At 74.0% G+C, this 57,671-nt stretch carries 45 protein-coding genes (1 of these 45 cut by a window edge); 25 read left to right on the top strand and 20 right to left on the bottom strand.

What is annotated here, in order from left to right:
• The 3 genes in view from J2S44_RS07255 to J2S44_RS07245 are tightly spaced (at most 9 nt apart) and all read left to right on the top strand, a layout consistent with a single transcriptional unit that may run on beyond the window.
• Positions 1 to 24 carry the final stretch of a response regulator gene (locus J2S44_RS07255; protein ID WP_310410070.1) on the top strand. 360 nt of this gene lie to the left of the window's left edge, so only the last 24 of its 384 coding nucleotides appear in the window; its start codon lies off the left edge, out of view; it ends in the stop codon at positions 22 to 24.
• Entirely contained in the window at positions 21 to 395 is a 375-nt protein-coding gene (locus J2S44_RS07250; protein ID WP_310410069.1) for a response regulator transcription factor, read from the top strand. Before J2S44_RS07255 ends, J2S44_RS07250 begins: the two co-directional genes overlap by 4 nt.
• A gap of 9 nt (positions 396 to 404) precedes the next feature.
• Complete coding sequence (locus J2S44_RS07245) at positions 405 to 2,441, top strand: ATP-binding protein (RefSeq protein ID WP_310410068.1); 2,037 nt, start codon at positions 405 to 407, stop codon at positions 2,439 to 2,441.
• A 91-nt stretch (positions 2,442 to 2,532) separates the two neighbouring features.
• Here J2S44_RS07245 and J2S44_RS07240 read toward each other — a convergent pair whose 3' ends face one another.
• Positions 2,533 to 4,251 (bottom strand): sensor histidine kinase, encoded by a 1,719-nt coding sequence (locus tag J2S44_RS07240; protein ID WP_310429503.1) that lies wholly within the window; start codon positions 4,249 to 4,251, stop codon positions 2,533 to 2,535.
• Positions 4,252 to 4,406: 155 nt separating this feature from the next.
• Here J2S44_RS07240 and J2S44_RS07235 point away from each other — a divergent pair, with 155 nt between their 5' ends.
• From J2S44_RS07235 to J2S44_RS07225, 3 genes are read left to right on the top strand one after another with little or no spacing between them, the layout of a single operon-like run.
• Positions 4,407 to 4,781 (top strand): response regulator transcription factor, encoded by a 375-nt coding sequence (locus J2S44_RS07235; protein ID WP_310410065.1) that lies wholly within the window; start codon positions 4,407 to 4,409, stop codon positions 4,779 to 4,781.
• A 1-nt stretch (position 4,782) separates the two neighbouring features.
• Positions 4,783 to 5,829 (top strand): HEAT repeat domain-containing protein, encoded by a 1,047-nt coding sequence (locus tag J2S44_RS07230; RefSeq protein ID WP_310410063.1) that lies wholly within the window; start codon positions 4,783 to 4,785, stop codon positions 5,827 to 5,829.
• A complete protein-coding gene (locus tag J2S44_RS07225) occupies positions 5,826 to 7,265 on the top strand; it encodes a glycosyltransferase family 2 protein (RefSeq protein WP_310410061.1) in 1,440 nt (479 codons plus the stop codon). Before J2S44_RS07230 ends, J2S44_RS07225 begins: the two co-directional genes overlap by 4 nt.
• Here the strand turns inward: J2S44_RS07225 and J2S44_RS07220 are convergent.
• From J2S44_RS07220 to J2S44_RS07210, 3 genes are all read right to left on the bottom strand, one after another.
• Complete coding sequence (locus J2S44_RS07220) at positions 7,235 to 7,885, bottom strand: DUF3159 domain-containing protein (protein WP_310410058.1); 651 nt, start codon at positions 7,883 to 7,885, stop codon at positions 7,235 to 7,237. The two genes, J2S44_RS07225 and J2S44_RS07220, sit on opposite strands and share 31 nt — an antisense overlap.
• Before the next feature lie 90 nt (positions 7,886 to 7,975).
• Positions 7,976 to 9,208, bottom strand: a complete 1,233-nt coding sequence (locus J2S44_RS07215; RefSeq protein WP_310410056.1) for a fatty acid desaturase family protein — start codon at positions 9,206 to 9,208, stop codon at positions 7,976 to 7,978.
• Between the two features lie 18 nt (positions 9,209 to 9,226).
• On the bottom strand, positions 9,227 to 10,297 hold the full coding sequence (locus J2S44_RS07210) for a ferredoxin reductase (RefSeq protein ID WP_310410054.1): 1,071 nt from the start codon (positions 10,295 to 10,297) through the stop codon (positions 9,227 to 9,229).
• A gap of 75 nt (positions 10,298 to 10,372) precedes the next feature.
• Here J2S44_RS07210 and J2S44_RS07205 point away from each other — a divergent pair, with 75 nt between their 5' ends.
• Positions 10,373 to 11,527, top strand: a complete 1,155-nt coding sequence (locus tag J2S44_RS07205; protein ID WP_310410053.1) for a PucR family transcriptional regulator — start codon at positions 10,373 to 10,375, stop codon at positions 11,525 to 11,527.
• Positions 11,528 to 11,658: 131 nt separating this feature from the next.
• Here J2S44_RS07205 and J2S44_RS07200 read toward each other — a convergent pair whose 3' ends face one another.
• On the bottom strand, positions 11,659 to 12,330 hold the full coding sequence (locus J2S44_RS07200; protein WP_310410051.1) for a GntR family transcriptional regulator: 672 nt from the start codon (positions 12,328 to 12,330) through the stop codon (positions 11,659 to 11,661).
• 243 nt (positions 12,331 to 12,573) lie between these two features.
• On the opposite strand from J2S44_RS07200, the gene J2S44_RS07195 reads away from it, so the two are divergent.
• The 3 genes from J2S44_RS07195 to J2S44_RS07185 all read left to right on the top strand — a co-directional run bounded on the left by J2S44_RS07195 (position 12,574) and on the right by J2S44_RS07185 (position 15,963).
• Positions 12,574 to 14,148 (top strand): glucuronyl esterase domain-containing protein, encoded by a 1,575-nt coding sequence (locus J2S44_RS07195; RefSeq protein WP_310410049.1) that lies wholly within the window; start codon positions 12,574 to 12,576, stop codon positions 14,146 to 14,148.
• Positions 14,149 to 14,357: 209 nt separating this feature from the next.
• On the top strand, positions 14,358 to 15,089 hold the full coding sequence (locus J2S44_RS07190) for a histidine phosphatase family protein (protein WP_310410047.1): 732 nt from the start codon (positions 14,358 to 14,360) through the stop codon (positions 15,087 to 15,089).
• Positions 15,073 to 15,963 carry an NAD(P)H-hydrate dehydratase gene (locus J2S44_RS07185; protein ID WP_310410045.1) on the top strand — a complete coding sequence of 297 codons (891 nt, stop codon included), beginning with the start codon at positions 15,073 to 15,075 and terminating at the stop codon, positions 15,961 to 15,963. Before J2S44_RS07190 ends, J2S44_RS07185 begins: the two co-directional genes overlap by 17 nt.
• Before the next feature lie 38 nt (positions 15,964 to 16,001).
• On the opposite strand, the gene J2S44_RS07180 is transcribed toward J2S44_RS07185, so the two are convergent.
• The 5 genes from J2S44_RS07180 to J2S44_RS07160 form a co-directional block, all read right to left on the bottom strand.
• The gene (locus J2S44_RS07180; protein ID WP_310410043.1) at positions 16,002 to 18,323 is read right to left on the bottom strand and encodes a transglutaminase TgpA family protein; all 2,322 of its coding nucleotides are present in this window, start codon (positions 18,321 to 18,323) and stop codon (positions 16,002 to 16,004) included.
• Positions 18,317 to 19,465 (bottom strand): DUF58 domain-containing protein, encoded by a 1,149-nt coding sequence (locus J2S44_RS07175; RefSeq protein WP_310410041.1) that lies wholly within the window; start codon positions 19,463 to 19,465, stop codon positions 18,317 to 18,319. The genes J2S44_RS07180 and J2S44_RS07175 overlap by 7 nt, the downstream gene beginning before the upstream one ends.
• Positions 19,465 to 20,451: an AAA family ATPase gene (locus tag J2S44_RS07170; RefSeq protein ID WP_310429502.1), complete on the bottom strand. Its 987-nt coding sequence runs from the start codon at positions 20,449 to 20,451 to the stop codon at positions 19,465 to 19,467. The genes J2S44_RS07175 and J2S44_RS07170 overlap by 1 nt, the downstream gene beginning before the upstream one ends.
• A 569-nt stretch (positions 20,452 to 21,020) precedes the next feature.
• Positions 21,021 to 23,696: a fibronectin type III domain-containing protein gene (locus J2S44_RS07165; protein ID WP_374727808.1), complete on the bottom strand. Its 2,676-nt coding sequence runs from the start codon at positions 23,694 to 23,696 to the stop codon at positions 21,021 to 21,023.
• A 181-nt stretch (positions 23,697 to 23,877) separates the two neighbouring features.
• Entirely contained in the window at positions 23,878 to 25,380 is a 1,503-nt protein-coding gene (locus J2S44_RS07160) for a tetratricopeptide repeat protein (protein WP_310410039.1), read from the bottom strand.
• A gap of 161 nt (positions 25,381 to 25,541) precedes the next feature.
• Between J2S44_RS07160 and J2S44_RS07155 the strand changes: the two genes are divergently transcribed.
• The 3 genes from J2S44_RS07155 to J2S44_RS07145 all read left to right on the top strand — a co-directional run bounded on the left by J2S44_RS07155 (position 25,542) and on the right by J2S44_RS07145 (position 30,272).
• Entirely contained in the window at positions 25,542 to 27,098 is a 1,557-nt protein-coding gene (locus J2S44_RS07155; protein WP_310410037.1) for a methyl-accepting chemotaxis protein, read from the top strand.
• A gap of 14 nt (positions 27,099 to 27,112) precedes the next feature.
• Complete coding sequence (locus J2S44_RS07150; protein WP_310410034.1) at positions 27,113 to 28,723, top strand: amidohydrolase; 1,611 nt, start codon at positions 27,113 to 27,115, stop codon at positions 28,721 to 28,723.
• A gap of 385 nt (positions 28,724 to 29,108) precedes the next feature.
• A complete protein-coding gene (locus tag J2S44_RS07145) occupies positions 29,109 to 30,272 on the top strand; it encodes a hypothetical protein (protein WP_310410032.1) in 1,164 nt (387 codons plus the stop codon).
• 137 nt (positions 30,273 to 30,409) lie between these two features.
• On the opposite strand, the gene J2S44_RS07140 is transcribed toward J2S44_RS07145, so the two are convergent.
• The 4 genes from J2S44_RS07140 to J2S44_RS07125 all read right to left on the bottom strand — a co-directional run bounded on the left by J2S44_RS07140 (position 30,410) and on the right by J2S44_RS07125 (position 37,322).
• Positions 30,410 to 33,262 carry a tetratricopeptide repeat protein gene (locus J2S44_RS07140; protein WP_310410030.1) on the bottom strand — a complete coding sequence of 951 codons (2,853 nt, stop codon included), beginning with the start codon at positions 33,260 to 33,262 and terminating at the stop codon, positions 30,410 to 30,412.
• A 70-nt stretch (positions 33,263 to 33,332) separates the two neighbouring features.
• Positions 33,333 to 35,108 (bottom strand): HSP90 family protein, encoded by a 1,776-nt coding sequence (locus J2S44_RS07135; protein ID WP_310410028.1) that lies wholly within the window; start codon positions 35,106 to 35,108, stop codon positions 33,333 to 33,335.
• A 250-nt stretch (positions 35,109 to 35,358) separates the two neighbouring features.
• Entirely contained in the window at positions 35,359 to 35,670 is a 312-nt protein-coding gene (locus tag J2S44_RS07130) for a hypothetical protein (RefSeq protein WP_310410026.1), read from the bottom strand.
• An 8-nt stretch (positions 35,671 to 35,678) separates the two neighbouring features.
• Complete coding sequence (locus J2S44_RS07125) at positions 35,679 to 37,322, bottom strand: AbfB domain-containing protein (RefSeq protein WP_310410025.1); 1,644 nt, start codon at positions 37,320 to 37,322, stop codon at positions 35,679 to 35,681.
• Between the two features lie 221 nt (positions 37,323 to 37,543).
• Here J2S44_RS07125 and J2S44_RS07120 point away from each other — a divergent pair, with 221 nt between their 5' ends.
• On the top strand, positions 37,544 to 37,876 hold the full coding sequence (locus J2S44_RS07120; RefSeq protein ID WP_310410022.1) for an STAS domain-containing protein: 333 nt from the start codon (positions 37,544 to 37,546) through the stop codon (positions 37,874 to 37,876).
• A complete protein-coding gene (locus J2S44_RS07115) occupies positions 37,869 to 38,255 on the top strand; it encodes an ATP-binding protein (RefSeq protein ID WP_310410020.1) in 387 nt (128 codons plus the stop codon). Before J2S44_RS07120 ends, J2S44_RS07115 begins: the two co-directional genes overlap by 8 nt.
• A gap of 78 nt (positions 38,256 to 38,333) precedes the next feature.
• Here the strand turns inward: J2S44_RS07115 and J2S44_RS07110 are convergent, their stop codons facing one another.
• Positions 38,334 to 39,854: a PP2C family protein-serine/threonine phosphatase gene (locus J2S44_RS07110; RefSeq protein ID WP_310410018.1), complete on the bottom strand. Its 1,521-nt coding sequence runs from the start codon at positions 39,852 to 39,854 to the stop codon at positions 38,334 to 38,336.
• Positions 39,855 to 40,278: 424 nt separating this feature from the next.
• Between J2S44_RS07110 and J2S44_RS07105 the strand changes: the two genes are divergently transcribed.
• Together J2S44_RS07105 and J2S44_RS07100 are read left to right on the top strand one after the other, a co-directional pair.
• On the top strand, positions 40,279 to 41,016 hold the full coding sequence (locus J2S44_RS07105; protein ID WP_310410015.1) for a S1 family peptidase: 738 nt from the start codon (positions 40,279 to 40,281) through the stop codon (positions 41,014 to 41,016).
• A 55-nt stretch (positions 41,017 to 41,071) separates the two neighbouring features.
• Positions 41,072 to 41,968 carry an aldo/keto reductase gene (locus tag J2S44_RS07100; protein ID WP_310410014.1) on the top strand — a complete coding sequence of 299 codons (897 nt, stop codon included), beginning with the start codon at positions 41,072 to 41,074 and terminating at the stop codon, positions 41,966 to 41,968.
• Positions 41,969 to 41,979: 11 nt separating this feature from the next.
• Here the strand turns inward: J2S44_RS07100 and J2S44_RS07095 are convergent, their stop codons facing one another.
• The gene (locus J2S44_RS07095) at positions 41,980 to 43,167 is read right to left on the bottom strand and encodes an MFS transporter (RefSeq protein WP_310410012.1); all 1,188 of its coding nucleotides are present in this window, start codon (positions 43,165 to 43,167) and stop codon (positions 41,980 to 41,982) included.
• Between the two features lie 72 nt (positions 43,168 to 43,239).
• On the opposite strand from J2S44_RS07095, the gene J2S44_RS07090 reads away from it, so the two are divergent.
• The gene (locus J2S44_RS07090) at positions 43,240 to 43,863 is read left to right on the top strand and encodes a TetR/AcrR family transcriptional regulator (RefSeq protein WP_310410010.1); all 624 of its coding nucleotides are present in this window, start codon (positions 43,240 to 43,242) and stop codon (positions 43,861 to 43,863) included.
• Here J2S44_RS07090 and J2S44_RS07085 read toward each other — a convergent pair.
• Entirely contained in the window at positions 43,833 to 46,931 is a 3,099-nt protein-coding gene (locus J2S44_RS07085; protein WP_310410008.1) for a glycoside hydrolase, read from the bottom strand. The genes J2S44_RS07090 and J2S44_RS07085 overlap by 31 nt on opposite strands.
• 259 nt (positions 46,932 to 47,190) lie before the next feature.
• On the opposite strand from J2S44_RS07085, the gene J2S44_RS07080 reads away from it, so the two are divergent.
• A complete protein-coding gene (locus tag J2S44_RS07080; protein ID WP_374727960.1) occupies positions 47,191 to 47,697 on the top strand; it encodes a SigE family RNA polymerase sigma factor in 507 nt (168 codons plus the stop codon).
• A 14-nt stretch (positions 47,698 to 47,711) separates the two neighbouring features.
• Positions 47,712 to 49,037 (top strand): hypothetical protein, encoded by a 1,326-nt coding sequence (locus tag J2S44_RS07075; protein ID WP_310410005.1) that lies wholly within the window; start codon positions 47,712 to 47,714, stop codon positions 49,035 to 49,037.
• Between the two features lie 53 nt (positions 49,038 to 49,090).
• On the opposite strand, the gene J2S44_RS07070 is transcribed toward J2S44_RS07075, so the two are convergent.
• Both J2S44_RS07070 and J2S44_RS07065 read right to left on the bottom strand, forming a co-directional pair.
• Entirely contained in the window at positions 49,091 to 50,296 is a 1,206-nt protein-coding gene (locus J2S44_RS07070) for a hypothetical protein (protein ID WP_310410003.1), read from the bottom strand.
• A 61-nt stretch (positions 50,297 to 50,357) separates the two neighbouring features.
• Entirely contained in the window at positions 50,358 to 51,203 is an 846-nt protein-coding gene (locus tag J2S44_RS07065; protein ID WP_310410001.1) for a peptidoglycan-binding domain-containing protein, read from the bottom strand.
• 133 nt (positions 51,204 to 51,336) lie between these two features.
• On the opposite strand from J2S44_RS07065, the gene J2S44_RS07060 reads away from it, so the two are divergent.
• From J2S44_RS07060 to J2S44_RS07050, 3 genes are all read left to right on the top strand, one after another.
• A complete protein-coding gene (locus J2S44_RS07060; protein WP_310409999.1) occupies positions 51,337 to 51,867 on the top strand; it encodes a GNAT family N-acetyltransferase in 531 nt (176 codons plus the stop codon).
• A 114-nt stretch (positions 51,868 to 51,981) separates the two neighbouring features.
• The gene (locus tag J2S44_RS07055) at positions 51,982 to 53,496 is read left to right on the top strand and encodes a methyl-accepting chemotaxis protein (RefSeq protein WP_374727807.1); all 1,515 of its coding nucleotides are present in this window, start codon (positions 51,982 to 51,984) and stop codon (positions 53,494 to 53,496) included.
• A gap of 547 nt (positions 53,497 to 54,043) precedes the next feature.
• Positions 54,044 to 55,036, top strand: coding sequence for an SDR family NAD(P)-dependent oxidoreductase (locus J2S44_RS07050; protein ID WP_310409996.1), 993 nt, complete (start codon positions 54,044 to 54,046; stop codon positions 55,034 to 55,036).
• 6 nt (positions 55,037 to 55,042) lie between these two features.
• Here J2S44_RS07050 and J2S44_RS07045 read toward each other — a convergent pair whose 3' ends face one another.
• The gene (locus J2S44_RS07045; RefSeq protein ID WP_310409994.1) at positions 55,043 to 55,591 is read right to left on the bottom strand and encodes a TetR/AcrR family transcriptional regulator; all 549 of its coding nucleotides are present in this window, start codon (positions 55,589 to 55,591) and stop codon (positions 55,043 to 55,045) included.
• Between the two features lie 154 nt (positions 55,592 to 55,745).
• Here J2S44_RS07045 and J2S44_RS07040 point away from each other — a divergent pair, with 154 nt between their 5' ends.
• Entirely contained in the window at positions 55,746 to 57,008 is a 1,263-nt protein-coding gene (locus J2S44_RS07040) for a sensor histidine kinase (protein ID WP_310409992.1), read from the top strand.
• Positions 57,005 to 57,670 (top strand): response regulator, encoded by a 666-nt coding sequence (locus J2S44_RS07035; protein ID WP_310409990.1) that lies wholly within the window; start codon positions 57,005 to 57,007, stop codon positions 57,668 to 57,670. The genes J2S44_RS07040 and J2S44_RS07035 overlap by 4 nt, the downstream gene beginning before the upstream one ends.
• The last annotated feature ends 1 nt before the right edge of the window (position 57,671 follow it).

Below are 57,671 nucleotides of genomic sequence, written 5' to 3'. Positions count from 1 at the left end.
CGTGCGGAGGTGGAGGGGAATTGACCGCCGTTCTCATTGCCGATGACGATGCCGACATCCGGGACCTGGTCGCGTTCAAGCTGGAGCAGGTGGGCTACGACGTGATCGCGGTCGAGGACGGGCAGTCCGCCCTGGAGGCCGCGCGCCGCAACCAGCCCGCGCTCGCCGTGCTGGACGTCTCCATGCCCGGCCTGTCCGGCATCGACGTGTGCCGCATGCTGCGCGCCGACCAGGCCACCGCCGGCATGCTGATCGTCATGCTCACCGCCCGCGTGCAGGAGCAGGACATCGAGGGCGGGTTCGGGGCCGGCGCCGACGACTACGTGACGAAACCGTTCAGCCCGCGGGAGCTGGTGTCCCGCATCCAGTCGTTGCTGACCCGCTCCCGGGCCTGACGCCGGAGCATGTCCTCTGGGGCGGGGCGACCCCGGGCCGCCAGCGTCGGCTCGCTGCTGACCAGGACGTTCGCTGCGCTGGTGGTGCTGATCGTGATCTCCGGCGCGGCCGGGATCGCGGCCAGCGAGCTGCAGGCCCGGTCCGTGCGCGAGCTGGACGACCACGTGATCCCGATGCGGCTGGTCAACTCCGAGCTGCGCGACGTGATGGCGGACGCACAGCGGGCGCTGCGCGGGTACCTGCTGACCGCGGACGGCCGGTTCCTGGACGGGTACGACACCGCGGTCCAGGAGTTCCCGGACGTCGCCGCGCGGCTGGACGGGATGGTGCTGACCTCGGCCGAGCGGGTCGCGGTGGCCACCCAGCTGGACCGGGCGGAGGCGTGGTGGGCGCTGGCCACGCAGCAGCGGCTCGTCCCGCCGCGCAGCGACCAGGCCGTGGAGTACGCGGAGCACGGCAAGAACCTGTTCGACGCGTACCTGACCGAGAACGAGGCGCTGGACGACACCTTCGCGGCCCGCGCCGCGCACCTGGGCGCGCGGTCGGAGCGGCTGCGGCACACCGCGCAGGGCGCGCTGATCGCGGTGACCGTGCTGGCCACCGCGCTGGCGGGGGCCGGTGGCGCGTACACCCGGCGCCGGATCACCCGGCCGCTCGACCGGCTCACCGCGGTGCTCGGCGAGCTGACCGGCGGAAAGCTGAACGCGCGGGTGCCGCCCCGGAACGGCCCGGCCGAGGTGCGCGCGGTGAGCGAGGCGGTGAACGTCCTCGCCCGGGAGATCGAGCGGAACCGGCGCGACGAGCAGGAGATGAACCGGATGCGCGAGGCCGCGCGCGAGCTCGGCATCGTGGTCCGCACCCACCTCAGCGTGGAGGACCTGCTGGCCGAGGCGAGCGCCGGGCTCGGGCGGATGCTGGGCGCGGAGCACGTCGTCATCCGGTTCGCGAGCGGAGCGGCCGGTTCCGCGACGCGCTGGTGCACGCGCGGCGCCGAGGGCCGGTGCGACCGGCTGGCCGAGGCGGACCCGGGCTGGCTGATCGACGGCGCGGCGCAGGGCACGGTCTGGGCCGTCGAGGACGTGCGGGCCGGCCTGGAACCGTCCGTGCCGGAGTCCGAGCGGCGCGGGTTCCGGGAGGCGCAGGCGTCCGGCGTCTTCTCGATCGTCTTCGGCAACGGCACGGAGAACCTGGGCGTGGTCACGCTGATGGTCGCCGGCGACAGCCCGCCGTGGAGCCGGGGCGAGATCCGGATGGCCGAGTCGATCGTCGCGGACCTCGGCCACGGCCTGCACCAGGCGCGGCTCTACGAGACCGAGCAGGAGCTGGTGTCCCGGCTCAAGGAGATCGACGACGTGAAGACCGACTTCATGTCGACCGTCTCGCACGAGCTGCGCACGCCGCTGACCAGCATCGCCGGGTACGTCGAGATGCTGCAGGACGAGGACCCCGGCCCGATCAACACCGGTCAGGCCCGGATGCTGGACGTGATCGCCCGGAACACCGCCCGGCTGCGCGGGCTGATCGAGGACATGCTGATCCTGTCCCGGATCGAGGCGGGCACGTTCCGGGCCAGCCGCACCGCGGTGGACCTGACCGAGCTGGTCCGCGGCGTGCACGCGGCGATCGTGCCGGCCGCGGCGAAGGCCGGCGTCTCGCTCACCGTCGTCGCCGAGGGTGACCTGCGCCTGCACGTGGACCGCGACCAGATCGACCGGGTGCTGGCGAACCTGGTCTCCAACGCGGTCAAGTTCACGCCGGCCGGCGGCGCGGTCACGGTGACCGCGCGCCGCGCGGACGACCAGGTGGTGATCGTGGTCGAGGACACCGGCATCGGCATCCCGGCGGCCGAGCAGGACCAGCTGTTCACCCGCTTCTTCCGGGCGTCGAACGCGAGCCACCTGGTGGTGCCCGGCACCGGGCTCGGTCTCGCGATCGTGCACGCGATCGTGCGCAACCACGGCGGCACGATCACGGCGGTCTCCGCGGAGCACGCGGGCAGCACGTTCACCGTCCGGCTCCCGGCCGGTGACCGCACTCACCGGTGATCGGGCGCAGCCGGAAAAGGGGTCCGCGCCGGCCCCCGCCGATGGCGAGGACCGGCGCGGGCCGGGGGGTGGGGTGCGAAGATCGCGGGTCTCAGGCGCGGTGTGCCAGGAAGACCGGGTGCTCGCCGGACTGGTGGTCGCTGGCGCCGTCGAAGACGGTGAACCAGAAGACGCTGCCGCCGCCCGGGTTCGACTCGACGCCGACCCGGCCGCCGTGCAGACCGGCGATCCGCCGGCAGGTGGCCAGGCCCAGGCCGGAGCCCGGGTAGCCCTCGGCTGCCGGCGTGCGGTAGAACGGCGCGAACACCCGGTGGTGGTGCTCCGCGGGGATGCCGATGCCGCGGTCCGCGACGTCGATCCGCCACCAGCCGTTCGCGTCCTGCCGGGCACTGATCGTCACCCGGGCGGCGGTGCCGTGCCGCACGTACGTCACCGCGTTGCCGACCAGGTGGTCGAGCAGCTGACGGAGCAGCGCCGCGTCCGCGGTGACCACCGGCAGCGGGCCGATGTCCACGCTCGGCAGTGTCGGCGAGACCGCCACGTGCGCGGCCACCACCTCGGCGGCGACCCCGGCCAGGTCGACCGGCTCCAGCCGCAGCGGCGCCTCGCTCGCCGTCGTGTACGCGAGCAGCTCGTCCACCACGTGCAGCATGCGCTCCGTGCTGCGGCCGATGTGGTCCAGGAAGCCCAGCGACGCCGGGTCCAGCTGCGGCCCGGCCTCCTCGATGAGCAGGTCGGCGTAGCTGGCGACGTTGGTCAGCGGCGTCTGCAGCTTGTCCGTCGCGAGCGCGGAGAAGCCGGCCAGTTCCGCCTCCCGTTCGCGCAGCGCGGTCCGCGCCAGGCGCAGCGCGTCCGCGTCCGCACGCCGCTCGGCGAGCGCGAGGCGCGCGGCCGCGGCGGACCGCTCCTGCGCCGTGACCAGCAGCAGGACCAGCACGGACAGGGCCAGGCCGAGCAGCACGCCGCCGGTCAGCACGACCGTGTCCAGGTGCCGCCGCGTCTCGCCGATCAGCGGCGTGCCCGGGCGTACGGTGAGCGTGAGCTGCCGCTGGCCGAACGCGACCGGCAGCACCGTGGTCTCCGGGTCGGCCGGTGCGGTGTCCGTGTTCCAGGACGCGACGTCGACCGAGCCGGCCGGGTCGCTCACGTCGGTCAGCGTGGCCGTCACCGCGGCGTGCGTGCCGGAGCTGAGCGCCTCGGCCAGGAAGTCGTCGCCGCGCAGGCTGAACAGCACCCAGCCGCGGAACGTGCGGCCGTCCGCGGACTGCACCGGCGCGGCGATCACGAACGACAGCTGCTGGCGCGTGCTGGCCAGCGCGTGGTCGTGCGCGAGCACGTGCGGCGCGGAGACGGCGAGTTGCCCGGTGTCGCGGGCGACGTCCATCGCGGCCGCGGCCTGCGGCGGCGGGCCGGTCCAGTGGCCGCCGGCGGGGGTGCTGCCGTCGACCGGGCGGCCGGTCACCGCGGAGCGGTTCGCGTCCGGCGCGATCAGGCGTACGTCGTGTGCACCGGGCAGCGCGCCGCGCGACAGCCGGGCGAGGCTCGCGTCGACGTCCGTCCGGGTGGTGGGGCCGGTCGTGCCGCCGGCGATCTCGGCGAGGTGCTGCGCGGTCGTGGTGTACCGGGTCACCGCCGCGGTCACCGCGGCCTGCGCGGCACCGGCCCGCACGCGGAGCACCGCGGCGGCGTGGTCGTTCTCGGCGGAGTGCAGCGCCAGCGCTCCCGCACCGGTCGCCGCCAGGCCCAGGGCCAGGACGGTCGACGCGAGCGCGGGACCGCGCCACGTTCGTCCGCGCACCAGGTCCCTCATCGTCACGGAGGGCACAATCGGCGGCCGCCCGGCGGCGCTGAGCCGGCGGCGGTTGCGATCGGGTGCGAACCAAGTATCGCGAAAAATCCGCACAAGGGCGGCATATCTGGTGAGATCGAGGGTAGCGGGGAGGGCCGGCCGACGGAAGGGCAAGCATGGCGCGCGTGCTGGTGGCCGAGGACGATCCGGACATCCAGCAGCTGGTCATGTACAAGCTCGGGCGGTCCGGCTTCGAGGCGATGGCGGTGTCGGACGGCCGGGCCGCGCTCGCGGCGGTCCGCCAGTTCCGCCCGCACGCGGTGCTGATCGACGTCCGCATGCCCGGCCTCAACGGCATCGAGCTGTGCCGGGAGCTGCGGCGGTCGCCGGACACCGCGAAGCTCCCGATCGTGATGATCTCCGCGCAGGGCCGCCCGCAGGACCGGGAGCTCGCCTACGCGGCCGGCTGCGACGACTACGTGATCAAGCCGTTCAGCCCGAAGGAACTGGTCGACCGCGTGCAGAAACTCCTGGTCGAGGTGCGCGCCTGACATGGTCGAGGTCGCCACCGACGCGATCGTCGTGCTGGCGGTCGTGGTGCTCGCGCTCAGCGTGCTCATCGTGATCGTCCGGGCCACGCGCCGCCTGCTGCACCGCCGCCGTGCCCGGCTGGCCGAGCGACCACGGCTCGCGCTGCTGGAGTTCGTCGCGGAGGCCGGCGCGGACGATGATGCCACGCCCCAAGCGGACGAGCTGGTGGCGATGCCGCGGCGGGAGTGGCGGGCCGCGGAACCGGGCGCGATCGCGCTGCTCGGCAAGGTCCGCGGCGAGGCGCACACCATGCTGGTGGACGTCTTCGCCCGGCGCGGCCTGATCACCGAGGAACTGGCCGACCTGACGCACCGCAGCCGGGTCCGCCGGGCCCGCGCGGCCGAGGCGCTCGGCAACCTGGAGCACCGGCCGGCCGTGCCCGCGCTGTGCGCGCTGCTCGACGACCCGCACGCGGAGGTACGGCTGGTGGCGGTGCGCGCGCTCGGCCGGATCGGCGACCCGGCGGCCGCGGTCCCGCTGCTGGACAGCCTGGCCCGGGCCGACCCGACGCCGTCCCAGCTGGTCGCCCAGTCGCTGGCGCAGCTCGGCCCGGACGCGGAACCGGCGCTGAGCTCCGCGCTGGACCACCCCGAGGCGCGGGTACGGGTCACCGCGCTGGACGCGCTCGGCCTGGTCGGCTCCGCCGCGCTGGTCGAGCCGGTGGCCCGGGTGCTGGAGCACGACCCGTCGCTGGACGTGCGCCGCGCCGCCGCGAACACGCTGGGCCGGATGGGCGGGCGGGCCGCCGTACCGCCGCTGGTCGTGGCCCTCGGGGCCGATCATCCGGACCCGCTGCGCGCGGTCGCGGCGCGGGCGCTCGGTGAGGCCGGCGCGGCCGGCGTGGCGGACGCGCTGGCCGGGCTGCTCGACGACCCCGCCTACCGGGTGGCGCACGAGGCCGCGCACGCGCTGCGCCGGGCCGGGCCGGCCGGGCTGGCCGCGCTCCGCGGTGCGGCCTCACCGCACGCGGCCGAGGCGCTGGCGGCGGCGGAGGTGGGCGGCCGATGATCGACGACTGGGCGTGGGTGCGGACCGCGATCGGGTTCGCGGACGTGTTCATCTTCGTGTATTTCGTGGCGCTGAACAGCAGCTACCTCGGGCTGCTGCTGCTGGCCGCGGCCGAGTTCTTCCGGCACCTGCGCCGGGTGCCGTTCAACGGGCTGGAGGACCTGTTCCGCAGCCCGTTGACCACGCCGGTCTCGGTGCTGATGCCGGCACGCGACGAGGGCGCCGGGATCGTGGCCGCGGTGCAGGCGATGATGGCGCTGCGCTACCCGCGGTTCGAGATCGTGGTGATCGACGACGGCTCCACCGACGACACGTTCGCGCTGCTGGAACGCGAGTTCGACCTGGTGCGGGTGCCGCGCGTGGTGCCGGACGAGGTGCCGTTCCGCGGCGCGGTGATCAGCGTGCACGTGGCCCGCGCGAACCCGGACGGCCTGATCGTGGTCCGCAAGGTCAACGGCGGCAAGGCGGACGCGCTCAACGTCGGCATCAACCTCTCCCGGCACCCGCTGGTCTGCATGGCCGACGCGGACTCGGTGCTCGACCCGGAGGCACTCCTCTCCGTGGTCAAGCCGTTCGCGGACGACCCGCTGGGCACCGCGGCGGTCGGCGGCGTGGTGCGGATCGCGAACGGCTGCGCCGTGGTCGGCGGGCGGGTGGTCGACGTCCGCATGCCGCGGCAGTGGCTGGTGCGCATGCAGATCGTGGAGTACCTGCGCGCGTTCCTGATGGGCCGCACCGGCTGGTCCCGGCTCGGCGGCCTGGTGGTCATCTCCGGCGCGTTCGGGATGTTCCGCCGCGACCTGCTGGCCGAGGTCGGCGGGATGGCCCACGACACCATCGGCGAGGATGCGGAACTGGTCGTCCGGCTGCACCACCACCTGCGGGAACGGGGCCGGCCGTACAAGGTGATCTTCGTGGCGGAGCCGGTCTCGTGGAGCGAGGCGCCGGTGACCATGCGGGTGCTCGGCCGGCAGCGCACCCGCTGGCACCGGGGCATCGCGGAGATCCTGCGCACGCACAGCGGCATGCTGCTGCGCCCGCGATACGGCCGGATCGGCATGTTCGCGCTGCCGTACTACGTGGTGTTCGAGCTGCTGGCGCCGTTCGTGGAGCTTTCCGCGCTGGTCCTGCTGCCGGCCGGGCTGCTGGTGGACGCGATCGACGTCGGCTTCGCGTGGCGGTTCGCGCTGGTCGCGTACGGCTACGGCATGCTGGTCAGCGTCGCGGCACTGCTGCTGGAGGAGGTGTCGTTCCACCGCTACCCGCGCTGGGACGACCTCGGGCGCGGGTTCCTCGCCGCGATCTTCGAGAACCTCGGGTACCGGCAGGCGCTCGCCTGCTACCAGGCGCGCGGCGCGTGGCAGGCGTGGCGGAACAAGAAGCGGGTCTGGGGTGCGATGCCGCGTCAGGGCTTCGACACGGTGCGGCCGTCCTGAGGGTGCCGCAGGCCGGGGTGGTCCGCCGGCAGCGTCCGGACCATCACCCACCAGCTCACCGCGAGGCAGGCGGCGACCAGCGGCCAGGTCAGCACGACCTGGGCGACGCCGAGCGCGAAGACCTGGTCGGCGAAGTAGAGCGGCAGGAACACGGCGAGGCGGATCACGTACTGCAGGACCCAGATCCAGCTGGCCAGGCCGTACGAGCGGAGCAGTGCCGGGTCGCGCCGCCAGCGGGTCCGCTGACCGAGCACGGCACCGACGATCACGCCGAGCAGTGGCCAGCGGGCCGCGATGCTGATCGCCCAGACCACCGCGCTGCCCGCGTTGCTGAGCAGGCGCGGCAGGAAGAAGTCGGCGCCGTTGCCGGTGTAGAGCGCGATCATCGCGGCCACCACGACGCCGAGCAGGCCGGCCAGCACCGCACCGAACCGGTCGCCGCGCCGGAGCCGGTAACCGGCGATGGCCAGGCTCACCACGATCGCGGCGGTCACGCCGACCACGATCGAGCGGCCGCCGGCCAGCCAGCCGACGACGAACGCGATCGGCGGCAGCGTCGCGTCGATCGCGCCGCGACGCCCACCGAGCAGGTCGGCGAGCGACTCCCTGTGCTGTTCCATGGTTAGGCCACCCTAACCGATCAGAACCACGCGTGGGTACGGGCTTTCGCCGTACCCACGCGGGTCCTTGGTCCTTGAATCCGGGACGGGCTAGTGCGTCGCGGTCATCGCGGTCGCGGTGACCGGAGCGGCGGTCACCGGGGCGCGCCGGGCCGACGCGTGGCCCTCGACGCGCTTGCTCGGCCGGCGCGGGGCACCGGTGCCGCGGCCGCCCTCGCGGCGCTGACGCAGGTCCTCCTTGGTGGGGAGGGCGAGGCGGAACACCTTGTACCAGGCGGAGGCGACCTGCATCGGCAGCGGGCCGGTGGTGTAGGTCAGGCCGTAGCGCTGGAACAGGTCGCGGATCCGCGGGGCGATCTCGGCGTACCGGTTGCTCGGCATGTCCGGGAACAGGTGGTGCTCGATCTGGTGCGACAGGTTGCCGGTCATGAAGTGCATGAACTTCGAGCCGCGGATGTTGGCCGAGCCGAGCATCTGGCGCAGGTACCACTCGCCGCGGGTCTCGCCCTCGATGCTGGTCTTGGAGAACGTCTCCACGCCGTTCGGGAAGTGACCGCACATGATCACCGAGTGCGTCCAGACGTTGCGGACCAGGTTCGCCGTCATGTTCGCCAGGATCGTGGTCAGGAACGACGGGCCGGACAGCGCCGGGTGGATCACGTAGTCCTTCAGCATCTGCCGGCCGATCTTCTTCAGCACCTGGCGGTACGCGGCCTTGAACTTCGGGTCCCGGCGGCGCTTCTTCGTCTTCAGGTTGCGGCCGAGCTGCAGGTCGTACGCGGCGATGCCGTACTCGAAGAAGCACATGTTGATGAAGTTGTAGAGCGGCTGGGCGAGCAGGCCCGGCGTCCACTTCTGGTCCTCGTCCACCCGCATGATGCCGTAGCCGAGGTCGTTGTCCCGGCCGACCACGTTCGTGTACGTGTGGTGGACCTCGTTGTGCGCGTGCTTCCACTGCTCGGCCGGGGACGCGTTGTCCCACTCCCAGGTGGTCGAGTGGATCTTCGGGTCACGCATCCAGTCCCACTGGCCGTGCATGACGTTGTGGCCGATCTCCATGTTCTCGATGATCTTCGCGATCGAGAGGCCCACCGTGCCGACCACCCAGGCCGGCGGGAACAGCGAGAACAGCAGCACCGCGCGGCTGCCCAGCTCCAGGCGCCGCTGCGTCGAGATGACCTTGCGGATGTACGCGGAGTCGCGCTCGCCGCGGCTGGACATGATCTCGTCGCGCAGCGCGTCCAGCTCGGCGCCGATCGCCTCGATGTCCTCCGGGGAGAGGTGGGCGACCGGGTTGACGTCCTTCTTCTCCATGACCGTCATGCGTATGTGTCCTTCCGCTCAGTGCTCGATCGCGCAGGGGCCGGCCGCTGCGGAGATACAGGTCTGGATCTGGATCGTGTCGCCCTCTTCGGCGACGATGAGCGAGCCGTCGCGCAGGTCGCGCACCACGCCCTCGCGCAGCGGCAGCACGCAGCCCATGCAGATGCCCATCCGGCAGCCGGACGGCATCAGCACGCCCGCGGCCTCGGCGGCATCCAGCAGCGGTACGTCACCGGGCGCGCTCACCGTGGTCCCGCTCTTCTGGAACGTGACGTCGCCGCCGGCGCCGTCCACCGCGAACGTGACCGGCCGGAACCGCTCGACGTGCAGGCGCTCGCCCGCGCCCGCGTCCGCCCAGTGCTTCTCCAGGTCGTCGAGCAGCTCGTTCGGCCCGCACGCCCAGGTCTCGCGCTCGGCCCAGTCCGGCACCAGCGTGGCGATCATGCTGGGGGAGAGCCGGCCCTCGACCGAGGTGGTCCGCTCGATCAGCCGAATCCGTCCCTCGGCCGCGAGATCGTCCAGTTCCGGGGTGAACAGCGCCTCCGCGGCGGTCCGGGCGGAGTGGATCACCACGACGTCGGTGAGGTCCGGCGTGCCGCGCAGCATGCCCATGATCGGGGTGACGCCGCTGCCGGCGGTGACGAAGAGGAGCTTGTCCGGCAGCTGCGCCGGCAGCGTGAACTCGCCGGCCGGCGGGTCCAGGTGCACCAGCATGCCGGGCCGCGCGTTGCGGACCAGGTGGTTGCTGACCACGCCGCCCTCGATCGCGGTGACCGTGATCTCGACGAGGCCGTCCGCCCGGTCCGGGGAGCTGGTCAGCGAGTAGTTGCGCCAGAGCCGGATGCCGTCCACGTCCACGCCGATCCGCAGGTACTGGCCGGGCTCGTGCCGGTGCCAGCCACGACCGGGGCGCAGCACCAGCGTGACCGCGCGGCCGTGCTCCGGCCGGACCTCCTCGATCCGGGCGCGCAGGATGTTCGCGTTGCGCAGCGGCGCTATCTCGTCCAGGTAGTCGCTCGGCACCAGCGGCGTCGTGACGAGTTCGACGACGCGCCAGGCGGCGGACCTGAGGCTGCGAGTTGCGGGCATAGACCAAGCATGGACGGCATGTTCGGCGAAGTCCTGACCCCGAGACGGTAGTTTCGTCGGGCATTATTGTTCGTTGTGAACAAGTCGTCGGTGTCGTCGTTCCGTTTGCCGCCCGCGGTCGTTGTCCTCCTGCGGCACGCGCTGCCCGAGGTCGCCGGCCGTACGGTCACCGCCATCACGGCCGAGGTGCCGGCCTACGCGGAGGCGTTCGCCGGGGAGATGGGCGCCAAGATCGAAGGGGCGGTCCGGGCCGCGCTCGCCATGTTCCTGAACCTGATCGCCCGCGTGGAGCACGCCGACCCGGCCCGCGGCGCCCCGATGGAGCCGGCGCTGGAGGGCGCGTACGCGCTGGGTCGCGGCGAGGCGAAGTACGGCCGCAGCCTCGACGCGCTGCTCGCCGCCTACCGCGTCGGCGCGCGCGTGGCCTGGCGGGACATGGCGCGGATCAGCGTCGAGGCCGGCGTCGACGCGCTCACCGTCACCGAGTTCGCCGAGCTGGTCTTCGCCTACATCGACGAGCTCTCCGCGGCCAGCGTCGCCGGGCACGCGGACGAGCTGGCCTCCACGGTCCGCGCCCGCCGCCGCAACCTGGAACGGCTCGGCCGCGCGCTGATCGAGGCGGAACCCCCGCACGCGCTGGTCGCGGCCGCCGAGGCGGCCGAATGGGCGCCGCCGGGCACGCTCACCGCGGTGCTGCTGCCGGAACGCGCCGTCGGCAACCTGATCGACCTGCTCGACCCGCGCACGCTGCACGTCGACGCGGACGGCGAACGCGCGGTGCTGCTCGTCCCGGAGGCCCACGGCGCCGGCCGCGCACACCTGATCCGGCTGCTCGCCGGCCGCGAGGTGGTGGTCGGGCCGGCCCGGCCGTGGGAGCGCGCGGCCGAGTCGTACGCGCGGGCGGACCGGGCGCTCGCGATGGGGCTGTCCGGCGACACGGAGGAGCATCTCGTCGCGCTGCTGCTCGGCGCGGACCCCGGCGCGCTGGCCGACCTGCGCGCCCGGGCGCTGGCCCCGCTGGCGGGCGAGGGTGAGGCGTCCAGGGCGAAGCTCGCCGACACGCTCCGCAGCTGGCTCCGTCACCAGGGCCGCCGCGAGGAGATCGCGGCCGAGCTGTTCGTCCACCCGCAGACCGTCCGCTACCGGGTGACCCGCCTCCGCGAGCTCTACGGCGACCGGCTTCGCGACCCGGACTGGCTGGTCATGCTCACCGTCGCCCTCGCGGCCTGACCGCGCGGGTCCCCGGTGACCACGGCGCGATGTGCGCCGGCGGCCGGTGCCGGCGGGTGACCACGCCGGGCGCGGGAAGACCGGTTCTCGGGCGGCCGGCGGTTCCGGCGGCCCGCGGCGCGGCGGCCCCGCTACGGCAGGTGCGCCAGCAGGCCGCGGTGCGCGCGCGTGACGTGCTCCTCGGCGGTGCGGGCGAGCGTGTCGCGGTCGCCGGAGCGGATCAGCGTGGCCAGCTCGCGGTGCTCGTCGACGACGCGGGCGCGGTAGTGGGTGAAGCCGAGCGCGACGCGGCGCAGCTGGAAGAGGTAGACCTGGGAGCGGACCGCGCGCCACGCCTCGGTCAGCCGGCGGTTGCCGGCCGCGACGTAGACCGCGTCGTGGAACGCGATGTCCAGCGACACCAGGCGGGGCCCGGCCGGGTTGCCGGCGATCTCCGCGGCCATCGCGCCGACCAGTGAGTCCAGCTCGCCGAGCTGGACCTCGGTGGCGGTGTCCCGCGCGGTGACCGCGGCGAGCCGGTCGAGCGCGGCGCGGACCGCGTAGACCTCGCGCACGTCCTCCGGCGTGATCTCGATGACCGTGGTGCCCCGGTGCCAGGCGCTGCGCACCAGGCCCTCACGCTCCAGGATCCACAGTCCCTCCCGCACGGAGCCGCGGCTGACGCCGAGGGTCGTGGCGAGCTCGACCTCGCGGAGCGCGCCGCCGGGCGGCACCTCGCCCGCGAAGATGGCCTCGCGGATGCGGTCGGCGGACTCGTCGGCGAGGCCGCGCCGGCCGGTCCGGTGGAGCGCGGGAGACGTCATGCCGGAAGCCCTTCGCACCGCGGACGAGTCGTAGGCGCCAATGTTGACATTTGGGCGACGCCGGGGCAAGCCGGGCGGGCCGTCACCCCCGGAAGGGGTCGGTGGCGCTGCCGGAAGATTTCCGGAAGGCGTTTTCTCGCATTGACAGGTGACGATGTGCACATCGAGACTGTGGTGGCAACGCATCGAGAAGCTTCGATCAGCTGCGACTTTCGGCACGTTACCGGAAGGAGTTCCCACCACATGATCGTCAAGAGAGTGCTGATCCTGGTCGCGGTGCTCGGGCTCTGCTTCGTCGCGGTGCCGCGGCCGGCGTTCGCGGCACCGGTCGAGGACGAGGGCGCGAACTGCCCGATCGGTCAGGGCACGGTCGCCGCCGACAGCCGGCTGCCCGACCCGTTCACCCGGATCGACGGCACGCGCATCACCTCCCGGTCCGACTGGCGCTGCCGGCGCGCGGAGATCAAGGACCAGGCCGAGCGGTACGTGTACGGCGAGAAGCCCGCGCGGCCGGCCTCGGTCACCGGCACGGTCAGCCGGACCGGCATCACGGTGAACGTCGCCGAGGGCGGGCGCAGCGCGTCGTTCTCGGCCGGCGTGGACCTGCCCGCCGGCACCGGGCCGTTCCCGGCCGTCGTGGTGATCGGCGGGTTCGGCGCGGACACCGCCGCGATCAAGGCGGCCGGCGCCGCGGTGATCACCTACGACCCGCTCGCGGTCGGCCGCGAGGGCACGCCGCGCACCAACAAGCAGGGCGCGTTCTACAGCCTCTACGGGGCGTCCAGCAGCACCGGCATCCTGCTCGCCTGGGCGTGGGGCGTCAGCCGGATCATCGACGTGCTGGAACAGTCCGGCGGCACCGTGCTGCGCGCGGACGCGACCGGCGTCACCGGCTGCTCCCGCTACGGCAAGGGCGCGTTCGTCACCGGCGCGTTCGACCAGCGGATCGCGCTCACCATGCCGGTCGAGTCCGGCAGCGGCGGCACGCCGATCTTCCGGGGGATACCGGGGGAGAACGGGGCGCAGCCGCTGAGCAGCGCGTACGGCGAGCAGCCGTGGCTCGGCGACGCGTTCGGCTCGTACACCGGGAACCCGGCCGGCCTGCCGATCGACACGCACTCCGTGGTGGGGATGATCGCGCCGCGCGGCCTGTTCATCATGGACAACCCGCACATCGCGTGGCTGGCCGCGCGGTCGTCCAGCGTCGCGGCGCTCGGCGGCGCCGAGGTCTACCGCGCGCTCGGTGCGCCGGAGGCGATCTCCTACTGGTCCGACGTGTCCGACGGGACGCACTGCGCCACCCGGTCCGAGTGGCGGGCGCCGCTGCAACAGAGCATCCAGCGGTTCCTCGTGGGTACGGGCAGCGCGCCGGGCGTCTTCCGGATCTCCAGCCGCGCCGCGGGCAACCTGGCGGAGTGGCGGACCTGGCAGACGCCGACGCTGACCGCCGGCACGTCGTCGCCCACGCCGTCGGTCCCGCCGTCCGCGTCGCCCTCCCCGTCGCCCTCGCCCTCGTCGCCCGGCGCGGGCGGCTGCGCCGCGACCGTCTCGGTCAACCAGTGGAACGGCGGGTTCGTGGCCACCGTGCGGGTCGCGGCCGGCGGCGCGGCGATCGGCGGCTGGACCGTGTCGGTGACGCTGCCCGGCGGCGCGGCCGTGACCAGCACGTGGAACGCGACCGCGTCCGGCACCGGTGGCGCGGTCGGATTCACGAACGTCGCGTGGAACGGCGCGGTCCCGGCCGGCGGCGCGACGGAGTTCGGCTTCCAGGGCACCGGCAGCGGCTCCGGCCTGACGCCGTCCTGCGCGGCCCGATAGGTCTCCGGGCCGGGCGGCCCATCCCACCGTGATCCGCCCGGCCCGGTCCCCGCCCTCGCTCGCCGGCCCGGGTCCTCGGGCGGTTCCCGGGACGGCCTCGGCACCGGTCCCGGGCCGGCCCCCGATGCGGTCCCCGGACCGGCCGGGGGCGCGGCCCGGGGCCGGTTCGGGCCGGTTTCCGGATCGTGCCGAGGGGTAAGCCACGGTGCGTGGACGAAGTGAGCTGGCTGGGCGTGGTCCGGCACGGGGAGAGCACCGGGAACGTCGCGGCCGCGCGCGCGGAGCAGTCCGGTGAAGAGGTCATCGACATCCCGGAACGCGACGCGGACGTGCCGCTCTCGCCGACCGGGCGGGAGCAGGCCGCCGCGGTCAACCAGTGGATCGGCGACCTGCCCGCGGACCGGCGGCCCACGGTCGCGGTGGTCTCGCCGTACCTGCGCGCCCGGCAGACCGCGGAGCTGGCCCTGGCCGGCGTCGACGCGCGCACCTGGGTGGACGAGCGGCTGCGCGACCGCGAACTCGGCATCCTGGACCTGCTGACCGGCAAGGGCGTCCGCGCCCGGCACCCGGAGGAGGCGGAGCGCCGCGCGCGCCTCGGCAAGTTCTACTACCGGCCGCCGGGCGGCGAGTCCTGGGCCGACGTCGCGCTGCGGCTGCGCAGCCTGCTCGGCGACCTGCGCCGCGACCACGCCGGCGACCGGGTGATCCTCTTCGCTCACGAGGCGATCGTCTACCTGCTGCGCTACCTGCTCGAGGAGATCTCCGAACCGGACCTGGTCACGCTGGCCCGGGACGGCGAGGTCGGCAACTGCTCGATCACCAGCTGGGTCGCCGGCGACGACGGCCGGCTCGGGCTGGAGGACTTCGCCGTCGTCCACCACCTGCACCGCGAGGGTGCCACCCCGACCAGCGAGGAGGGCGTCGATGCCGAACCGGTCTGAGCCCGCGGACGTCATCACCCCCCGGGTGCTGCGCGACTGGCAGCTCCCGGTCCCGGTCGGCGGCAAGGACGCGCGCGGCACCGTGCTCGTCGTCGGCGGCTCCCGCTTCACACCCGGCGCGGTGCTGCTGGCCGGCGTGGCCGCGCTGCGGGCCGGCGCCGGTGTGCTGCAGCTCGCCGTCGCGGAGTCGACCGCGGCCGCGCTCAGCATCTCGGTGCCGGAGGCGCTGGTCATCGGCCTGACCGAGACGTCCGGCGGATCGGTCGAGGGCCGGTGCGGCGAACGCCTCGGCGCGCTCGCGGCGGAGGCGCGCGTGATCGCGGTCGGCCCCGGCCTGGACGACGTGGACGAGACGATGCGGCTGCTCCGCGGCCTGCTGGACGCGGCCGGCCCGGAGACGGTGTTCGTGCTGGACGCGTACGCGCTCGGCGCGCTCAGCCAGGAACCCGGCCTGATCCGCGAGTCCGGCCGCACCGCCGTGCTCACCCCGAACCTGACCGAGGCCCGCATCCTGCTCGGCCACGACGTCGGCGAGGACCTGGACGACACGGCCGCGGAGCTGGCCGAGAAGTACGGCGCGGTGGTGTCCATGTACGGGCACATCGCGTCCCGCCCGTCCGCGGACGGCACGGTGCGGCGCTGGCGGGAGGAGTCCGCGGACGCCGGTCTCGGCACGTCGGGCAGTGGCGACGTGCGCACCGGCATCGTCGCCGGGCTGCTCTCCCGCGGCGCGGAACCGGACCAGGCGGCGTGCTGGGCGGCCTGGGCGCACGCGACCGCCGGGCAGCGGCTGATCCCGGCACACGGCCGGATCGGCTTCCTGGCCCGCGAACTGCTCGACGAGATCGGCCCGTCCCTCGCGATGCTCCAGTAGCGACGGCCGGCGGCCGGCGGCGCGTGCTCCGGCGCCGGTCAGCGGCGCTTCCCGGCCCAGCGGAGCGGGCCGGGGTGCACCGACCAGAGCAGGCGGCGCCACCACGGGCGGTGGGCGCGCAGCGCGGTGACGTACGCGGCCGCCTGCGTACCGGCGTGGTCCGCCTGGGTCTGATCGATGTCGTCCGGGGCGAACGCGTCCCGGTTCATCAGCTCGGCCAGGTCGTCCAGCGGCGGTGCGGCCGTGCGCAACGCGGGCTTCCGGACCCGCTCGGCCGCGCGGGCGGCGGCCTCCGCGGCGTGCCCGGCGAACTCCGTCGCCGTCAGGTCCGGCGGTGGTGGGCTGCCGGCCAGCCGCAGCGCGTCGCCGACCTCCAGCCACGCGCCGGCCACCCGGTCCCGTGGGTCGGCCGCGTGCAAGCGCCGCCGGGTCAGCGCGCGCCGCATGGTCAGCAGCGCGATCACCAGGCCGGCCAGGACGAGCAGCACGGTGCCGGAGACACCGCCCGCGATGATCACCCGGGTGCGGCCCGTGCCGGACCGGGACTCGGCCAGGACGTCGCCGGCGGAGGCGCCGGCGGTCGGCGCGACGGACGGGGTCGGCGCGTCCGTGGGCGGTTCCTCGGACTTCTCCGGCTCGGGCCGGAAGTCCTCCTCGACCGGGCGCGGCTCGGTGTCCGGCTGCGGCATCGGGTTGAACGACACCCACCCGACGCCGTCGAACAGCACCTCCGGCCAGGCGAACGCGTCCGCGCCACGCACCGCGACCGGCCCGCCCGCGGCCGAGGCGGACGGCGTGCCGGCGGCGGACGGCGCACCGGTCACCGGCGGCGCACCGGCCGGGCGCGGCGCGAAGCCGACGACCACCCGGGACGGCAGGCCGAGCAGCCGGGCCAGCACCGCGAACGACGCCGCGAACTGCTCCGACGTGCCCTCCTGACCGCCCGCGTTGCGCGGGCCGAACAGGAAGAAACCCAGGTTGGGGTACGCGTGCCCGCTGGCCGCGTCCGCCGCCACCCGGTAGTGCGTGGCCAGGAACTGTTCGATCGCCACCGCCCGGTCGTACGGTGCGCCGTTCTCCTCGCCGAGCTGGTCGGCGAGCTGCCGCAGCTGCTCCGGGACGCCGTCCGAGACGGTCAGCAGCCGGGCCACGTCCGGGCCGCCGGGCACGTCCGCGACCGGCAGCCCGCTCAGGTCCAGCCGCTCCCGCGCGGACGTCACCGTGTAGGTCAGCCCGGCCGTGAGGCCCTCCGGGCGGATCAGCGTGCCGGACTCCGCGTCGTAGGCGACTCGGGTGCCCTCCACGCCGGACGGCGTCGGCACGGCCGGGAGCAGCCGGCCGGACAGGTCCGCGATGGTGAGCCGCTGCACGGCCTGTTCCACGGTCGCGCCGGGCGGCGGCGGGTCCGTGGGCAGCACCCGGCCCGCGGCCCGGTACGTCGCGCCCACCTTCCAGGTCACACCGTCGTAGTCGTTCAGCACGGCCAGCCGGACGAGCGGCAGCCCGTCGCCCTCCAGCGGCGTCACGTCGAACAGGTGCTGGTCCGGGTTCAGCGCCCAGCCGGAGATCCGGTTCAGCGGGCTCTCGTCCAGGCTGTCCACCTGCGGCGGCTCGACGTACCGGCGCGGGTCGACCGGGGTCGCGGTGACCACGCCGGCGATCCGGGGCGCGCCCGCGAAGACCAGCGCCAGCAGCACGGTCAGCGCGACGACCGGCCCGATCAGGCGGCGCAGGCGGCCGGCCGGCTCCGCGTCCGACGCGGTCGCCACGGTCCGCGGTGCCGTCCGGGGAGCGGCCCGGCCCGGCGCGGTGACCAGGCCGAGCACGGCCAGCGCCACGAAGCCGAGCGTGGGCGGGAGCGCGGCGTCCGCGTTCGGCCCGACCACGTAGAGCGTGCCGGCGAACAGCGTGACCGGCGCGGTGTAGCCGAGCAGCACCCAGCCGGCCCGGCCGGACACCTCGCTCGCGGCCAGCCCGGCCAGCCACGCCCCGACCAGCGGGATGACCAGCGTGTCCGGCGTCGGCTCGACCGGGATCATGGCGGTGAGCATGCGCGGGATGCCGTTGCGGGCCGCGTCCACCAGCACCTGGGCGAGCGGTGCGTCCAGCTCGGCGCGCCGCGCGGCGATCCGGAGCAGGAGCACGGTGTATCCGGCCAGCGCCAGCACGGACAGCGGCGCGACGGTCCAGGACGGCAGGCGGCGGACCGCGGTGGAGATCGCGACGCTGAGCACGGCCGCGCCCGCGACCGCCTGCGGCAGCAGCGGCCCGGAGTAGACCCGGCCGAGCAGCACACCGCAGAGCGCGATCATGCCGATCAGCGCGACCGGGAGCCCGGCCGCGCGCACCATCCTCACCATCCGGACGCGCCGTTCCACTCCGCGGCGAACGCGTCGCCGTCCTCCGCGTTGATCACGAGTAGGCCCGCACCCGGGCCGGACGGGTGCTCGCCCCGCACGCCGAGCAGCGCCGCGACCAGCACCGGGTACGCCTGGCGCACGGTGCCCAGCTGGCCCAGGTCGTCGCGGCCGCCCGGTCCGGTGACGAAGATCAGCGTGTCGCCGAGGCGCTGCTGCCGCAGGCGGGTGGTCGCGGTCCGGAACGTCTCGCCGTCCGCCGGGTGCAGCTCCGCCGCGGTCAGCGTGTCCAGGTGACTGAGCCCGGCCTCCTCCGCGCCGCTGACCAGGTGCATCGTCACCGGCAGGTCCTCTCGCGCGGCCGCGGCCACGATCGACGCGGCGGCCTCGCAGGCGGCCTCGAAGCTGGCCGACTGCCCGTCCGCGAGCGGCGTGTGCGAGCCGGCCCGGTCGTCCAACAGCACCACCAGGCGCGGCAGGCTGGTGTCCAGCTGCTCGCGGACCATCAGCTCGCCCATCTTCGCGGTCGAGCGCCAGTGCACCCGGCGGAGATCGTCGCCGATCACGTACTCGCGCAGCGTGTCGAACGTGATCGAGCCCTGCGGCACCCGGTCCGACCGGCCGTCCAGGCTGCGGGTGACGCCGGCCGGGACCGCGCTCAACGGCAGGATGCGCGGGTGCACCCAGACGGTGACGGTGTCACCGTGCGCCTGCGCGAGCCGGACCAGGCCCAACGGGTCCGCGCGGGTCACCCGCAGCGGCCCGACCGGGATCCGGCCGCGCCGGTGCGTCGGCACCGGGTAGGTCACCGTGGTGTCCCGGCCGGCGCGCAGCCGCAGCGGCGGCACCTCGACCGGGCGGCCGGCGCACGAGTCGGCCGCGGTGAGCGTGGCCGAGCGGCGGCGGGCCGCGTTCCGCAACGTGAGGACCATCGTGGACGGCTCGCCACGCGGCACCCGGTCCGGATCCGCGACCCGGGACAGCGACAGCCGCGGCCGCCACGCCACGAACAGCACGGCCCAGAGCACGGCGAGCAGGCCGGCGCCGCCGAGCACGGCGAGCTCCGGGTAGCCGAACCGGAGACCGGCCGCCAGCAGCACGCCGGCGCCGGCGGTCAGGCCGAGGCCGCGCAGGGTGGCGCGCATCAGGCCTGCGTGCCGCCGCCGGGCAGCGGCACCGGGACCGCGCGCAGCGCGTCGGCCACCACGTCGTCCGCGGTCGTGCCGCGCAGCGCCGCCTCCGGCGTGAGCAGCACGCGATGCGCGAAGACCGGTCCGATCAGCGCCTTCAGGTCCTCGGGCAGGATCCAGGCCCGACCCTCCATCAGCGCGTACGCGCACGCGGCCCGGGTCAGCGCGATCACGCCGCGCGGGCTCACGCCGATCCGCACCCGCGGGTCCTGACGGGTCGCGGCGGCCAGGCGCACCGCGTACGCGTACAGCGGGTCCGCGATGTGCACCCGCTGCGCCATCTTGATCATTTCGGCGACGATGGACGTGTCCGCGATCGGCGGCAGGCTCTCCGGCGAGCGTACGTTCGCGCCGCGCAGCACCTCGATCTCGACGGACTCGTCCGGGTAGCCGACGGACAGCTTCACCAGGAACCGGTCCAGCTGCGCCTCCGGGAGACGGTAGGTGCCGTCCATCTCCACCGGGTTCTGCGTGGCGACGACCAGGAACGGGCGCGGCACCGGGTGCGGCACGCCGTCGACCGTGACCGTGCGCTCCTCCATCACCTCGAGCAGCGCGGACTGCGTCTTCGGCGAGGCGCGGTTGATCTCGTCGGCGATCACGATGTTCGCGAAGACCGGGCCGGGGTGGAACTCGAACGCGCGGGTGGCCTGGTTGAAGATCGTGACGCCGGAGACGTCCGCGGGCAGCAGGTCCGGCGTGAACTGGATGCGCCGCCACTGGCCGTGCACGGACGCGGCGATCGCCCGGGCCAGCGTGGTCTTGCCGACGCCGGGCACGTCCTCCAGCAGCACGTGGCCCTGCGCGAACAGCGCGGTCAGCGCGAGCCGGATCAGCTCCGGCTTGCCCAGCACCACGGTGCCGATGCTGGCCGCCAGCTGGTTCGCGATGTTCGCGAAGCCCTGCACCTGCTGCTGCGACAACGGTCCCTCGGTCGCCACCGGCTGCGCCGCGACCGGACCGGCCGGGGCCGGCTGCACGGCCGGCGAGGTCGTCGCCGACGCGTTCATCGTGGGCGCGGGGTTCATCGCTGGCGCGGGGTTCATCGCGGGCGGGTGCATGCCGGGCGGGTTCATCGTGGGCGGCGACGGGGTCGCGATCGGGGGAGCGGGCGGCGCCGGCAGGGTGGCGGCGCCGGAGGACTGCGCCGCGCCGTAACCCTGGCCCGTGCCGCCGTAGGGGTAGCCGCCGGAACCCTGCCCGGTCGTCTCCGCGGTGCCGGACTGCCCGTACTGACCGCCGTACTGCCCGCGGTCGTACTGGTCGCCGCGGTCGTACTGCTCGTACTGCCCGCCGGACTGTTGCCCGCCGGGACCGCCGGACGTGACGGCGGGCAGCAGGCCGGTCGGCGCCTCCGACGACGACGGGTACGACGAGCCGGCGCCGTAGTGGCCGCCCTGCTCGTAGCCGTCGTCGTAGGAGTTGCTGCCGGCGTAGCCGTTGGTGTGCGGCGGTGCGGTCGTCATCGGGACGGGCTCATCTCGGTTGCGTTCCATGAATGTGCGGTGAGTCAGCAGTTCGGCAGCGGGCCGGTCGAGTTGATGCCGTGCCCCTCGAGGTTGAACCAGGCGAACGAGATGTAACCCGTGGTACCGCCGTAGTTGACCTTGATCCAGATGTTCGTCGGGTCGACCTTGCCCTTGTTGTAGACGTACTGGCTGATGCTCTGGCCGGTGGTCTTGCAGATCGCGGAGAGCCGCTGGTTCTGACCCGCCCGCCCGACCAGCGTGCCCTTGTCCTTCGGCTCGGTCCAGACCTGGCGGCCGTTGTCCTTGTCGTTGCACCAGGTGCGCTGCGCCGGGTCGTTCGCGCCGGTGTTGTTGTTGCAGACCGCCAGCCCGTAGACCGCGCTCGTGGTCTTGGTGACGGAGTCCGCGCCGTTACCTGCCTTGTTCGTCGCGGTCATCGTGAACGCGTACTCCGTGCTCGGCGACAGGTCTCCCAACGTCAACGAGGCGCAGCCGCCCTTGACCGACTTGTTCCCGGTGGCCAGCACGCACTCGACGGTGCCGCCACCCGCGTCCACGGTCGCCTTCACCGTCACCTCGGTCTGTGTGACGGTCGCGCCGGTGATGGTGATCTTCGGCTTCGCGACCGTGCGGGCTGACGCGGAGGCCGGCTTGCCCTCGCCGGCCTCGTTGACGGCCACCACCGTGACGTTCACGAGCGCCCCGTTGCCGAAACCGGTCAGCTTCGCGGACGTGCCGCCGGCCGCGACCTCCGAGGTCTTGTCGCCGGCGGTCACCACGTACTTCGTGATCGGTCGGCCGTTCTCCGCCGGGGCGGTCCAGGTGACCGTGATCGCGCCGGCCTCACCCGCGACCGTGGCCGCGTCCAGGCCCTCCGGCGCCTCCGGCACGGTGAACGGCACCACCGTCTCGCTCGGCGGGGACGCCTTGGACGAGCCACCGCGCTCGTTGGTCGAGGTGACCGTGAACGCGTACTGCGTGCCGTACTCCAGCTCGCCGGCCGCGACCACCAGTTCGGTGCCGTCCGCCTGGCCGACCAGCGTGGTGGCGCCGGCCGCGATCGCGTTCACCGCGTACGACTTGATCTTCAGGCCCTGGCCGTTCGCCTCCGGCCAGGTGATCTTCACGGTGCCGTCCGGCTGGGCGGCCGCGGTGACCTTCTCCGGCGCGTCCGGCACCTCGGAGGTGGGGACCGCCGGGTTCGACTTCGCCTTCGGGCCCTCGCCCTCGCTGTTCACCGCGTACACCGTGAACTGGTACGTCTCGCCGTTGGTCAGGCCGTCGACCTGCAGCGAACGCTGGTCCGCGCCGACCTGCCAGGTCTTGTCCGCGCCCTCCACGACGTACTTCGTGACGGGTGCGCCGTTGGACGCGGCCGGCTTCCAGCTCAACCGGATCTGCGCGTTGCCGGCCGCCGCGGTCACCTGCTTGGGCGGGCCCGGCTTGCCGACCTGCGGCTTCGCGGGCGGCGGCGGGGGCGGCGGCGCCTCCTTCGGCGGGTCGCCGCCGAGCACGTCGTTCGCGTACTTGTCGACCGTCTTCACCTGGTGGCCGTCGTCCACGACCTGCGCGGCCGCCGAGTTCGGCGCGTTGATGAACAGGTGGTTCTCGCGGACCTCCAGCTCCAGCTCGCCGTTCGCCCCCGCGACCGTGAACGTGCTGGTCCGCGCGCCGGACTCGTCCAGCACGTGGACCACGCCGGTGCCCTCCTCCGGCACGTAGAACCGGCCCGCCCAGGCCACGGCCGGGCGCAGCGGCGCGCCGTCACCCGGCACCGCGAACTCGGTCACCACGCCGGTGTCGGAGACCACGTAGACCTTGCGGTCGTCGCCGACCGTCACCGGGATCTGCGTGCCGTTGGTGCGCTCCGGCAGCAGGCCGACGCCGGTCAGCGGCAGCGTCACCGGCAGCGGCTGCGCCTCGCCCCGAACCATGGTCAGCGTGTTCGTGGTGCGGTCCAGCACGGCCACGCCGTTGTCCAGCGCGGTCAGCGCCAGGTCGTGGCTGGGCGCGGCGACACCGTGCGTGCGGACCAGCTTCGGCCCGCCCGCGCCCTGGCCGCCGGCCTCGGCGTCGTCGGCCCGGTCGCCCTCGTTGTCGCCGATCGGGGCCGGCGTGATCGCGGAGACCGTGCCCTCGGACGGGACCGCGATCCACAGCCGGCTCTCGCCGTCGAACGTGCCGCCCGCGATGCCCGGCGGGTAGCGCACCGGCTCACCGACCGGCTCCAGCGTCTGCGGGTCGAGCTGGCGGACCTCGCCCTGCACGGAGTCGACGATGAACGCGGCCTCCTCGTCCAGCGCGACGGTGACGCCGACACCGGCCGTGGTCTGCGCGGTCGCGACCGTCTGCAGCGACGTCAGGTCCAGCGAGCTGACCAGGCCGGTGTTCAGGTCCCGCATGATCAGGAAGCGGTCGGTCTGGCTGACCTGCATCGGGTGGCCGGCCGCGCCGGCGACCGCGAACCGGGTGTCCACCCGGCCGGTCACGCCGTTCGCCCGGGCCAGCTCACCCTTGGACTTGCTCCACAGCCAGGAGGCGGCGTCGAAGCTGGCCACCGCCTGGTCCGCGGCGCCGAGCCCGAGCACGGTCGCGGCCATGCCGGCGACCAGCGCCGCCACCGTGCCGATCGTCACCAGGCCCCCGGGCGTACGCAGTCGCTTCCTGCGCCCCGGTGGTGGCTCGATGGTGCCCGGCGTCGCTTGGGTGGTGACCACAACTCTCCCCGTTACGCGTCGTCCACTGCCGATGCCTCACCCCGGGTAACGGCATCGGAACAAACCGTGTAATGCCCGTGTGAGCTGGGCGGGTACCGACCGGGAGAGAGACGCGAGTCATCTTATGGGGTGCTAACCGTAAAAGCTGCCCCCGCGATGCGTGATCGGTCACGATCGGGTTCTAGCCGGTCGGGCCGCCCGGCGTGTTCCGCGCGGTGCACCGCTGCTCGGACGCGGCCACCTGGGAGGCGTCCGTGCCGTAGACGGCGACGACCGTGAAGCAGTAGTCGAGGTCCGGGTTCAGCCCGTTGATCTCGTAGCGGACGCGGCCCGGAGGGAGGTTCGCCATCGGCTTCAGCTCCTCACCGGCGCGACCGCCCGCGACGATGAACGACACCGTGCCGTTCGTCGGGTCGGCCCAGGTCAGCGCGATCGCCTCGCCGTCGTCGGTCAGCGCGACGTCGGCCGGTGGCGCGCCGGCGACCTGCGGCCCGTTCGGCGCGGCGGTCCGGTCCGGCGCCGGATCGGCCGTGTCGTCGTCACCGCGGGTGGAGATCAGCACGGTGACCGAGACGACGGCCGCGATCACGGCCGCGACCGCGGCGACCGCGACCGAGATGGTCAGGCCCCGGTTCCGCCGGGGCGGCGCCCCGGGACCGACGTGCGGCCCGGGTACGGCGTAACCCTGCTGGTACGGCGGCCCGGACTGCTGCTGCACCGGCGGATACTGCGGATATCCCTGCTGGTACGGCGGCCCGGACTGCTGGTAGGGCGGCGCGGAGGACTGCTGCGACTGCTGGAACGGTGGCCCGGACTGCTGGAACGGCGGGACCGACTGCTGGTACGGCGGTCCCGACTGCTGGTACGGCGGCGCCGAGGACTGCTGCGACTGCTGGTAGGGCGGCCCGGACTGCTGGTACGGCGGCGCCGAGGACTGGTGCATCGGCATCGTCGGCGGGTCCGGCAGCGGCGTGACCGGCGGCTGCGCCTGGTGCATCGGCGTCGTCGGCGGCTCCGGCGGCGCGGGCCGGACCAGCGGCGTCGCGCCGAGCTGGGTGGTCGGCGGTTCGACCAGCGGGGTCGCGCCCAGCTGCGTGGTCGGCGGCTCCGGCGCGGGCCGGACCAGCGGGGTCGCGCCGAGCTGGGTGGTCGGCGGTTCCGGCGTCACCGGCGGCGCGGGCTGGACCAGCGGGGTCGCGCCGAGCTGCGTGGTCGGCGGCTCCGGCCGTACCGCCGGAGAGGTCTGTGGAAGCGGCGGAGCCGCGTCTCCCAGGTAGGCGCGCGCCCGGATGATCATCGGGTGGTCCGGCCCGAGCGTGCCCGGCCCGAGCTTCGCGACCCGCAGGTATGCGCGCTTCGCCTCGTGCCGGTTGCCCAGCTCCTCCGCGGCCGCGCCGATCGCCGCGGACAGCGCCAGCATGCGCACGTCCTCGTCGCCGAGCCTCAGCTGCCCGTCCGCGTACGCACTCTCCAGGGCGCGCCGCGCGGCCGCCGGGTCGTCCGCCTGGGTGTGCAGCTCGCCCAGCACGAGCGCCGCGTCCAGCACCTCGTCGTGGGACTTGCCCAGCGCGCGCCGCGCGTCCTCGAGGACGTCCTCGAGCATCGCGCGGCCGTTGACGAGGTCACCCGCGGCCTGAGCGGCCCGGGCGCGGTGGACGGCGGCGGTGAGTGGAGCGTGCGGCACGCGGCACATGCTTTCACAAACCCGGCCTGCCCGCGTCGCCCGGACTCCTCACAATCCGCGATCAGAGGCCGATTGAGCTGGTGAGGTGTGACCTGGGGGATGGAACCGCAAGGGGAGCGGTGTCGGTTATGGGTGCATGGCTGGCCGGTTTGCGGCTCAGTGTGAAATTCGGTCTGGCGCTCGGTGTGGCGCTCGTCGCGGGCGCGCTGGTGGCGCTCGCCGGCCTGGCCGGTCTGCGGACCGCGAACGAGAACGCGACCGCGATCTACGAGGAGAACCTGAAGCCGTCGCAGATGCTGGCGGCCGCCCAGGGCGCGTTCGACGACCAGGTCTTCTCGTTGGCGCTGATGAACATCGCCAGCACGCCGGCCGGGACCGAGCAGCAGCGGGAGGCTGCGCTGGCCGCGGCGGAGACGCTGGCGAGCGGCCTGGCGGAGTACGAGGGGCTGGGCCTGGACGAGGCGCAGCTGGAGCACTTCGCGGCGGTTCGGGACGGGCTGACCGCGTTCGAGAAGGTCCGCGACGAGCAGCTGATCCCGGCCGCGCTGAGCAGCGACAACGCCGGCTTCGAGCGCTCCTACACGGCCGTGACGCCGACGGTCGACGCGGTGAACGCCGGCTTCGACGGCCTCGCCGCGTTCGAGGCGGACAGCGGTGCGGACGGTGCCGCGGCCAGCGCGGCGAGTTACCGCAGCGGCGTGACCACGATGCTGGCCTGCTGGCTGATCGGCACGGTGCTGGCCGCGCTGATCGGGGTCCTCGTGGTGCGCCGGATCACCGGCCCGCTCGCGGAGGTGTCCGGCGTGCTGGAGCGGATGGCGGACGGCGACCTGACCGGCGCGGTGCCGGTGCGTTCGCGCGACGAGGTCGGCGTGATGGCCGGCGCGCTGAACCGGGCCGTCGGCGGCATGCGCAGCACCGTCGAGTCGCTCACCGGCGCGTCGCACTCGCTGGCCGCGGCCGCGGAGCAGCTCTCCACGACCAGCAGTCAGATCGCCGGCAGCGCGGAGCAGGCCAGCACGCAGGCGGAAGTGGTGTCGACCGCGGCCGCGGAGGTGACCGGCAACGTGCAGACGATCTCGGCCGGCTCCGAGGAGATGGGCGCGTCGATCCGGGAGATCTCGGAGAACGCGAACCAGGCCGCGCAGGTGGCCGGCGCCGCGGTCTCCCAGGCCGAGGAGACGAACCGGACCGTGGTGAAGCTCGGCGAGTCCAGCGCGGAGATCGGCAACGTGGTCAAGCTGATCACCTCGATCGCGGAGCAGACGAACCTGCTGGCGCTGAACGCCACGATCGAGGCGGCCCGGGCCGGCGAGGCCGGCAAGGGCTTCGCGGTGGTGGCGAGCGAGGTCAAGGACCTGGCGCAGGAGACCGCGCGGGCGACCGAGAGCATCAGTTCCCGGGTGGCCGCGACCCAGGCCGACACCGAGACCGTGATCACCGCGATCGGCGAGATCAGCGAGGTCATCGCGCGGATCAGCGACTACCAGACCACGATCGCCTCGGCGGTGGAGGAACAGACCGCGACCACCAGCGAGATGAACCGCGGCGTGTCCGAGGCCGCGGGCGGGATCAGCGAGATCAACGCGGGTATCGAGGCGCTCGCCACCGCGGCGCGGCTGACGTCGGAGAGCGTCGGCGACTCGCAGCGCGCGTCCGAGGAACTGGCCCGGATGTCCGGCGAGCTGCAGAGCCTGGTTGCCACGTTCCGCGTCTAGGGCATCATGCTGCGGTGACGCACGAGCTGGTCTTCACCAACGGGACGGTCTTCACCGGCGGGCGCGCGCGGCGCGCGGACGTGGCGGTCGACGGTGCGCGGATCACCGCGGTCGGCGCCGGGCTGACCGGCCGGCAGACCGTCGACCTGGACGGCGGCCTGCTGCTGCCCGGTTTCCAGGACGCGCACGTGCACCCGATCGCGGCCGGCGTGCAGCTGCTGCGCTGCGACCTCACGTCCGCGGCGAGCGCGGACGAATACCTGCGAATCATCCGGCGGTACGCCGCCGAGCACCCGGACCTGGGCTGGATCATCGGTGGCGGCTGGTCGATGGAGGCGTTCCCGGGCGGCACCCCGACCCGGCGGGCGCTGGACGCGATCGTCGCGGACCGGCCGGTCTACCTGCCCAACCGGGACTCGCACGGCGCCTGGGTGAACACCCGCGCGCTGGAGCTGGCCGGGATCGGCCCGGGCACGCCGGATCCGGTGGACGGCCGGATCGAGCGCGAACCGGACGGCCACCCGTCCGGCACGCTGCACGAGGGCGCGGCCGACCTGGTCGGGCGGCACGTCCCGGCGGCCACGGACGCGGAACTGGACGCCGGGCTGCGCGCGGCCGAGGAACTGCTCTTCTCGGTCGGCGTGACCGGATGGCAGGACGCCTGGGTCGGCCCCGGCCTGCACGGGCACCGCGACCTGCTCCCGGTGTACCTGCGGGCCGCCTCCTCCGGGACGCTGCGGGCGCGGGTCGGCGGCGCGCTCTGGTGGGACCGGGACCGCGGCCTCGACCAGCTGGACGACCTGCGCGCCCGCCGCACCACGACCGGCCGGTTCACCGCCCGCACCGTCAAGATCATGCAGGACGGCGTGGCGGAGAACTTCACGGCCGCGATGACCGTGCCCTACCGGGACGCGTGCGGTGCCGCGACCGCGAACACCGGGCTCAGCTTCGTCGACCCGGAACTGCTCAAGGAGTACGTGACGCGGCTGGACGCGGCGGACTTCCAGGTGCACCTGCACGCGCTGGGCGACCGGGCGGTGCGCGAGGCGCTGACCGCGATCGAGGCGGCCCGCACCGCGAACGGGCCGCGCGGTAACCGGCACCAGCTCGCGCACCTGCAGGTGGTGCACCCGGACGATCTCCACCGGTTCGCGGCGCTGGACGTGACCGCGAACCTGCAGGCGCTCTGGGCCTGCCACGAGCCGCAGATGGACGAGCTGACCATTCCGTTCCTGGACCCGGTGCTGGCCGCGCGGCAGTACCCGTTCGCCGCCCTGCGCGACGCCGGGGCACGGCTGGCGGCCGGCAGCGACTGGATGGTCAGCAGCCCGGACCCGATGCTGGCCGCGCACGTGGCGGTGAACCGGACCGCGCCGGGCGAGCCGGTGGACCGCCCGTTCCTGCCGGAGCAGGCGCTCACGCTGGGTGAGTTCCTGACCGCGTACACGGAGGGCAGTGCGTTCGTGTGTCATCGTGACGACGTGACCGGGCGGATCGCGCCGGGCCTGCTCGCGGACCTGGCCGTGCTGGACCGTGACCCGTTCGCCCGGCCGGCCACGGAGATCGCGCAGGCGCGCGTGCGCCGCACGTACGTGGGTGGCGAGCTGGTGTTCAGCGCGGACTGAAGTATCACCGATATGGATGAATCGGCTGTCCGCGCCGATGGCCGGCGGGTAGGGTCGGTCGAGCGCCGACGTCCGCGCAAATTCACAAAAATTTTCCCGGTTACGTTGAACCGTGTCCGATCCCCCGAATGGATTAACCCACCGGGTCGCTATCGGGAGCATAAGTCTTCTTAAAGATCGGCTGTGGATTTCCATTGGTTTTCCGGCCCGCTTGACGCTGCCCGAATGCGACTTCTAACTTGCTCAAAGGAATCTTTGAGGATCGCTCGGACCCTGCAGGATCTGCAGGTCAGCGACGGTTTGGGGATGGTGGGCAATGCGCAGGTCGGGGCGCGGGGCAGGCATAGGCGTCGCATTGCGACGCAGGAAATGGATCGTTGCGGCGGTGGCTGCGGTAGCGGTTTTCGGCGGTGGTCTCGCGGTCACCACGTTCGCCAACGCGGGCACCTGGAATCCGCGGAAACCGCGGCCGGTCTCGCAGAACTGCGGCAAGGCGGCGCCGGACGGCCGCGCACCCGGCGGGGCGGACACGACCACCACCCAGCAGAACGGCCGGACGGTCCGCAACCACTGGGGTGACGGCCAGGTCCCGGCCTGCCCGGCCAGCCCGGCGCCGGTGTCGTCGAACACGATCAGCTGCCCGTCCGTGGCGGACAAGCTCGGCACCGTGCCGGCCCGGGCCAAGGCCGAGGTCGACCGCAACCTGGCGCTGCTGCAGACCCAGATCGACGAGGCGAACAAGCGCCTCAAGGACACGCAGGGTCAGGGCGGCCCGAACTTCGTCAACAACGCGATCCTCGGCCCGCTGAAGAGCAAGCGGATCGCCACCATCGACCGGATCGCGATCGCGATCGGCCGGGTCGCGCAGAAGCCGGCCGGCCTCGAGGTGCTCGCCGACTGCACGCTGGTGACCACCGGCATCACGCCGACGCCGGTCGCGACCGGGAACAACGGCAACGGCAACAACAACGGCAACGGCCAGGCCGGCGACGGTACGAACGGGCTGGAGATCCTCGGCGACGACTGCGGCGCCTCCGACCTGCAGCCGCACACCGGTTTCCAGGAGGGCAACCGCTGCGTGGACACCGAGTTCGGTGAGGTCGGCACGGCCGCGAACAACCCGTCGCTGCTGATCACCCGGTCGCCGGAGAAGGTCCGGGTCGGCCAGCAGTTCCAGCTGCAGGTGAGCACGCGCAACCTGGTCCGCGACCGGTTCCTCGGCGCCGCGGCCGGCGGCTACTACCTGGAGAGCTCGTTCCTGACCGACGAGGGCCTGGTCCGTGGCCACTTCCACACCGCGTGCCGGATGCTGCCGAACACGAACGAGGCCCCGGACCCGGCGCCGGCGCCCGCGTTCTTCGTCGCCACCGAGGACGGTGCCGGCGGCCGCCGGCCGGACACGGTCACCATCAACGTGACCGGCATGCCGCAGACCGGCACGGCCCAGTGCGCGGTCTGGGCCGGCGACGGCTCGCACCGCATCCCGATGATGGAGCGCGCCAACCAGACCCCGGCCCTCGACGTCATCCGGATCCGCGTCACCCGCTAGACCGGCCACCGGAAAGCGGCGCCACCGGCCGGTGGCGCCGCTTCTCCGTGTCCACGGCCGCACGGCGAGCCCATCCGGGTGAGCCGGACCGGCAGCCGCCCGGCAGCACGCGAACGGCGTGCTGCCGGGCGGGCGTGTCAGTCGCGGCCGGTGATGCCGTACTCGGTGCGGAGCGCGGTGGCCTCGTCCTTGCGGTCGAGGGCGTCCAGCACCTCGGCCAGCAGCGCGGCCGGGAGCTGGGCGGAGTCCGGCTCGGCGGCGGAGCGGCCGTCGGCGAGACCGGCCAGGACCTCGCGGAGGACGGGCTCGGCGGCGGCCGGGTCGCCGGCGCGGAACAGCGCCTCGGCGTGCATGCCGGCCAGGTTGTCGGCCTCCTGGAGCGCGCCGATCCCGCGGAGCGCGGCGGCGCCGCCGGCCAGGTAGGGGATCGCGTCGGCGGGGCGGCCGCGGGACATCAGGACCCGGCCGGCCTCCCAGCCGAGCATGTGCCGTTCCCAGATCACCTGCGGGTGGCCGTCCGCCTCGGCGGGCAGTTCGGCGTCCCGCCGCCGGGCCAGCGCGACGGTCTCGACCGCCTCCTCCGGCTCGTCCGCGAAGTGCAGGGCCGCGACGCGGCGGCGGAGCACCCGCAGCTCGGCCAGCAGGTTGCCGTCCTGGTGGAAGTCGTCCGCGGCCTCACCGAAGCGCTCGGCGGCCTCCTCGTCGCGGTCGGAGCGGTAGAGCGTCTCCGCCGCGTACTCCCGGATCTGACCGCGGCCGGCGTAGTTCTCCAGCTCGGTCATCCGCTCGATCAGCGCCTCGTAGTGCACCAGCGCGATCTTGTCCTCGCCGAGCTGCCGGTAGGTGTTCGCCAGCAGCAGCTGCGCGTCGTCCGCGCGGCTGTCGTCGCCGAGCCGGCGCAGCTCGGACAGCGCCTCCTCGGCGACCTCGGCCGACTCGGTGAGCCGCCCGGCCGCCTGGTAGGCCTCGGCCAGGTCGCGCCGGACCGCGGCCGCGGCCGGCGGCATGTCCCGCTCGGTCAGCAGCGCCACGACCTCGATCAGCTCCGGCACCGCCTCGGCCGGGCGCTCCAGCCGCATCAACGCGTTCGCCCGGCCGAGCCGACCGTTGATCACCGTGTCCGCGTCGCCGAGCGACAGCACCTCGTCGAAGAACGCCAGCGCGGGCTCCGGCTCCACCGACAGCTGCCCGGCCAGCAGCAGGGCGCTGGCCAGCTGGTCGTCCGGGCCGTGCTCGCGATAGAAGATCAGCGCGCGGCCGACCGCCTCCGCGGCCTCCTCGTGCCGGTGCCCGGCCGCCACGATCTGCGCGCGCCGCAGGGCGTACCGCGCGTGCATGCGCGGGTCGTCCACGTCGGCCAGGGCCGCGTCCGCGCGCTCCTGCGCCGCCGCGGCGGCGTCCGCGTCGCCGGCCGTCATGTGCCGCATCGCCAGCCGGGACCAGGCGCTCGCCACCTCGCGGGGCGTACCGCCGTGCTCTTCCCGGTAGGCGACCTCGCGCTCGACCGCGGCCACGCCGGACTCGTCGCCGAGCAGCAGCCGGGCCACGCCCGCGCGGCTCGCCAGCGCGGCGGCCTGACCGTCGTCGCCGGCCTCCGCGTACCGCTCCGCCGCGCGGTCCCAGGCGGCGATCGCGGCCTCGCCGTCGCGTGCCGCCCAGTGCTGGCCGCCACCCAGCTCCTCGCGTTTCGCGGCGAGCGCCGGGCCGAGCGCGGCCGGGTCCGGGAAACGCGCGTCGAAGGACGCCAGGATCGGGCCGGCGTCGAGGTCCGCGTCCTCCGCCTCCTCGGCCAGCGCGAGCAGCCGCTCCGCGCTCGCGTCGGCCGGGGCCTCGGGCGCGGCCGGCGCCGGGCGCTGCGGCACCGGCGGGACCGGCGCGGCCGCGCGGGAGGTGGGGGACAGCGGCAGCACCACGTCGAACGGCTCGGCCGTGAGCAGCTCCTCGACGCGGCGGGACTGCCGGGTGGTGCCGTTGCGGGCGTCGAACCGGGCCGCGATCGCGCGCGCCCGGCCGGCCAGCTCGTCCGCGAGCGCCGCGACCGTGGTGTCGTCGTGCCCGGTGCGGTGCACCACGGTGTCGCCGTGGCCGAGCGCGGTGGCGCGGCGCAGCAGCAGCGCGGACGCGGACGCGAACGACATGGCCGAGGCCGGCGACGGCGCGCGGTCCAGCCAGTCGATGTGCCGCTGCAGGATCTCCAGGCCGCGGTGCTCGTTGCCGGTGCGCGCGCAGAACTCGATGTGGTCGCCGATGTCGCCGAGGTCCGCGAGACTGGACCGGACCAGCCCGTACGCCCGGCGGTGCGCGTCGACCGCGGCGTCCAGGCGCCCGGTCCGCACGTACGGCACCATCAGCGCGGCCAGGATGTTCTGCGGCTGCTCGGTGCAGGTCAGGCGGCCGGCCAGCACCGGCTCGGCCAGCGCCACGACCTCCTCGTCCCGCTTCTGCTCGGCGAGGTAGCGCGCCTTGCCGGTCGGGTCGCAGCCCTCGCAATCGGACAGCTCGTCGCGGGGCGCGGTCTGCCACCGCTCGTACCACTCCGCGGTCGCCGCGGCGTCGCCGACGTGCCGGGCCAGCACGTACCGGTACTTGTAGACGGCCTGCAGGCTGTGCCCGCTCTCCCGGTAACGGCGCTCCATGTCGTCCAGCACCGCCTGGGCGCGGTCGAGCGGCACCTCGGGGAAGCCGGTCATCTGGCTGACCATGGTCTTGAAGTACCAGAGCAGCGTGTGCGTCCAGTTCGCATGGTACGGAGCGGGCTCGGCGTCGAACTCGGCCAGGCACCAGGAGAACGTGACGAACGCCTTCGCCGGCTCGCCACCGTACACATAGGACTGGGTGGCGTGGATCCGCGAGACGAACCGCAGTTCCGGGTCGCCGGCCGTGTCGGCGTGCCGGACCACCTGCTCGGTCAGCGCGATCCGCGCCGCACCGTACGGCATGTCACCGGCCTGCGCGAGCAGACCCCAGAGTTCCTGTGCCGACGTGGTCATGCCGGATTCCCTTCTCCACCGCGGTGCCGACGTGGCCGGCGCTGCACCGATGATTCGCTCGCCCGCTCGCTCATGCCGCGTCCCCCGATCCCGGGACGGCCCGGCCGAGCAGGCCGAGGAAGGACGTGTTGAGCAGTGCCGCGTCGGCCGGCCGGATCGGGTGGTAACCGAGCAGCAGCGCCTGACCGTACAACGACTCGACCGCCAGCGCGGTCAGTTCCGGATCGCCGAGCGCGGTGATCCGGCGGACCAGCGGGTTGCGGTGGTTGAGCACCAGCTGCGGACGGTCCGGCGGCGCGGCGCTCGACAGCGCGTCCAGCACACCGCCCCACAGGTCGTCCGCCTTCTCCCGGGTCGCGGTGAACTCGCCGTGGAACGCGGCGGCCCGGCTGACCAGGTAGAGCGACGGCAGCGAGGCGGGCTCGAACGCGCGCACCACGACCTCGCAGCCGAGCCGGTCCAGCCGGCGCTGCGCCACGGTCAGGAACGGGCGCAGCCGCAGCTCCGTCTCCCGGTCGACCGCGTCGAACGAGGTGGTCAGGTCGGTCGGCTCCAGCCGCTCCACCCGGATCTCCGCGTCCAGCGCGGGCAGCCGCTCGATGATGTCCGCGTCGTACGTGTAACCGCCGTTCACCACGCCCACGTCCTGCGCCGCGGCCACGGCCGCGAGCTGACGGAACTCGTCCAGCGTGGCGGCGTAGCGCACGACGCCGTGCCGGGCGCGGAACTCGGCCAGCGTGGACCGGCCCATGTTCGTCTCCATCGGCCACCACTGCTCGACCAGGCGCAGCATCTCCACGTCGTGCAGCGCCAGCGCCTTCACGCCCAGGTGGTGGACGGAGAGGAACTCGGACAGCCGGCGCGGGTCGGTGGCGGACAACCGCACCAGCCAGCCGCGCAACTGGTCCGCGATCGCCTCGCGGGTCGACTCCAGCAGGCCGTCCTCGTAGAGCGCCTCGCGGCTCGCGGTCGGGCGCAGCTCGGTGGAGTCGACCACGCAGCGCGCGAAGAACGCCCACTCCGGCAGCAGGCCCTCGACCGCCTCGGCCAGCAGCATGCGCTTCAGGTAGACCCGGTGGCCGCCGCGGACGGCCGGGTTGATCGGCGTGGGCAGCACGAACGCGGCGCCGGACAGGCCCGCCTCCGGCACGTTCAGCTCGATCACGTCGAACGGGGTGAAGCCGAGCACGCTCTCCGCGTACCGCAGGAGGCTCTGGTGCCGGCCGGTCGTCGCCTCCCACGGCGGCGTGCCGAGCGTGGTGCGGGCACCGTCCACCGTGACCTCGATCGGCAGCATCGCGCCGTACAGCGCGGCCAGCCGGGTCACCTCCGGCCCGGTCAGCCAGGACTCGGCGCCACGGCGGGGGATCAGCGTCACCGACGTGCCGGGCTCGCGCTCCGGGCCCGGCCGCACCTCGTAACGCCCGTCGGAGAAACCGGTCCAGAGCACCGGCGCGGCGTCACCACGACGGGTGTGCACCCGGATCTCGTCCGCCACCAGGAAGCAGGAGAGCAGGCCGATGCCGAACTGGCCGAGGAACTCGTGCCGGGCGAAGCCGAGATCGTCGCGCTTGGAACTGCGGCCGATCGTGGCCAGCAACTCGTGCACCTGCGCCTCGGTCAGCCCGATGCCGTTGTCGCTGACCCGCAGCGTGCCGTCACCGGTCGCGTCCGCGGACTCGATCGCGACCCGGCCGGCCAGCTCCGGATCGGTGTGCCGGACCGCGGTGATCGCGTCGACCGCGTTCTGCAGCAGCTCGCGCACGTAGACCTGCGGGCTGCCGTACAGGTGGTGGCTGAGCAGATCGACGATGCCCCGCAGATCTACCTGGAAGGTGTTGCTCACGGATGACTCCCCCATGGTCCGGACAGGCGCACAAGATACAGGGCGAGTGCGACATCAGGGGGCCGGGTGCGCGACATGCCGGCCGAAAGCAGCCGGAGCGGGTCGGCCGAACGGCGGGTGATCCCCGGACCGGCCGGCGACCCCGACGGATTTTCCCGCTTCCGGCGGCCCGGGTCCCGCACGCTCCCGCGGGCACCGGTCGGCCGCGGGCGGCCTCCCTGTCGGATCCGCGGGTGGTCCCGGCCGGACCCTACGGTGTCAGCGCCGCGTCCAGCTCCGCGAACAGCGCGTCCGGGACGGCGTCGGCGGCCAGCCGGTGCCAGCACCACCGGCCGTGGCGCCAGGTCCCGGCGATCGCGGCCGGGGTCGCGACCGGTCCGAGGGCGTCCAGCCAGGATCGCGCGTCCGGCGGCGTCTCCGCGAAGAACAACCAGAACTCGACGTCGCTGTGCGCGTCGCCCGCGCCGGCCGGGAACGAACCGTAGGTGAGCGCCGCGGTGAGCCGGGGATCGGCCGCGCAGGCCTCGTGGACGCGCGCGATCAGACGCTCCTGCGGCAGCACGCGCGCGCTCAGCCGAGCACGAACGACGCGTCGCGGGCGAAGGTGCGGGAGCCGTCCGGGCGGTCGATGTACAGCGCGAAGTTGCGGTGCCGGACCACGTGACCGGGATAGTTGTACGACCGCAGCGTGACCGAGCCGGCGACCGCGCCGGGCTCCGGGCAGAACGTGGCGTCCGCGCGGAACAGCGCGCTGTCGTCCGGGCGGGACGCGCGCAGCCGGTAGTCGTAGTGGCGCAGGTAGCGGCCGTCCGGCAGGCGCAGCGACCGGCAGCGCGCGTCGGCCAGGCCGGGCACCACGGTGAACGCGGTCGCGCCGGACTCGCCGACCGCGTCGAGCATGGCGTAGCCGCCGCGCTCCCGCACGTACCGGTCGGGGTGGTTGACCGAGCGGATCCACCGCTGGTCCGCGGCCGGTTCCGGCGCCGGAGTCACCGGCCGGCCGGGAACGGCGGGTGCCGGCGTCGCGGACCGGGCCGGCCTCGCGGGCGGGGCGGGCGCGGGCGCGGCGGCCTCGGCGACGCCGGCCGCGGACCTCGACGGCGACGGGGAGACCGACGCCGACGGCGACGCCGACGCGGACGGCGAGGCCGAGGCCGGCGGCGTACCGGTGTCCGACGCGGACGGTTGCCGGGTGCGGCGGGGCAGGTCGGCCGCGACCGGGACGGTGTCCGGCACGTCCGGCGTGCGGGTCAGCGCCAGCGCGCCGCCCGCCACCACCGCCACCAGCACGGCGACGGCCGCGAGCATCAGGACGGCGGACGGGCGGCGTACCGCCGGAAGTGGTTCCGGGGTCGCCGCGGCCGGTGCGGCGAGCAGTTCGAGCGGCTCGTGGACCGTGCCGCGGGAGACCACGACGGGCGCGCCGGCCGGCTCCGGGAGCAGGCCGTCCGCGTGCAGCGCGGCGAGCAGCGTGTTCGGCACCGGGACCAGCGCCAGCCCGGTGACCAGCCGCTCGGCCGGGATGTGGTGCGCGGCCAGGCCGGAACAGACCGGGCAGTTACTGACGTGCCGGAATATTCGCCGGCGCCAGGCCGGGCCGGGCCGGTGGTCCCAGTCCGTGGTGACCAGCCGCAGGCCCGGGCAGACCGGGCGCGCCCGGAGCGCGCTGACCAGTGCCCGGGTGACGTCCAGCTGCTCACGCATCCGGTCGATCCGCGCGCCCGCGTCGGCCAGGGACATGCGCAGCGCGGCCGCGGACTCGGTGCGGCTGATCGTGCCGGCCGCCTCCAGCCACCACAGCGACAGCGCGGTCGCGTGCTCGCCGTCGAGCCAGCGGGTCGCCTCGGCCAGCCGCCGCCGCTGACCGGACAGGCCGAGCCGGATGATGCTCAGCCCGACGAAGTCCGCGCCGGGGTCCGGCGCGTCGCCGTCCTCGGGCAGCGGCGCCCGCGTGCCGCCCCGGCGGACCCGGGTGGCCTGACGCAGCGCGTGGGCCAGCAACCAGGGCCGGAACGCGGCGGGTTCGCGCAGGTCGGGCAGGTCGCGGGCGACCCGGTGCATGGTCTCCCGGACCGCGTCGTCGATGTCCGCGTGCGTGCCGACCGCACGGCCGATCACGTTGTAGACCAGCGGGAGATGCTCCGCGACGAGCTCCGCGAGCGCCGGGTGGTCACCTCGTCGCGCCGCCAGCACCAGGGCGAACCGCTGCGTCACCACCTGCTCCTTACGAGATCCTTAAGCCGCCCGAACCGTACCGAATGACGGCCACCGGGAACAGTGGCCGGGCGAATCTACACCCACCGGAGTGCGAAAGTTCCTCGTCACGTGGCCGGCGAGGGCCGGCCGGGCGCGAACGCACCCGGACGCGCGCCGGGCCCCCGCCGTGCCGGGTGCTCCGTGATGCCATGATGAGCGGCGGATACAGGGGAGGCGCGATGGGATTCGCGGCGCGGTCGTCCGGCGGTCCCACGCGGACGGTGGTCACGCTGGACGGCGAGTGCGATCTGGCGGTGCGCGAGGAGCTGACCGCGGCGTTGCTGGCCGCGGTCGCGGCCGCACGGACCGTGGTGGTCGATCTGACCCACGTCACGTTCATCGACTCGACCGGCGTGCACGGCCTGGTCACCGCGTACCACGCGGCGCGGGCCGGTGGTGGGCAGCTGTACGTGGCGAACGCGCACGGCCCGGTCGCCACCGTGCTGGACCTGACCGGCGTCGGCGAGCTGCTGGCCGAGCCGGCCGCCGGGTCCGGTGAGACCGGTGTCTGACGACTCGCGCATGCGCTACGCGGCCGCCGCCGACCTGGCCACGGTGCGCGCGTTCGTGTCCGCCCGGGCCGCCGTGCTCGGCCTCTCCGAGGAACGCACCGAGCTGCTGACCCTGGCCGTGACCGAGCTCGCCACGAACACGTTGCAGCACACCGGTTCCGGCGGTGAGGTCCGGGTCCGCGCCGACCGCGGCCGGCTCGTCTGCGACGTCACGGACAACGCGCTCGACGGTGTCGCCGTCCCGCTCCTCGGCCGTTCGATGCCGCCGGCCGCCGCGCTCCGCGGCCGGGGCCTGGCCATCGTCGAGAGCATCTGCGACGAGGTGGAGACGTCCGTCATCGACGGCGCCACCCGGGTCCGCATCCACCTCGACCTGTAGCCGCGCGTTCCCGACCTCTTGCGGGACCGCGTTCCCGCGCAGTGCCGCCGGAGGTGGGAAGCACGCCGCCGGGCACCGTCAGGACGACGGCCGGACGCGGATCGCGAGCGTGCAGGTGTCGTCGAAGGTGCTGGGCTCGTTGAGGGTCGCGTGCACGCGGGTGAGGTCGGGGCCGGCCGTGGCGAGCGCGTCGCGGACCCGGCGGAACTGCGCGGCCGGGTCGCCGGCCCGGCGTTCGACCAGGCCGTCGGTGTAGAACAGGACCACGTCGTCCGGCTGCAGGCCGGGCGCGAACACCGGGTACTCCGTGTCCGCGATGGCGCCGAGCAGCAGGCCGTCCGGCCGGTCCAGTTCCGTGGCCGCCCCGGACCGGGACAGCAGCGGCGCGGGATGGCCGGCTCGGGCCCAGCGCAGCACGCGGGTGGCCGGGTCGAAGAGCGCGATCACGGCGGTGCCGGTGATCCGCAGCTGGAGGCAGAGCCGGTTGAGGTGACCGAGCAGCACACCCGGGTCGCGCAGGCCGATGGAGAGCCATGCGACCAGCGCGAACCGCAGGTGCGCCATGCCGCTGGCCGCGTCCAGGCCGTGGCCGGCCACGTCGCCGATCGCGAGCACGACCGGGCCGTCGGGAAGCGTCTGCGCGTGGTACCAGTCGCCGCCGACCAGCACGGCGCGCTCCGCGGGCAGGTAGCTGACCATCGCGTCCAGGCCGGCGAGCGGGAACGGGTCGCGCGGCACCGGCTGGATCATGTTCTGCAGCTGCCCGGCGAGGCGGTGCTCGGCCAGCGCGGTGATCTCCCGGGTGCGCAGCTGGTCACCGAGCCGCTCCAGCTCGGTACGCGTGTCGACACGCGCGGTCACGTCCTGCACCACCGTGTAGATCTTGACCGGTTTGCCGTCCGCGTCCCGCGCGGTGTCCGCCAGGATCCGCAGGTGCTTGACCCCGTCGCCGACCCGGAACCGCACGGTCACGTCCGACGTGGCACCGCTGTCCAGTGTCTGCCACGCGGTCTCGGCCAGGCCGCGGTCCTCCGGCAGCATCAGCGCGGCCAGCTCCATCCGGGTCAGCGGCCCGTCGGCCGGGTCCCGGCCGAACACCGGGTACATCCCCGGCGACCAGTCGGTCCGGCCGGTGTGCAGGTCGTACTCCGACCAGCCGAGGCTGCCGAGCAACTCGGTGTGCGCGAGCCGGCGCGCCTGCTCGTCCTGGCGCTGCCAGACCACCAGCAGGCCACCGAGCACGGGCCGGACGCTGACCGTGAAGACCGAGCGGGCCACCACGCCGGAGTGCGTCCCGTCGTGCACGAACTCGTCCAGTTCGCCGGGCTCACCGGTCGCCAGCACGCGCTGGTAGAGCTCCCACAGCGGGCCGCCGACCATGCTGGGGTAGAGCGCGGACAGGGTGCTGCCCAGGCGGCTGGCGCCGCGGTGGTAGATGTCCGGCACCCGGTCGCCGGCCGCGGCGACCCGGAAGTCGGTGACGGTGCCGTCCGGACCGGTGACCGGCAGCAGCCACGAACAGCCCGCGGGAATGCCGGCGAGGATCTCCTGGACGATCGCAGCGGCCTGCTCCGGGGCAGGCGCGCCGTCGTCAGCCATTGCGTCAGTTTATCCGTACCGCCGGTCGCTCCGGCCCGCGCGTCGCCATCCGCACCGGCGCGTCCCGCGGGACGGCGTCGCCCGCGAGCGGTCACCCGATCAGGCGGCCAGGAGGTCCGGCAGCCACCCGAGGGCGAACGCGCCGAGCGCGACCGACTGGCCCTCGTGGTAGCGACCGAGACCGGCCCCGCACGTCCGGACGGGTCACCGCCGGGTGGTTACGCGACCGCCGGGCCGTGCACCCGTTGTCGGGCTGCCGCCTGCTGTGGACGATACGGGCCGCACGGCACGCCGCGGTCCGGTCGAGGGTGTTGCCGCCGCGCCCGGCCGGCTGGCCTCGACGTCTTGTGCCGCACCATCTTCCGGTGATAGGCCCCGTTTGATATGTATCGAAACTATTAAATGTGGCCATAGGGTCGGCGGCATGCGCATCTCTCGCCTCATCGCCGCCGCCGGTCTCGTGATCGCCGGTCTGCTCGCGCCGTCCGCCGCCGTGGCGGCGCCGGCGCCGGAGCCGGACTTCGGCATCCAGGTCGTCAACGGGCGGCCGGCCTCCGAAAACTACTCGTTCATGGTCTACGTGTCCGGGTGCACCGGCTCGCTGATCAAGAACAACTGGGCCGTCACGGCCGCACACTGCCCCACCCCCTCGACGGTACGTGTCGGAAGCGTCAACCGGACCAGCGGCGGCACGGTCGTCGCCGTGACCCGCGCGATCACCCACCCCCGGATCGACGTCAAGCTGCTGCAGCTCGGCTCCGCGGTCTCCTACGCACCGGCGCCGATCCCCACGGCGTCCGGCGCGGTCGGCACCGCCACCCGGATCATCGGCTGGGGCCAGACCTGCCCGACCCGTGGCTGCGGCTCCGCGCCCGCGGTCGCGAACGAGCTGGACACCTCGATCGTGGCGGACAGCCGGTGTTCCGGCATCGACGCCGCGTACGAGATCTGCACGAACAACACGAACGGCAACGCGGGCGCCTGCTACGGCGACTCCGGTGGCCCGCAGGTCCGCAGCGTCGGCGGCCGCTGGCAGCTGATCGGCGTGACCAGCCGCGCCGGCAACAACAACTCCACCTGCGCCACCGGGCCGTCCATCTACGGCGACCTGTCGTCGATCCGCGCCTGGGTCAACACGCAGGTCGGCGGGCTGCCCGCCTGACCACCGATCATGTGGGGCCGGCGCCCGCCGCCGGCCCCACGTGCATGATGGGGTGATGATCGGTTTCCCCGTCAGTCCCGTCAGCCTCGGCACGTCGTTCCTCGGCAACCCGGCACAGCCGGACGGCTCGCCCGCGCCGGAGTCCGCCGCGCTCGCGCTCGCGCTGCTCACCGGCCCGTCCGCGGTGATCGACACGTCGAACAACTACGCGGCCGGCCGCAGCGAGACCGCGCTCGGCCTGGCCCGGCGCGCGTTTCCCGAGCACGGCAAGACCATCGTCACGAAGGTCGACGCGGACGCGGGGACCGGCCGGTTCGACCGGGACCGGGTGTGGCGCTCGTTCGAGGAGAGCACCGCGCGGCTCGGCCTCGACCGGCTGCCGCTGCTGCACCTGCACGACCCGTACACGATCACGGTCGAGGAGGCGTTCGCCCCCGGCGGCGCCGTGCAGGGCCTGCGGGAGCTGAAGGAGCAGGGCCTGGTCGGCGCGATCGGCGTCGCGGCCGGCGAGATCGCGCTGATGACGCGCTACGTCACCAGCGGCGCGTTCGACGTGCTGCTCACCCACAACCGCTACACGCTGGTCGACCGCCGCGCGGAGCCGTTGATCGCGGAGGCCGTCGCGCGCGGCATGGGCGTCTTCAACGCGGCCCCGTTCGGCGGTGGGCTGCTCGCCGGCCGGGACACCCGCTACGCCTACCGCGAGGCCTCACCCGAGCTGCTCGCCTGGGTCGACCGGGCCCGGGACGTGTGCGCGGGCTTCGGCCTGTCGCTGCCGGTCGCCGCGCTGCACTTCTCGCTGCGCAACCCGGACATCGACTCCACCGTCGTCGGCATCGGCCGGGTCGAGCGCGTCGCCGACCTGGAGGCCATGCGCACCTCCCCGGTCCCGGCCGAGCTGTGGCCGGCCCTGGACGCGCTCGGCACCCCACCGTCGACGATCGAGGACTGACCACCCGTGGCTCACCTGCCCGAGACCGGCAGCGCGTCCGCCACCCGGGGCTTCAGGGCCGGGGCCAGGGCGGCGGCGAGGGCCAGGAAGGCGAGCACGACGATCATCGCGTTGCGCAGGCCGTAGAGCTCGCCGAGCCCGCCGAGCGCGGGCGGGCCGACCAGGAAGGCGAGGTAGCCGACCGTGGCGACCAGGGAGACCCGGGCGGTGGGGTCGGGGCCGGAGTCGGCGGCGGCGGAGAGGACGACCGGGAAGCCGAGCGCGGCGCCGAGGCCCCAGAGCAGCACGGCCGCGCCGGCGACGATCGCGTCGTCGACGAAGATGACCAGCGCGAGCCCGGCGCCGCCGACGATCGCGCTGGCGCACAGCACGGCCACCCGGCCGAAGCGGTCGATGAGGGACGTGCCGGTGAAGCGGCCGACCGTCATCGCGGCCGCGAACGCGACGTAGACACCGGAGCCGAGCGCCGGGTCCAGGCCGTGGCCGTCCACCATCAGCAGCGGCAGCCAGTCGTTGGCCGCGCCCTCGGCCAGCGCCATCGCCAGCACGATCAGGCCGATCAGCGCGAGCCGGCCGTCCCGCCAGACCGGCGGCCCGGAACGGTGGCGGGCGTCGCGCGCCGCGGTGCGCCCGGTGCCGGCGGGCAGCTGGGCCGCGGACCACGCCACCAGCGGCAGCGCGGCCGCCCCGATCAGGCCGAGGTGCCACGCGACCGGGAACGACGCCGCGGTCAGCGCCATCCCGGAGGCCGCGCCGAGCACCGTACCGAGGCTGAAGCACCCGTGCAGCGCGGGCAGGACCGGACGGCCGAGCACGCGTTCGACGTCCGCGCCCTCGATGTTCATGCCGACCTCGCCGCCGCCCATGCCGAGCCCGAACACGAACAGGCCCGCGGCCACGACGACGCTCTGCGACATCGCGGCACCGGCGCCGGTCAGCGGCATGGCGGCGGCGACGGCGAGCGCGCCGGCCGTGACGACCGGGCGGGCGCCGAACCGGCTGACCAGCACGCCGGACGACAGGATGCCGGCCATCGACCCGGCGGACAGCCCGAACAGCACCAGCCCCATCTCCGCGGTGGACGCGCCGAGCAGGTCGCGGATGTCCGGCGTGCGCGTCACCCACGACGACAGGCCCATCCCCACGGTCAGGAACAGGGTGAACAGCGCCATCCGGCGGCGCGACGTGGCGAGGTCCACGACGGGGTCCTTCCGACAGGGGCAAGGTGTGTACAAACGTACACACTTTTCCGGCGCCGGTAAACTGCGCGGATGGCCGGGACGAGGCGGGTCGCCAACGATCCCCTGCGCAAACAGCGCATCCTGGACGCGGCGCTGGTCGTGATCCAGCAGGCGGGCGTGCACTCCACCACGCACCGCCGCATCGCCGAGGCCGCGGGCGTGCCGCTCGGCTCGCTCACCTACTACTTCGACGGGCTGCCGGACATCATCGAGCAGGCGTTCCGGTACCTGTCCGACACGATGTCCGGGCACTACCGCGCGGCGCTGGCGGCGGCGCCGGACCCGGCGGCGGCCTGCGCGGCGGTGACGGACCTGATCTGCGGCGGCGACTACACGTCGCCGCGCGAACAGACCCTGATCTACGAGATGTACGCGTACGCGAACCACGACCCGGCGGTCGCCGAGATCGCCCGCGCCTGGGTGCGGCGCAGCCACGCCAGCCTGGCGCTGCACTTCGACGAGCGGGCCTGCCGTGCGATGGACGCGCTGATCGAGGGCTGGTCGATGCACCGGGTCCTGGAGGGCGCGCCGCTGGACCGCGACATGGTGCTCGCCACGATCACCGCGATCGCGGCCCGGTTCCCGCTCCGCGCGGACGCGCGGAGCGGGACCATCGAAGGGGCTCAGTCGCGCCGGACCAGGTCCAGCCGGTAGGTGCGGGTCTGCGTGCCGTCCTCGCCGGTCACCGTGATGATCCGGGTGCGGCCGTCCGCGCGGATCGTGACGGTGGCGTAGGGGTCCGCCGGCACGGCCGTGACCACGGCGTTCTCCGGCTTCCGCACCTCGGCCCGGTAGCGGTCCCGGTCCGGGTCGAAGCCGCGCACCGGGACGCCGTCCACGCTCAGCGCGCGCAGCGCCGCGTCCGCGGCGACACCCGGTGCCTTCGCGAGCACCTCCAGCTCGGCCACGGTCAGGTAGCCGTTCGGCGTGGTGGTCAGCACCACGCAGACCGTGTCCGTCGGGCTGCCCGCGAGCGGCACCCGTGCGACGGTGCCGTCCACCGGCGTCTCCGTGCCGGTGCAGGAGCCGTCCGCGGCCGGGACCCCGGCGCGGACGCTCTGCGCGATGCCGGCGCCGGCCGCGCCGTCCCGGTAGAAGTGCACGACGACGCCGGTGACGTCGCGCGGTGCCGGGAGCGTGACGGTGAGCGTCTCGGACGGGGTACGGCCGGTGGACCGCCAGTTCGACCAGGCCTTGTCCGTGGTGACGCCGTTCGTCAGGCCCGCGGTCGAGTAGCCGCCCTCGGTGAACGTGGCCGTCACGTCCGGCCCGGTCACGGCCGCGTCGACCGGCGCCGTCACCTGGACGCGCACGACGGCGGGCACGGTCCGGCCGCCGGCCGGCCGCGCGGTGCCGGCCACGTCGACGACGCCGGTCGTGGTCAGCGGCGGGATCGGGCCCCAGGTGACCGGCAGCTCCGCCCGCCCGCCGTGGTCGCCGACGCCGACGACGGTCGCGGGCAGCGCCGGCGTGCCACCCGGGTACGCCTTGGCCCGCGCCGGCTCGGTCGACCGGAACGTGTCCACGGTGACCTCGGCCGTCGCCGGGACCGTCCGGCCCAGCACGTCGGTCGCGGTGCCGCGGACGGTCACCGTGCCCGGCTTCCGCCACACCTTGGCGGGCGGCATCGTCCAGCTCACCGGCAGCGCGCGGGTGGCGCCGCCGGGCACCGTCGCGGTCACGGTCGCGGGCAGCGCCGGTACCCGGCCGGGCAGCGTGTACGTCCGCGCCGGAACCGTGCCGGAGACGGTCTCGTCGCGCAGCGCCCAGCGCTGGTTCGCGCCGGACGTCGGCGTCCAGAGCCCGGCCGGCGAGCCGTCCGCGGTCGCCTGGCCCGGCACCTCCAGCACCCGGCGCGCGGCCACGTTGATCAGCGTGTACGTCCCGTCGCCGGTGGTGGACACGGTCCACAGTGCACCGTCGTCGGCCGCGCCGGCCGGTGTCTCGGTCAGCACCGTGCCGCCGCGCACGGCCAGCCGCTGCCCGGTGCCCGCGTTCGTCACCGTGTACCGCGCCCGGTTGCCCGCCGAGTCGCCGGCCAGCGTCCACAACTGGTCCGCGCGGGCCGGGTCGCCGGTGCGGATCGTGGCGTCCGCGCTCAGCGACCGGCCGCTCTGCACCCCGTCCAGCCGGTACGTGTGCGTCGCGTCGATGTGCGGCACGGCCACCGCGGACACGCCGGTGACCAGGAACGTGGTCACCGACTCGGCCGGCACGGTCACCGTGGCCCGCCGCTGCGCGACCGGCACCGCGTCACCGCGCACGAGTTTCCCGGACGCGCTGGTCATCACCGGGGTGACGGTGGCGTTCGCGGCGACGGTGCCGAAGCGGGACAGGTCCAGCGTGACGTCCCGGGCCGTGGCGGCCGGGTTCGCGTGCACCACCGTGGCGCCCCGGCCGTCCGCCGTGACCGCGGCCGCGCTGGCCGTGTCGTTCACCTTGACCAGGTGGTCGCCGGGCCGGATGAAGTGGGTGAAGTTGCGGATCGTGTCGTACTTCGTGTTCGTCCTGATCGGGCAGGTCGCCAACGTGTCCGCCGCGGTGCAGTCGAACGGCACGTGGATGCTGCCCCACTGCAGGTTGCCCTCCGCGACCATGTTGTCCGCGTCCTCGATCGGTTGCCACAGCACCCACGCGGTGGGTTCCAGCTCGCGCAGGTCGTCGATGATCCGCTGCGCCATGCCGAGGCCGGAGTCCATGCTCGTGTAGTCGTTGCCCCAGCTGCCCTCGACCTCGCTCATCCACAGCGGGCGCTGCTCGGCCTTGGCCACGTCGCGCGCGGCGGTCCGCTGGCCGGTGCCGTACGTGTGCACGTTCAGCTGTGACACCGCGTCCCGGGCGGCCGGGGTGAGGCCGTACCAATCGGTGACGAACGTGCCCGGGTTCGTCTCGTCCGGGGCGGAGACGCGCGCGTCGGTACGGGCGGTGGCCAGCCGGGCGGCCAGCGCCTCGATCACCGTGGCCTGGAGCGCGGGCCCGGCGTGCGCACCCTCCTGACGCCCGCCGGTCGGCTGCCCGTCCGGCCCGAGCGTGGTGCCCCAGTAGGTGGTGTTCGGCTCGTTCAGCGGGTCGATCGTGTCGAACGCGATGCCGTGCGAGGCCTCCAGGTGCTCGGTGACCCGCACCAGGTACTCCGCGAACTCGTCCGCCCGGTCCGCGCGGATCTGGTCCTGCGACGGGTCGAAGCCGCCGCTGACGTACCCGCTGACGGTCTGGAACCACGGCGGTGAGTTGCTGAACGCCTCCCACGTGTCGACCCGGTCCTTGACCCGGTCGACCCACCAGCGCTGGCGCGGGTCCGCGTCCCAGTCCCAGTGGTCCGGGTTCGCCGGGTCCCACCACTCCCGGTCCTGCGGGCCGAGCGTGGCCGGCGCCTTCCACCAGCCCGGGACCGCACCGCCCGGGCGCAGGTAGGGCTCGACCGCGGGCGCGTTGCCGCCGCCGATGTTGTAACGCGCGATGTTGAGGTTGAGCCCGTCCGCGCCGAAGACCATGTCCACCAGGCGTTCCCGGATCTCGTCCGGGTAGCCGCCGGTGGCGTTCGCCATCCAGACCAGGCTGGTGCCCCAGCCCTCGAATTCCTGCTGCTGGTAGGAGGGGTCGACGGTGACGGTGTGTGCCACGTTCGCGGCGGCTGCCGCGGGTGACGCCGGGAGCACGGCGAGCCCGGCGGCGGCGAGCACGGCCGCGACGCCGGCGGCCGTCGGGGGGAGGAAGCGCATCGGCTGCCTTTCCGCTCGATGGGGACGGCCCCGGGGCGGCCGGTGGCGGCCACCCATGATCGATGTTTACGTAAACATCGACGGGCCTTCGGAAAGTCCATCGTGGTGATCGACGCGTGTCAAGGTGTTCCGGCTGCGTACCGTGCGGAGGCGGCAGTTCTGTTACCAAGGCGATCGGGTGCAACCGCCCGTGGCGTGGACGCGTGTTGATCGCGAACGGCGGGGGACGCCGCGACACAACGGGGAGGGACGGATGACCATGGTCAGCGCAGCGACCAGGGCATTGACCGACGACACAGGACCGCCGACGTTCGAGTCGTTCTACGCGGCGTACTTCCAGCGGTTGTCACTGCAGCTGTTCGCGTACACCGGTGACTTCGGACAGGCCCAGGACGTCGTGCAGGAGGCATTCTGCCGGGCCCTTCCCCGGTGGGAGAAGGTCTCCCGCTACGACGACCCGCTCGCCTGGCTGCGCAAGGTGGCCTGGAACCTGGCGACCAGCCGGTTCCGCCGCCTGCGCGTCCAGCAGGCACACGCCCGTCGTCATCGTGAGGAACACGTCGATGGACCCGGTCCCGACCGGGTCGCGCTGGCCCGCGCGCTCGCCACGCTCCCGGAGAAGCACCGGCGCGCCGTCATCCTCTACCACCTCGCCGATCTGTCCATAGCGCAGATCGCCGAGCAGGAGGACGTCGCCGAGGGGACCGTCAAGTCCTGGCTGCACCGCGGCCGCACCGCCCTCGCCGTCCAGCTCACCGACGCCTGAAACGGAGCACTCCCATGATGGACGAAGAGTTCCACTCGAGCGCGATCGACGACGCGTTCGCCTCCTTCCGCAGCGGCTCCGCCCTGCCCGCGCCGGTCGGCCCGGCCGCGGCACGCGCCACCGTGCGCCGGCGGCGTCAGGTGCGCGCCGGTGTCACCGGTGGCCTGACCGCACTGCTCATCGCGGCTCCGGTGGCCGCCTACGCGGCCGGGGTGATCGGCACGACCGATCCGCCGGTCACACCGGCCACCGCGCCACCGTCCCCGTCCGTCCCCAGCCCGTCGCCGTCGCCGTCCCCGTCGGCGAGCGGGGACGGTCCCGGAACGGTGCCGGACGGCCGGATCGACGAGGAGACGCTGCGGGACTCGACGATCGAGCTGTCCGCCTGGCCGCACGCGGGCCGGGACCACTGCCCGGCCGGTCCGCAGCGGTTCACCGACCATCCGCCCGGCCAGGCGACCGGCCCGCAGGTCATGCTGGAGTCCGTCGTCCATGTCGACGTCGACAGCGACGGGGCCGAGGAGACCGCCGCGGTGATCACCTGCCAGTGGACGCAGGCACCGGAACTGCGGGTCGTCGTCTTCGACCGGGACGAGAACGGGAAGATCATCACGGTCGGCGACGTGATCGCGACGAAGTCCAACGGCCGGGTGGACGGCGTGCCGGAGAACATCCGCGGCGTCCGGGCGTCCGGCAACGACGTCCAGGTCGAGGTCGGCGATCTGATGATCTGCTGCGCCGGTCCGGTCGACGCGATCCAGTGGCAGTGGCGCACCTACTCGCTGGACGGTGACACCTTCCGGCAGACCGGCGGCGAGACCCGGTTCCAGCCGAACCCGGACGCCGGCGTGGACACCGGTTCCTCGCCCTCACCGACCGGCTCTCCCGGCAGGCTGGACGACCTGCGGGTGGAGTCCGCCACGATGTCGGGCACGACCACCGGCGGCACGTTCACCGGCACGCTCAGCATCACGTTCCGCAACGGCGGGCCGCAGTCGGTCCACCCGGTTCTCGGGATCGCGCTCCCGCAGGGCGCGGAGCTCAAGACCGTGCCGTCCGGGTGCGCGCGCGACGACGACGCCGGCGTCGGCAACCCGGACGGGGAGAAGCGTGCGACCTACGTCTGCCCGTATCCGGTGACCCGCGGCGGCAGCGAGGTCAAGGCCGGCCCGTTCGAGGTCACCGGCCCGGCGTCGGCGTTCCCGCCCGGCGCGTCGAAGGTCGCCTACGTCGAGGTCCGCGGCGCCGCGAACCCCGGTGTGTGGCCGGCCCCCGGCGACGCGATGCCGGAGGCGAACCTGGTCAACAACTTCACCAACGTGCCGTTCACGGTCGGCTGATCGACGGGGCCCTTCGCCGCGCGGGGAAGGGCCCCGTCCCACCGGTACACGTCTCAGCCCAGCACGTACACCAGCTCGTCCAGCCATGCGCCGTGCCGGCCGCTGACCCGGACCAGGTGCACGAAGTCCCGCGCCGCCGCCCGCAACGCCGGGCCGGCCTGCGGTCGCAGCCGTTCCATCAGGTACTCGATCGGCACCGAGTCGTCCAGCGCCTCGCGGAACGCGTCCGTCACGCCGGCCTCCAGCACGGCCAGCGCGGGATCCAGCGGCGCGGCCACGCCCGCCACGATCCGGTCCCAGCGCCGCAACCGGTCCACCGGTGACGGGCGGCCGGATCCGTACCGGTCGGTCATCGCGGCGGCCAGGTGCGCGCGCAGCACCGACGACCGCACGCTCGCCGCGGCCGGGTAGGTCAGGTGGTCGAGCCGGCCGTCGCCGTGGCCGAGCATGACGCAGAACGCGCGGCAGCGCTCCGCGGCCGAGACCACGGACGCGGTCAGCAGCAGCTCGCCGAGCACGCGAACCGGATGGCCGCCGTCCGGCAGCAGCCGCGCGGACGCCTCGATCAGCACGTCCGCCGCGAACATGTCGGCCACGGTCTCGGCGCGCACGTCCGCCGGGCGCAGCGGCCGCCGGTGCAGCACGTCGCCGATCAGGTCGTGACCGTCGTGCCGCCGCGCGGCCAGCAGCATGGTGCGCACGGACGCGTCGGAGAGCGGGCCGCGCGCGTACGTGCGCGGGTCCGCGAAGTGGCCGAACTCGTGCGCGAGCGCGAAGAACCACAGCGCCAGCCGGTCCTCGGAGTCGGCGGCGGACTCCAGCGTGCCGGTGTGCGGCGCGGTCCAGTCCCGGTCCAGGAACGCGGCCACGCCGCACCGCGCGGCCAGATCCGGGTTGCCGAGCCGGAGCGCGGTCTCCGCCAGCAGGTGCAGGACCGCCTGGCGGCAGAGGATCCGGCGGGTCCGGGCGGTCAGCCCGTCGGTCAGCAGCACCGTGCGGAGCAGCAGGCCGGCCGCGAGCGAGCGGCGGCTCCACGCCACCGCCGGGCACGGCAGGCCGGGCAGCGCCAGCACCTCGGGCGTGCCGTCGTCGACCCAGACCAGCGTGGTGTCCGCGCCGAGCCGGGCCGCCACGATGTCCAGCACCACGTTCATCGGCGTGTCCGGCTCCCGCGGATAGACCGACCAGGCCACGCCCGCGCCGACGACCGCCGGGACGGTGCGCCGCAGACGCTGCCGCAGCAACTGGTCGGCCTCCACCGGCCAACTATCGGCCAGAATCGATAGCCGGCGGAAGGGGCCGTCAGGTCATCTGTCGGTCCTATGCCAGCGCGGCCACGGTCGCCGGGACCGCCGTGCCGAGCGCGGCCCAGGTGGCCGGGCCTGCCACGCCGTCCTCGCGCAGCACGTGCGCACGCTGGAAGCCGCGCAGCGCCAACTCCGTCTCCAGGTCCAGCACGCCGGTCACCTCCGCCAGGTAGCCGAGCACCAGCAGCCGCTCCTGGAGCAGCACCACCTCGGCACCGCTGTCCTGCGCGTGCAGCTCCGCGCGGTGGCCCAGCGGGCGGTACCAGAGCACGTCCGGGTCCCAGTGGTTGTCCACCGCGTGCGCGGCCGTGCGGAACAGCGCGCGGTCGGCCGCGTTCCGCTGCGTGGCGCCCTGGATGCGGCCGTGGTCCGCGGCGGCCCGCCAGTCACCGACCGCGCAGTCCGCGCGCAGCACCGGCCAGCCGGAGAAGTCCGGGCCGTGCGCCCAGGCCAGGCTGAGCAGCGCCAGCTGGGCGTCGGCCGGCCAGCGCGGGAACCCGGCGAACTCCGGCGTGCGGATCAGCCGGTCCTCCAGCGCGGCCAGCCGGCGCGCGGCCAGCTCGTCCACGCCGTCCTCGGTGAGCCGGACCGCGGTGTGCCCGGCGAACTCCTGCGGCCGCCCGGCCAGGTCCGGCCGGGACTGCACAGCCGAGTACGCCTCCCGGATCTGCCGCGTGGAGGCGCCCGCGGCCGGCTCCTCGGCCAGCACGAACGGCAGCGTGGCCGCCTCGTCCACGGACTCCAGCCGGCACCCGGTGCCGATCGTGACCAGGCCCCAGCCGTCCAGGTAGAGGTACGGCCAGCGGCCCTCGATGGGCTCGGTGAACGCCAGGAACGCGTCGGAAACGGAGCTTCTCATGCGAAGAGCGTAGGGACCGCCGTACCGCTATGCCAGGATTTATGGGTTTTTCGCGCTGATGTGCAGGCCGAGATGCCATGTCGGTTGAGTCGCGGATCAAGCCCCGGTCCGGGGTCTCGGCATACTGGGCGCCATGGTCGACATATCACTCGCCGCGGCCGGGTCCGCCGGCGACACCGCGTTCATCGCCGAGGTGACCGCGCTGGTCAACGACGTCTACGCGACCGGCGAGAAGGGCATCTGGCGCGACGAGACCGCCCGCACCGACACGGCCGAGATCGCGGCGTTCGTGCGGGCCGGCGAGATCGCCGTCGCCCGCCTCGGCACCGAACTGGTGGGCAGCGTCCGGGTGCAACGCCTGCCGGACGGCATCGGCGAGTTCGGCATGCTCGCGGCCCACCCGCGGCACCGCGGCACCGGCGTCGGGCGCGACCTGGTCGCGTTCGCCGAGGGCTGGGCGCGCGACCAGGGGCTGGGCGTGATGCAGCTCGAACTGCTCTACCCGACGGAGTGGCAGCACCCGGTCAAGTCTTTCCTGCGCGAGTGGTACACCCGCATCGGCTACCGGATCGTGCACAAGGCCGACTTCGCCGAGGCCTACCCGGCGCTGGCGCCGAAGGTCGCCACGCCGTGCGACTTCCTGGTCTTCCACAAGGCGCTCTGAACTGGAACGGCACGTATAACCGCGAAAGCACTCGAAACATCCTCACCTGGGTTTCTACTGGTAGGAGAGCCTGGGTGGGGGTTGATCATGGGTCTGTTCCGGACACGGAGCGCGGTGGGTACCGCACCGCGGCCGGTGCCGCGCGACGTGGAGTCGCTGGAGGCGCTGGTGCTCGCGCTGGACGGCGTCCAGGACGAGGCGAGCGCGTGGCGGATCACCGTGGAGAGCATGGTCCGGTCGTACGAGTTCGGCTACGGCGCGGTGTGGCTGCCGGACGGGCACGGCAACGTGGAGGTGCAGTTCGAGACCGGCCGGATCACGCCGCAGATGCAGGCCGTGATCGCGGGACGGCCGGTGCCGGACCGCGCCGGGCTGGTCGGCCGCGCGTTCCAGACCCGGCGCCCGATCTACATCGGCAGCATGACCGAGTGCGACGACTGCCTGCGCTGCCAGGCGGCCGGCCGGGAGGGGATGCTGGCCGCGGTCGTCATGCCGGTGCTGAAGAACAACAAGGTGCTGGCCGTCTTCGAGTACTTCTCGCCGACACCGCTGGACCTGGACGGCCCGCGCACCGAGAAGTGGATGTCCATCGCCCGCATCGCGGAGCAGGCACGCAGCAGCGCGATCGCGGCCGCGGAACTGCGGCAGGTGGCGGCCGACCGGCTCGCGGTCACCGAGGTGGTCACGAAGCTCGGCACGGCGCAGGACAGCCAGACCGCGCTGCGGATCGCGCTGGACACCGTGCGCAGCGCGTTCGGCTGGGCGTACGGCTCGTACTGGGAGATCGACCCGGCGGACAACGTGCTGCGGTTCCAGGTCGAGTCCGGTTCCGCCGGCGACGAGTTCCGGCGGGTGACGCTCGCGGCCACGTTCGCCGAGGGAGTGGGCCTGTCCGGCCGGGCCTGGCGGGCGCGGGACCTGGTGTTCGTGCGCGACCTCGCGGAGGTCACCGACTGCGTGCGCGCCCCGGCGGCGCAGCGCGCGGGCGTACGCTCCGGCGTCTGCTTCCCGATCATGAGCGGTGACCGGATCGCAGGCACCATGGACTTCTTCACCACCGAGTTCATCGAACTGTCCGACTCGCGGGCCGCGGCGCTGCGCAACGTGCAGCAGCTCGTCTCGCAGCGCCTCGAGGTGCTGCGCAACACGGAACGGGCCGCGGAGAACGCGCGGGCGCTGCTGGACACGGTCGCGCGCCTACGGTCGGCCAGCGAGGACGCCACCCACGTCGCGGAGGAGGCGGTCAGCCGCGCCACCACGATGACCGGCGAGGTGGCCGCGCTCGGCCAGGCCTCCGCCGCGATCGGCGACGTCATCAAGATCATTTCGTCGATCGCGGAACAGACGAACCTGCTCGCGCTGAACGCCACCATCGAGGCCGCGCGCGCCGGCGAGGCCGGCAAGGGCTTCGCCGTGGTGGCCGGCGAGGTCAAGGACCTGGCCCGGGAGACCGCCGAGGCGACCCAGAAGGTCGCCGACCAGATCGCCGGCATCCAGTCCAGCGCGGAGTCGGTCTCCGCCGGCATCCACACCACCAGCGAGACCATCGGCCAGATGGACGCGGTCCAGGCCCGGATCAACGAGGTCCTCGAGGAACAGGCCACCATGGCCCGCCGCTTCGAGGCCTGACGCGGTCCCGCGGTCCGCACGATCACCGTCGTGCGGACCATCTGCCCACTTCCGGCGTGGCCGCTTACCCAGTGCTCCCGCGGGCACCGCTCGGCCGCGGGCGGCCTCCCTGCCGGTCCCGCCGCCGGTCACCGAAACCCGGGCCACCCCACCACCCGCGGCCCCGCGCGCCGACATCCCACACGTGCAACGCGTGCGCCGACATTCCACACGTGTGCCGCGTCTCGCGCGGATGCGGAATTCCGCGGGTCACTTGGTTCCCGCTGGTCGCGCGTGACGCACGCTTTGTGCCGTCCGGCTCGTGCCGCGTCATTCGTGCTGCCCGGTTCGTCTCGCGCGGTTCGTGTCGGGCCCTTCGTGTCGGGCCCTTCGTGCCCGCCCGGTTCATGCCGTGCTTTTCTGCCGCCCCTTAGTGCCGCGCGGCTCGCCTCCCGTCGTTGGGCGGCCGTGCCCGATATTTCCGGATATCTCGGCCGAATGAGGCAGTGATCCTTCAGTCGCGTGACTGAGTAAACTAAGTTTACTTCGTTGCGAGAGGGGTTACGGCATGGAGAAGCGACCGAGAGCGCTGACCGCGAACAGCACGGTCGGCGACTGGCTGGACCACGAGAAGGGCGGGCCCGCGCTGCGTGAGCTGCTCGGCCGCGGCGGCATCGACGAGTCCGCGCTCGCGCCGGCGCGTTCGCTGCCGCTCGGCAAGCTCGTCGAGCTGAGCCAGGGCCGGATGCCGGCGGAGGTCGTCGACGGCCTGGTGCTGGCCGTCAACGACGGTGTCGTGCCGGACGAGGACGACGGCGCCTGGACCGAGCGGATCACGCCGGGCCGGTTCGCCGGGAAGACCGTGATCGTCACCGGTGCCGCGTCCGGCATCGGCCGGGCCACCGCCTCCCGGATCCTGCGTGAGGGCGGCCGGGTGGTCGCGGTGGACCTGGCCGAGGACCGGCTGCGCGAGCTCGACGGCGACGTCGTGCCGGTCGCCGCGGACGTCACGGACCAGGCGGCCGTCGACCGGATCGTGGCCGCGGCCGGCCCGCGCATCGACGGCCTCGCCAACGTCGCCGGCATCTCCGACGACTTCTCCGCCGCGCACTCCACCACGGACGCGATGTGGGACCGGATCTTCGCGGTGAACGTGGACGGCCTCTTCAAGCTCACCCGCGCGGTGCTGCCCGCGATGCTGGACGCCGGGCGCGGCGCGATCGTGAACATCGGGTCCGAGGCCTCCGTGCGCGGCAACGCGGCCGGCGTCGCCTACACGGCCGCGAAGCACGCGGTCGTCGGGATCACCCGCAACTGCGCGTTCATGTACGGCGACCGCGGCATCCGGGTCAACGCGGTCGCGCCCGGCGGCGTGGCGACCGGCATCACGCCGCCCAGTGACGAGTTCGGCCGCGCACGGACCGGGCCGTTCATGCGGCTCATCCCGGGAGTGGCGATGCCCGAGCACCTGGCCGCGTCGATCACGTTCCTGCTCAGCGACGACGGCATCAACATCAACGGTGCGGTGCTGCCCTCGGACGGCGGCTGGTCGGTCCAGTAGCGCCGGTCAGGGCGTGAGGACGGCCTGCAGCAGCGCGCCGTACCGTACCGCCAGATCATCGGGGTCGGCGGCGAGCAGTTCCGCGTCGCCGACCACCCACAGCGCATAGGTCAGGCCGCCGACCAGCGCACCGGCGATCCGCGCCCGGAGATCCGCGTCCGGGCCGGAGAGCCGGGCGCGCAGCGGTGCCACGAACGACCGCTCGTGCACCTCGCGCAGCCGGCCCGCGATCGAGGCCTCGCCGCTGCCGCCGACCAGCGCCAGATAGGCGCCCTTGACGTGCGCCTCGGACCGGAGCACGACGTCGATGAACCGCGGGCCCAGCTCGGACAGCGGCACGCGCAGCAGCGGCTCGTCGTCGATGGTCAGGTCCATCGTCTCCAGGAACAGCAGCTCCTTGCTGCCGAAGTAGCGGATGACCAGCGCCGGGTTCGCCTGCGCGTCGGTCGCGATGTCCCGCACCGACGTGCGCGCGTATCCCCGTTCCCGGAACAGCCGGGCCGCCGACGACCGGATCTCCTCCCGCGTCGCGTCCGCCGATCCCCGCCTGACCATGCGCGACATCCTAATTCGCGGCGTTCCGGCCGGCCGGGTCCCCCGCGCGGGAGACCACCGGTTGATCCCCGGACGGGGATTGCTCCGCGGCCCCGGGCCCATAGCGTCGGCGGTGTCGCGCGGCACCGGCCGTGCCCGGCCGCGGAGGAGTGCCATGCCGACCCGTACGGGCCTGGGTGCGGGGCCCGGCGCCGGACGGCCGGTGCGTGGCCGCGCCGTGGTGCCGGTGAGCAACCGCTACGCTGCCCGGGTGCTGCAGCGGCTGCCGTGGATCGAGCGGATCCGCCGCGTCTGGCGGGCACGCAGCGTCACGGAACGCGACGGCGTGGTGGCGCTGCTCCTCGTCGCGCCGGGCTTCTTCCCGCCGCTGGCGCAGATCGGCACCCGGCTGGGTGAGCTGCCGGAACGGCCGCTGGACGGGCTCGGCGTCGCGGCCGGGCTGGCCATGACGCTGCCGCTGGTGCTGCGCCGCACCCGTCCCGCGCTCGCGCTCGCGGCGGTCGCGGCCGGCTTCGCCGTCCAGGAGCTCGGCGGGTACGCGACGTTCGCCAGCGTCGGCCTGCTGGTGGCGCTGTACAGCGCGGGCGCGCACCAGTCGCGCTTCCGCCGGGCCGTCGCCGCGGCCGCGACCGTGAGCTACCTGCTGCTCGTCGCCGCGCTGGTCGCGGCCGGCTCGCCCACCCCGGCCGACGGATACCCGCTGCTCTTCGTGGCGCTGGCCGGCGCGTGGGGGATCGGGGCGTGGGCCCGCCGGGCGCGCGCCACCGAGGCCGAACGGCGCCGGCTCGCGGCCCGGGCCGCGCTGGCCGCGGAGCGCGAGCGGATCGCCCGCGAGCTGCACGACGTGGTCACCCACCACGTCACCGCGATGGTCGTGCAGGCCGGTGCCGCGCAGTTCGTGGCGTCCTCGCCGGAGAAGGTGACCGCGAACCTGACCGCGATCGGCGAGACCGGCCGGCGCGCGCTCGGTGAACTGCGCGACCTGCTCGGCGTGCTCGACCCGGCGCGCCGCGCGCCGATGGACCGGCTGCCCACGCTCGCGCAGGTCACCGAGCTGGTGGAGCAGGCGCGGGCGGCCGGCCAGCCGGTGGAGCTGCGCGCGGTGGGCGAGCACCCGGATCTGGGCGCGGGCCGGGAGCTGGCCGCCTACCGGGTGGTGCAGGAGGCGCTGACGAACGCGATGAAGTACGCGACCGGCGCCCGCACGCTGGTCCGGCTCACCTGCCGCGCCGACGGCCTCGACATCGAGGTCACCACGTCCGGCGCCGCCCGGGCCGCGCCCGGCGTGGGCGGCTCCGGCCGCGGCCTGGCCGGCCTGCGCGAGCGGGTCGAGCTGTTCGGCGGCGCGTTCGAGGCCGGCCCGCACCCGGACGGCTTCACCGTGCGGGCCCGCATCCCGGTAGGAGACCCCGGATGAGCATCACGGTTCTCGTCGCGGACGATCAGGCACTGATCCGGGCCGGCTTCGTCACGATCCTGGACGCGCAGGACGACATGACCGTGGTCGGCGAGGCCGGCGACGGCCGGTCCGCCGTGGACACCGCGCTGCGGCTGCGGCCGGACGTGGTGGTGATGGACGTGCGCATGCCCGTGCTGGACGGCATCGAGGCGACCCGCCGGCTGGCCGGGGCCGGCGTCCAGGAACCGATGAAGGTGCTGGTCGTGACGACGTTCAACCTCGACGAGTACGTGTACGAGGCGCTGCGCGCCGGTGCTGCCGGGTTCCTGCTGAAGGACGCGTCACCACACGCGTTCGTGGCCGGCGTGCGCACGGTCGCACGCGGCGACTCGCTGATCGCGCCCGAGGTCACCCGCCGGCTGATCGGCCGGTACGCGGCCCGCCTGCGCCCGGCCGATCCCGCGGTCACGGCCGGGTCCGCGCTCACGCCGCGCGAGCTGGAGGTGCTGCGGCTGATCGCGGCCGGCCACTCGAACGCGGAGATCGCGGCGCAGCTGGTGATCGGCGCGGAGACGGTCAAGACGTACGTCTCCCGGGTCCTCGCCAAGCTCGGTCTGCGCGACCGGGTGCAGGCGGTCGTCTACGCCTACCGCACCGGCCTGGTCAGCCTGAACGACTGAC

It is taken from the genome of Catenuloplanes niger (assembly GCF_031458255.1).
In the GTDB taxonomy this organism is placed as follows: domain Bacteria; phylum Actinomycetota; class Actinomycetes; order Mycobacteriales; family Micromonosporaceae; genus Catenuloplanes; species Catenuloplanes niger.
Note: the sequence above shows the minus strand (reverse complement) of the source record. Positions and strands in the feature narration are given on the sequence as shown.

Excerpts from the sequence above, each read along its gene's own strand:
- J2S44_RS07210 (WP_310410054.1), bottom strand. The coding sequence starts at position 10,297 with ATGCCCGCAACTCGCAGCCTCAGGTCCGCCGCCTGGCGCGTCGTCGAA.
- J2S44_RS07235 (WP_310410065.1), top strand. The coding sequence starts at position 4,407 with ATGGCGCGCGTGCTGGTGGCCGAGGACGATCCGGACATCCAGCAGCTG.
- J2S44_RS07110 (WP_310410018.1), bottom strand. The coding sequence starts at position 39,854 with ATGGCTGACGACGGCGCGCCTGCCCCGGAGCAGGCCGCTGCGATCGTC.
- J2S44_RS07100 (WP_310410014.1), top strand. The coding sequence starts at position 41,072 with ATGATCGGTTTCCCCGTCAGTCCCGTCAGCCTCGGCACGTCGTTCCTC.
- J2S44_RS07195 (WP_310410049.1), top strand. The coding sequence starts at position 12,574 with ATGATCGTCAAGAGAGTGCTGATCCTGGTCGCGGTGCTCGGGCTCTGC.
- J2S44_RS07185 (WP_310410045.1), top strand. The coding sequence starts at position 15,073 with ATGCCGAACCGGTCTGAGCCCGCGGACGTCATCACCCCCCGGGTGCTG.
- J2S44_RS07050 (WP_310409996.1), top strand. The coding sequence starts at position 54,044 with ATGGAGAAGCGACCGAGAGCGCTGACCGCGAACAGCACGGTCGGCGAC.
- J2S44_RS07085 (WP_310410008.1), bottom strand. The coding sequence starts at position 46,931 with ATGCGCTTCCTCCCCCCGACGGCCGCCGGCGTCGCGGCCGTGCTCGCC.
- J2S44_RS07245 (WP_310410068.1), top strand. The coding sequence starts at position 405 with ATGTCCTCTGGGGCGGGGCGACCCCGGGCCGCCAGCGTCGGCTCGCTG.
- J2S44_RS07140 (WP_310410030.1), bottom strand. The coding sequence starts at position 33,262 with ATGACCACGTCGGCACAGGAACTCTGGGGTCTGCTCGCGCAGGCCGGT.
- J2S44_RS07060 (WP_310409999.1), top strand. The coding sequence starts at position 51,337 with ATGGTCGACATATCACTCGCCGCGGCCGGGTCCGCCGGCGACACCGCG.
- J2S44_RS07120 (WP_310410022.1), top strand. The coding sequence starts at position 37,544 with ATGGGATTCGCGGCGCGGTCGTCCGGCGGTCCCACGCGGACGGTGGTC.
- J2S44_RS07040 (WP_310409992.1), top strand. The coding sequence starts at position 55,746 with ATGCCGACCCGTACGGGCCTGGGTGCGGGGCCCGGCGCCGGACGGCCG.
- J2S44_RS07090 (WP_310410010.1), top strand. The coding sequence starts at position 43,240 with ATGGCCGGGACGAGGCGGGTCGCCAACGATCCCCTGCGCAAACAGCGC.
- J2S44_RS07065 (WP_310410001.1), bottom strand. The coding sequence starts at position 51,203 with ATGAGAAGCTCCGTTTCCGACGCGTTCCTGGCGTTCACCGAGCCCATC.
- J2S44_RS07175 (WP_310410041.1), bottom strand. The coding sequence starts at position 19,465 with ATGCGCGCCACCCTGCGCGGCCTCGGCCTGACCGCCGGCGCCGGCGTG.
- J2S44_RS07200 (WP_310410051.1), bottom strand. The coding sequence starts at position 12,330 with ATGACGTCTCCCGCGCTCCACCGGACCGGCCGGCGCGGCCTCGCCGAC.
- J2S44_RS07105 (WP_310410015.1), top strand. The coding sequence starts at position 40,279 with ATGCGCATCTCTCGCCTCATCGCCGCCGCCGGTCTCGTGATCGCCGGT.
- J2S44_RS07215 (WP_310410056.1), bottom strand. The coding sequence starts at position 9,208 with ATGACGGTCATGGAGAAGAAGGACGTCAACCCGGTCGCCCACCTCTCC.
- J2S44_RS07220 (WP_310410058.1), bottom strand. The coding sequence starts at position 7,885 with ATGGAACAGCACAGGGAGTCGCTCGCCGACCTGCTCGGTGGGCGTCGC.
- J2S44_RS07080 (WP_374727960.1), top strand. The coding sequence starts at position 47,191 with ATGGTCAGCGCAGCGACCAGGGCATTGACCGACGACACAGGACCGCCG.
- J2S44_RS07075 (WP_310410005.1), top strand. The coding sequence starts at position 47,712 with ATGATGGACGAAGAGTTCCACTCGAGCGCGATCGACGACGCGTTCGCC.
- J2S44_RS07240 (WP_310429503.1), bottom strand. The coding sequence starts at position 4,251 with ATGAGGGACCTGGTGCGCGGACGAACGTGGCGCGGTCCCGCGCTCGCG.
- J2S44_RS07225 (WP_310410061.1), top strand. The coding sequence starts at position 5,826 with ATGATCGACGACTGGGCGTGGGTGCGGACCGCGATCGGGTTCGCGGAC.
- J2S44_RS07035 (WP_310409990.1), top strand. The coding sequence starts at position 57,005 with ATGAGCATCACGGTTCTCGTCGCGGACGATCAGGCACTGATCCGGGCC.
- J2S44_RS07180 (WP_310410043.1), bottom strand. The coding sequence starts at position 18,323 with ATGGTGAGGATGGTGCGCGCGGCCGGGCTCCCGGTCGCGCTGATCGGC.
- J2S44_RS07230 (WP_310410063.1), top strand. The coding sequence starts at position 4,783 with ATGGTCGAGGTCGCCACCGACGCGATCGTCGTGCTGGCGGTCGTGGTG.
- J2S44_RS07045 (WP_310409994.1), bottom strand. The coding sequence starts at position 55,591 with ATGGTCAGGCGGGGATCGGCGGACGCGACGCGGGAGGAGATCCGGTCG.